At 35.3% G+C, this 42,298-nt stretch carries 29 protein-coding genes and 1 pseudogene (1 of these 30 running past the window's edge); 14 read left to right on the top strand and 16 right to left on the bottom strand.

The features are described from left to right. The 6 genes and pseudogenes from LS64_RS12395 to LS64_RS05455 form a co-directional block, all read left to right on the top strand. A pseudogene (locus LS64_RS12395) lies at positions 1-1,657 on the top strand (hypothetical protein); the annotation flags it as partial. A gap of 80 nt (positions 1,658-1,737) precedes the next feature. Further along, positions 1,738-1,983, top strand: coding sequence for a hypothetical protein (locus LS64_RS05475; protein WP_034572596.1), 246 nt, complete (start codon positions 1,738-1,740; stop codon positions 1,981-1,983). 332 nt (positions 1,984-2,315) lie between these two features. Beyond that, on the top strand, positions 2,316-3,683 hold the full coding sequence (locus LS64_RS05470; protein WP_237416271.1) for a hydrogenase small subunit: 1,368 nt from the start codon (positions 2,316-2,318) through the stop codon (positions 3,681-3,683). Between the two features lie 459 nt (positions 3,684-4,142). Next, a complete protein-coding gene (locus tag LS64_RS05465; RefSeq protein WP_034572594.1) occupies positions 4,143-5,903 on the top strand; it encodes a nickel-dependent hydrogenase large subunit in 1,761 nt (586 codons plus the stop codon). Between the two features lie 219 nt (positions 5,904-6,122). Next, positions 6,123-7,673 (top strand): flagellin A, encoded by a 1,551-nt coding sequence (locus tag LS64_RS05460; protein WP_118949338.1) that lies wholly within the window; start codon positions 6,123-6,125, stop codon positions 7,671-7,673. A gap of 412 nt (positions 7,674-8,085) precedes the next feature. Further along, a complete protein-coding gene (locus LS64_RS05455; RefSeq protein WP_034571990.1) occupies positions 8,086-8,595 on the top strand; it encodes an Hcp family type VI secretion system effector in 510 nt (169 codons plus the stop codon). Between the two features lie 103 nt (positions 8,596-8,698). Here LS64_RS05455 and LS64_RS05450 read toward each other — a convergent pair whose 3' ends face one another. Continuing rightward, positions 8,699-11,782, bottom strand: a complete 3,084-nt coding sequence (locus LS64_RS05450) for a phosphoenolpyruvate carboxylase (RefSeq protein WP_237416270.1) — start codon at positions 11,780-11,782, stop codon at positions 8,699-8,701. A 94-nt stretch (positions 11,783-11,876) separates the two neighbouring features. Between LS64_RS05450 and ilvC the strand changes: the two genes are divergently transcribed. Further along, positions 11,877-12,902 (top strand): ketol-acid reductoisomerase, encoded by a 1,026-nt coding sequence (ilvC, locus tag LS64_RS05445; protein ID WP_034571993.1) that lies wholly within the window; start codon positions 11,877-11,879, stop codon positions 12,900-12,902. A 126-nt stretch (positions 12,903-13,028) separates the two neighbouring features. Here ilvC and folP read toward each other — a convergent pair whose 3' ends face one another. Beyond that, positions 13,029-14,177, bottom strand: coding sequence for a dihydropteroate synthase (folP, locus tag LS64_RS05440; RefSeq protein WP_034571996.1), 1,149 nt, complete (start codon positions 14,175-14,177; stop codon positions 13,029-13,031). Positions 14,178-14,210: 33 nt separating this feature from the next. Next, positions 14,211-15,545, bottom strand: coding sequence for a histidine--tRNA ligase (gene hisS / locus LS64_RS05435; RefSeq protein WP_034571999.1), 1,335 nt, complete (start codon positions 15,543-15,545; stop codon positions 14,211-14,213). A gap of 112 nt (positions 15,546-15,657) precedes the next feature. Here hisS and LS64_RS05430 point away from each other — a divergent pair, with 112 nt between their 5' ends. Both LS64_RS05430 and uvrA read left to right on the top strand, forming a co-directional pair. Further along, on the top strand, positions 15,658-16,491 hold the full coding sequence (locus LS64_RS05430) for a phosphocholine cytidylyltransferase family protein (protein WP_118949335.1): 834 nt from the start codon (positions 15,658-15,660) through the stop codon (positions 16,489-16,491). Positions 16,492-16,705: 214 nt separating this feature from the next. Further along, entirely contained in the window at positions 16,706-19,555 is a 2,850-nt protein-coding gene (uvrA, locus tag LS64_RS05425; protein ID WP_034574598.1) for an excinuclease ABC subunit UvrA, read from the top strand. 1 nt (position 19,556) lies between these two features. On the opposite strand, the gene LS64_RS05420 is transcribed toward uvrA, so the two are convergent. The 13 genes from LS64_RS05420 to LS64_RS05355 form a co-directional block, all read right to left on the bottom strand. Then, positions 19,557-20,684, bottom strand: a complete 1,128-nt coding sequence (locus tag LS64_RS05420; RefSeq protein ID WP_034572513.1) for a hypothetical protein — start codon at positions 20,682-20,684, stop codon at positions 19,557-19,559. A gap of 165 nt (positions 20,685-20,849) precedes the next feature. Next, the gene (locus tag LS64_RS05415; RefSeq protein WP_202391516.1) at positions 20,850-21,893 is read right to left on the bottom strand and encodes a methyl-accepting chemotaxis protein; all 1,044 of its coding nucleotides are present in this window, start codon (positions 21,891-21,893) and stop codon (positions 20,850-20,852) included. A 23-nt stretch (positions 21,894-21,916) separates the two neighbouring features. Continuing rightward, a complete protein-coding gene (locus LS64_RS05410; RefSeq protein WP_052062541.1) occupies positions 21,917-22,954 on the bottom strand; it encodes a PDC sensor domain-containing protein in 1,038 nt (345 codons plus the stop codon). A 382-nt stretch (positions 22,955-23,336) separates the two neighbouring features. Then, entirely contained in the window at positions 23,337-23,702 is a 366-nt protein-coding gene (locus LS64_RS05405) for a hypothetical protein (protein WP_034572510.1), read from the bottom strand. Positions 23,703-23,735: 33 nt separating this feature from the next. After that, a complete protein-coding gene (locus tag LS64_RS05400) occupies positions 23,736-24,626 on the bottom strand; it encodes a hypothetical protein (RefSeq protein WP_052062540.1) in 891 nt (296 codons plus the stop codon). A 187-nt stretch (positions 24,627-24,813) separates the two neighbouring features. Further along, a complete protein-coding gene (locus LS64_RS05395; RefSeq protein WP_118949334.1) occupies positions 24,814-26,787 on the bottom strand; it encodes a methyl-accepting chemotaxis protein in 1,974 nt (657 codons plus the stop codon). A gap of 106 nt (positions 26,788-26,893) precedes the next feature. After that, positions 26,894-27,340 (bottom strand): hypothetical protein, encoded by a 447-nt coding sequence (locus LS64_RS05390; RefSeq protein ID WP_052062551.1) that lies wholly within the window; start codon positions 27,338-27,340, stop codon positions 26,894-26,896. A gap of 57 nt (positions 27,341-27,397) precedes the next feature. Beyond that, positions 27,398-28,396, bottom strand: a complete 999-nt coding sequence (locus LS64_RS05385) for a type VI secretion system baseplate subunit TssG (protein ID WP_034574623.1) — start codon at positions 28,394-28,396, stop codon at positions 27,398-27,400. Between the two features lie 65 nt (positions 28,397-28,461). Beyond that, the gene (locus LS64_RS05380; RefSeq protein WP_193554426.1) at positions 28,462-29,829 is read right to left on the bottom strand and encodes an FAD-dependent oxidoreductase; all 1,368 of its coding nucleotides are present in this window, start codon (positions 29,827-29,829) and stop codon (positions 28,462-28,464) included. Then, positions 29,830-31,494, bottom strand: a complete 1,665-nt coding sequence (locus LS64_RS12760; protein WP_193554425.1) for an ATP-binding cassette domain-containing protein — start codon at positions 31,492-31,494, stop codon at positions 29,830-29,832. A gap of 52 nt (positions 31,495-31,546) precedes the next feature. Beyond that, entirely contained in the window at positions 31,547-31,825 is a 279-nt protein-coding gene (gatC, locus tag LS64_RS05365; protein WP_034572542.1) for an Asp-tRNA(Asn)/Glu-tRNA(Gln) amidotransferase subunit GatC, read from the bottom strand. Between the two features lie 66 nt (positions 31,826-31,891). Next, positions 31,892-32,779, bottom strand: a complete 888-nt coding sequence (locus LS64_RS05360) for a radical SAM/SPASM domain-containing protein (protein ID WP_034572539.1) — start codon at positions 32,777-32,779, stop codon at positions 31,892-31,894. A gap of 28 nt (positions 32,780-32,807) precedes the next feature. Further along, positions 32,808-33,905: a glycosyl transferase family 90 gene (locus LS64_RS05355; protein ID WP_052062550.1), complete on the bottom strand. Its 1,098-nt coding sequence runs from the start codon at positions 33,903-33,905 to the stop codon at positions 32,808-32,810. 98 nt (positions 33,906-34,003) lie between these two features. On the opposite strand from LS64_RS05355, the gene LS64_RS05350 reads away from it, so the two are divergent. The 5 genes from LS64_RS05350 to LS64_RS05330 all read left to right on the top strand — a co-directional run. Then, positions 34,004-37,063: a hypothetical protein gene (locus LS64_RS05350; protein ID WP_052062549.1), complete on the top strand. Its 3,060-nt coding sequence runs from the start codon at positions 34,004-34,006 to the stop codon at positions 37,061-37,063. Positions 37,064-37,162: 99 nt separating this feature from the next. Next, positions 37,163-37,729 carry an outer membrane beta-barrel protein gene (locus LS64_RS05345; RefSeq protein WP_034572537.1) on the top strand — a complete coding sequence of 189 codons (567 nt, stop codon included), beginning with the start codon at positions 37,163-37,165 and terminating at the stop codon, positions 37,727-37,729. Between the two features lie 237 nt (positions 37,730-37,966). Then, positions 37,967-38,983 carry an ABC transporter substrate-binding protein gene (locus tag LS64_RS05340; RefSeq protein WP_052062548.1) on the top strand — a complete coding sequence of 339 codons (1,017 nt, stop codon included), beginning with the start codon at positions 37,967-37,969 and terminating at the stop codon, positions 38,981-38,983. Positions 38,984-39,058: 75 nt separating this feature from the next. Further along, positions 39,059-40,189, top strand: a complete 1,131-nt coding sequence (recA, locus tag LS64_RS05335; RefSeq protein WP_081948343.1) for a recombinase RecA — start codon at positions 39,059-39,061, stop codon at positions 40,187-40,189. Between the two features lie 47 nt (positions 40,190-40,236). Beyond that, positions 40,237-42,298: the 5' end (the start) of a DEAD/DEAH box helicase gene (locus LS64_RS05330; protein ID WP_034572534.1), read on the top strand. It continues 2,972 nt past the right edge of the window; 2,062 of the gene's 5,034 nt are visible here — the first part of the coding sequence; its start codon is at positions 40,237-40,239; its stop codon lies beyond the right edge, outside the window.

Below are 42,298 nucleotides of genomic sequence, written 5' to 3'. Positions count from 1 at the left end.
TTGCAAGGAACATATAGGAAAAATAGATTCTAAATGTGAGAAATGTAAAGAGTTAGAAAAACCTTGCTTAAAACATCAAAATTTCGCAGATTCTAAATGTAAAAAATGCAAAACTTCAAAAGTGCCACAAAATTTGCAAAATATTTTGCGAGATTCTAATAAGCGAAAAAAGCTAATAATTTTTATAAATCCGCCTTATGCAGAAGCGAGTAATAGAAAAACGCCAATGGGGACGGGGAAAAATCGCCCTGAAGTAGCACTAAGCAATATAAGTGAAAAATATAAAGATATTTTAGGTGGTGCTATAAGGGAGCTTTTTGCTCTATTTTTTACTAGAATCTATAAAGAAATTAGTGGTTGTATTTTGGCATCTTTTAGCACTTTAAAATATCTTAATGGGCAGTATTATGAGAAATTTAGGGAATTTTTTAAAGCGAAATTTTTACGTGGTTTTATTTGTCCAGCCTATACTTTTGATAATGTTAATGGGCATTTTGCTATCGGCTTTTTAATATGGAATCTAGATTCTAAAGATTCTATAAAAAAAGTGACCTTAGATGTTTTCGCGCCAAAAGGCATAGTAAAACTAGAAGAAGCAAGAGAGCTAAAAAATAAAAATGTAGAAATTTTTGAGTATAAAAAGAAAAAAATAAAAGTTCATCAAAAAAATCAATATATTAGTGATTTTTTAGCAACTTTTAAGGATAAAAAGGGCGAAAAATTAGCATATTTGCGAATGCTAGGCACTGATGTGTCAAATTCTAAGAGTGTTTTTATTTCTAATGGTTTATCGCAAAATGACTTTAACAAACATTTATATGCGACTTTTACTAAAAAAAATGTGATACCTTATTGTGTGTATTTCGCGGTTAGATATTGCGTAAAGCACACTTGGCTAAATGATAAAGACCAGTTTTTATACCCAAAGGATAAATGGATAAAAGATTCTAATTTTCATAATGATTGCTTGGCTTTTGCATTATTTCACCCTAAAAATCGTATATCTTTGCCTTATAACTTAGATTCTATAAATCATTTTATCCCTTTTAGTGAAAAAGAAATCAACGCAAAAAGAGCCTTTGATAGCGACTTTTTATATAAATTTTTGCAAGGGAAAATAAAAACAGATTCTATAGAATCTAGCTCCCCTTTAAAAAGTCGCAAGGCGGGAATAGATATAGAATCTAACTCCTTAAAGGGCGGTTGGGTGGGCGATAGGTTAGATTCTTTAGAATCTAAAAGCAAAAATATAAAAAAAGATTCTAAAAAAGGGAAAATTATTAAGGTAGATTCTAAACTAGATTCTATATTTATCCCAAGCTCACCTTTAAAGTTTAGCCAGCAAGCAAAAGCCGTGTTTGATGCAGGACGTGAAGTCTTTAAATATTATCATAGTCAAGATTTTTCTAACTTAACTTTTCACTACGATGACGGCTATGACCGCTCATATAATCCAAACGCATCGCTTTATGATATAAAGGCGCACTTTCAAGGTTTTAGCCTAGATTCCAAAGGAAACCCAACTAAAATGAACGCCTTGCAAAAATGCAAAGATTCTCACTTTGCCGATTTAATCACAGCTTTAAACAACGCATTAGACGAACTTGCTTTAAACATAGAATCTAAAACCTACGAATACGAATTTTTAATCGAATAAATCATATCTAAAAACCATATTCTATATAAATTTAAAGTAAAATAACCAAAACACAATAAAGGTAAAAATTTGGATTTTATGTGCGAGAGCAAGTAAATGCTGGAATCTATCGTGGCGACCCAAGCGTGGGAAACTCCGTAGCCATAGGATTAGGTGAATATTACAAAGCGATATATCTTGCACATATAGGTGGATATTATCAATTATTTAAGAATCTAAGAATAAATGTTGTAATTTACAATCTTTTTGATTGTAAATTTATACAATATACAGCTTATGGAGCCAATAACGCAAGTTATGGAAATGCCTTTAACTATGTGCGCTAAGGTCGCCGTTACTACATAGGCATCACGATGGATTTTTAGAATCTTTTACTTACTTAGATTCCATAGAATCTTATAAACTAGATTCTATCTTAAACCAACCTTATGTCAATAAATTAAAATTTATAGAATCTAGATTCTTTCATGTTGAGCGAAGCGAAATATCTTATTCCCAAAAAGTCGCAAAAATGATAGGGCTAAAAGTGTAAATTTGTTTCATTGTGTAACATTTTATATACAATTTTGAGAATATTTTTTGCAAAAAAATGACAAAAAGGCGAGTTTTATAGTAGAATCACAAAAGCCCAAACTTTATTTCTAATAAGGATACGAAAATGAGAAAGAATGAGTGTAAATCGCATTTTAAAAACACTGAATTTAAAAGCGATGCAAGGCAGACTTTGGCTATGGAATCTAAGAGCGTGAAGCTAGATTCTAAACAAAATATAGAATCTAATCTCAAAAACCACAACTTAGATTCTAAAAACATAGAATCTAGTGCCGAAACGCTAGAGCATGTCCTAAATCCTGTTGGAGAAAACCTTACCTTTACCACCAAAAAAGGCTTGTTTAATAAAATCAAAGCAAGACTATCCGCACTAGCAAAACTCCCACCTTTACGCAAAAATGAGAATCAAAAAGAGCTAAAAGATGTGTTGAGTGAAAAGGGCGTTAGCAGACGCGATTTTATGAAATGGGCGGCTGTGATTACCGCATCTCTTGGGCTTCCAGCAAGTTTTGCCCCTTTAACAATGCGCGCTGCTGAGCTAGCCGGACGCGTCCCGCTAATTTGGCTACACATGGCTGAATGCACCGGCTGCAGCGAGAGCTTGCTTCGCAGTGAAGACCCAAGCATTGATTCTATCATTTTTGATTATGTAAGCCTTGAATACCACGAAACTATAATGGTCGCAAGCGGCTATCAAGCCGAAAAAAGTTTGGAAGACGCCATCAAAACCTACGCAGGACGCTACATCCTAATGGTTGAAGGCGGAATACCAAAAAATACCGAATACTTCTTAACAATCGGCGCACACGCAAGGACTGGCGCTGAAGAGTGCCGACACGCCGCAGAAGGTGCTGCAGCGATATTTGCAATAGGCACGTGTTCTAGCTTTGGTGGTGTGCAAGCAGCCGCGCCAAACCCTACAAATGCAAATCCTTTGAGTGAAATAATCACAAAGCATGTCATAAATGTGCCAGGCTGTCCGCCTAGTGAGAAAAATATCGTAGGTTCGCTAATGCACTATGTGCTTTTTGGTGAGCTGCCTGCCCTTGATGCGTTTAATCGACCAAAATGGGCGTATGGATTGCGGATACATGATTTGTGTGAGCGGCGTGGGCGATTTGATGCGGGGGAATTTGTGCAAAGCTTTGGCGATGAGAACGCTAAAAAGGGCTATTGTTTGTATAAAGTCGGTTGCAAAGGACCTTATACATTTAATAACTGCTCAAAATTGCGGTTTAACTCGCATACAAGCTGGCCCATCGGTGCTGGGCATGGATGTATCGGTTGCAGTGAGCCGCGATTTTGGGATACGATGAGCCCTTTTGAAGTGCCACTTGGCAATCGGTATCAAACGGCGTTTCGCGGGGCTGGAGCGGATAGGAGTGCGGATAGTGTGGGGATTGTGCTTTTGGGTGCAACGGCTATCGGTATCGCAGCGCATGCAATGATTTCAAGTGGAGTAAAACCTAAATAGAGAAGATTCGTCTTCCGTTTGGATTTTGAATTTTCTTTTTCCCTGCTTCGTTGCGACAGACGTTTTAGTCTAGTCTCACTTCGCAGGGAAAAAGGAAAATCCAAACTACACGCAAAATACTAGAATCTAGATTCTATAACCTTGCGTTTATCCAAATGGATAGCGAAATCTTTAACCTTGAAATTATAGAATCTAATTTTAGATTCTAAAGTTCTTTTAAATTTTTATAGAATCTAGATTCTAAAACAACGTAACTTAGAATCTAAAAACGTCGGTTTTGGAATCTAAATTCTAGTATTTTAAATATATTTTGCAAAAACTTTTTTGTCCGCGAAGTGAGACTAACCTTAGATGGTTGTCGCAACGAGCGGACAAAAAATTTTTCTAAAGAAACTTCACTGCGTTTGTTTTGTGAAGGATAACGTGGAAGACGAATTTTATTTAAGAAAGGATAATGTGATGTCAAAAAGAATAGTAGTAGACCCGATAACTCGCATCGAAGGGCATTTGCGTATTGAAGTAATAGTCGATGATAATAATGTGATAACTGACGCGTTTTCTAGCTCGACTTTGTGGCGTGGCTTGGAGACGATTATTAAGGGGCGCGACCCACGCGATGCTGGATTTATTGCGGGACGTATTTGTGGCGTTTGCACTTATTCGCATTATAAGGCTGGTATTGTTGCGGTAGAAGACGCGCTTGGCATTGAGATTCCATATAATGCAAAGCTTGTTAGGACGCTTATGAATTTGGCGTTATTTTTCCACGACCACATCGTGCATTTTTATACATTGCATGGGCTTGACTGGTGTGATATTATTAGCGCGTTAAAGGCGGACCCGGCAAAAGCGGCAAAACTAGCCTTTGAATACACTGATAATCCTATCGTGGCAGGTGAAGATATGTTGCGTGGCGTGCAAAATCGCGTGAAAAACTTCGCATCACAAGGCTCACTAGGACCATTTAATAACGGCTACTGGGGACATAAAACCTATCAGCTAAATCCAGAGCAAAATCTAATTGTGTTATCGCACTATTTAAAACTCCTTGAAGTGCAAAGAGAAGCGGCGAAAATGATGGCTATTTTTGGTGCGAAACAGCCACATCCACAAAGCCTAACCGTTGGTGGTATTACATCTGTTATGGACTTGCTTGACCCATCGCGTTTAGCGGAGTATAAGGCGAAGTATCAAATGGTAGTTGATTTTATCAATCGCGCTTATTACCCAGATTTAATTATGGCAGGGATGAGCTATGCAAATGAGCCAAGTGTGCTTGCTGGATGTAATCTTAAGAATTTCTTAAGCTTTAGAGAAATGCAAGTGGATTACAACACTTATTTAATGGAAAGTGGCTATGTGCTTGATGGCGATTTGAGTAAGCCTTATGATGTCGATTTGAATAAAATCGCCGAAGAGGTCACGCACTCATGGTATAAATACGAGGGCAAGCACGAGGATGGCAGGGAGATTAAGCCTACTGATTTGCTGCATCCTTATAATGGGCAAACTACGCCTGATTATGTAGGTATGAGTGATGGCGAAAGTATCGGCTTAAGCGGTAAGAATGAAAAAACAAAATTGCTAAAAACAGATTCTAAATACTCATGGATAAAATCGCCTAGATATGATGGTATGCCTATGGAGGTAGGACCTTTAGCGTCAATTGTCGTAGGTTTAGCGCGTAAAAATCCGCTAATTGAGGAAGCTGCGGAAGCCTTTTTAAAACGCACAGGCTTAAGTGTAAATCACTTATTTAGCACGCTAGGTCGCACAGCAGCGCGTGGCTTAGAGGCAAAAGTGCTAGGGGCAAATGGACTTCGCGCATTTGATGAATTAGTAAAAAACTTAAAAGTCGACCAAACCACCTGCGCACCGTATGTAATCGATGATAAAAAAGACTACAAAGGCTGCTATATAGGAAACGTCCCACGCGGAATGCTAAGCCACTGGGTTAGAATAAGTGGAGGCAAGGTAAGCAACTATCAAGCAGTAGTCCCATCTACGTGGAATGCAGGACCACGCGATAGCAAAGGGCAAAAAGGACCTTATGAAATGAGCCTAATAGGCACAAAAGTCGCCGATGTAACGCAACCCTTAGAAATCATCCGCCACATTCACTCATTTGACCCCTGCATCGCGTACGCTGTGCATGTAATGGATACAAAGGGCAACAACTTAGGCGAATACAAGGTAGAACCCGCCTTCGCTAGATTCTAAACTTTGCTAAGATTCTATAGAATCTAAAATATTAAAAGCCAAGATTCAACACCAAAAAATATTTTGTAACTTTTATGCAATAAATTTATAAAATATTTTTATAAAAAATTGTAAATTTTTATATAAAATTACTAAATTGTTTTTATCGATTGTCGATATAGCATTTAACAAGCAAGGATGCTTGGGATATTTCTTAAAATATAATCACAAGGAGTGACAATGGCTTTTCAAGTCAATACTAACATAAACGCGCTTAATGCGCACGTGCAGAATGTAGGCACCCAAAGAGGGTTAAAAGACTCTTTGGAGAAGTTGAGTTCAGGTTTGAGAATCAACAAGGCAGCAGATGATGCTTCTGGTATGATTATCGCGGATAGCTTACGAAGTCAAGCGTCTGCGTTAGGTCAGGCTATTGCAAACACAAATGATGCAATGGGGATTATTCAAATCGCGGACAAGGCAATGGATGAGCAGCTTAAAATCCTTGATACTATTAAGGTCAAGGCTACACAAGCGGCTCAAGATGGGCAAACTAGTGAATCTAGAAGGGCTATCCAAAGCGATATCGTGCGCCTTATTCAAGGTCTAGATATGATTGGTAACTCTACTTCATTCAATGGTCAAAAGTTGCTAAGTGGTTCTTTTACAAACAAGGAATTCCAAGTTGGTGCGTTCTCTAATGAGTCTATTAAGGCTTCAATTGGCGCAACTACGAGTGATAAGATTGGACAAGTAAGAATCGCGACAGGCGGGCTAATCACAGCGTCTAACACAGTTCGCGTTACTTTTAGAAACGTGGATGGTATTAACGATGTGCAGTTGCAGTCTGTTAAGATTTCTACAACGGTTGGGACTGGGATTGGCGTTTTAGCGGAAGTTATCAATAAAAGCTCTGATAAAACAGGGATTCGTGCGGTAGCTAACGTTATTTCGACAAGCGATAAGGCTGTCGTTTCTGGGACTTTATCAAATGTCGTTATTAATGGTTTGACATTAGGCGATATTAACGATATTCGTGCTGGTGATAGCGATGGTCGTTTAGTGCAGGCTTTCAATGCTGTTACTAACCAAACAGGTGTTGAGGCTTACACTGATGAGAAAGGACGTTTGACTCTTCGAAGTGTTGATGGACGCGGTATCCACGTATCTGTTGGCAAAAATGAGAAGGGACAAAATGGTAAAGTGCCTAAAATCGCTATAGAATCTATGAATGGCGGACAAAAGCTAGAGGGCAAAGGTAGTGAAAACTACGGACGCTTAAGCCTTGTGCGTCTAGATTCTAGAGATATTATTGTGGTATCTGCTTCGAATGCGAAAGGATTGTATAAGGAGCTAGGTTTCACTAATGATAAAGTGGCGAAAACCGTTGTGAATTTGCGTGATACCATGGGGTCATTCAACAAGGATGTTAAATCTGCTTCTGGTGCGAACTTTAACAAGGTCGTAGCTAGTGGTGGAGCCGAAATGGGCGCTGGTGTGACTACTTTGCGTGGTGCGATGGTGGTTATGGACATTGCTGAATCTGCGACTAAGATTCTAGATAGAATCCGTGCGGACTTAGGTTCTGTTCAAGGACAAATGATTTCTACCGTTAATAACATCTCTGTAACTCAGGTGAATGTTAAAGCGGCTGAATCACAAATCCGCGAGGTGGATTTCGCTCAAGAGTCAGCGAACTTCACTAAGCTAAACATCTTAGCACAATCTGGTAGTTATGCTATGACTCAGGCAAATGCCGTTCAGCAAAACATCTTAAGGCTATTAAGCTAGTTTAAGGTCTTTTGTTATCTCTTTAAGTCTTGTCTAATTTTACGCCTCCTTGCGGGCTTTGTGCTTAAGGGGCTTTGTTAGATTTGCTTTTGTATAGAATCTTTTTAGATTCTATATTTTGGTTTTTTATAGAATCTAATTTAGCTTTTTTTAACACAGGGCTTTACAAGAAAGCGACTATATAGCGACTTTTAAAGATTTTAGCTTTTAGTAAATTGCTACAATTACCCATTACATTTTTACTTTCGTTTTATAACTTATGTTTTCATTCAAATTTGTGTTTGATTTTATTAAAAATTCAGTGTTTAAAACTTAATAGTACAAAAATTTTAATTTTATAATTATTATATTGCAATATTTTATGACTTTTATGATAGAATTACACTACTTATTTTAACAAAAGGACAAAAACATGGCTCAACCAGCATATATAAAAATTGAAGGTTCAACGCAAGGATTAATTTCTAGTGGTGCTTCGACAGAAGCAAGTATAGGGAATCGTTATCAAGCAGGACATGAAGATGAGATAATGGCACAAGAGGTATCACATATAGTAACAGTTCCTACTGACCCTCAAAGTGGGCAACCAAGTGGTCAAAGGATTCATAAGCCGTTTTCATTTACCTGTTCCCTAAATAAATCCGTTCCGCTACTTTATAATGCTTTGACAAAAGGTGAAAGATTGAATAATGTTGAGGTTCATTGGTTTAGAACGTCTACAAGCGGTGGAGAAGAGCATTATTTTACTACCAAGTTAGAGGATGCTATCATAACAAATATTGATTTGATTATGCCGAACGCACAAGATAAAGATAACGCTGGTAGAACAGAGTTATTTAAAGTATCGCTTAATTATAGAAAGGTCATTTGGGAGCATGTAGCATCTGGAACTAGTGGAAGTGACGATTGGAGAAACGCCTAGGAACTTGATTTTCGACACACTTTTATTTATTCTGCACTAGCTTGTTGCTAGTTGTATCCGCAAATTTATTTACTTAATTTTCGTTTTATATAATAGACGTTTCTCAGCCTGTGTTGCGGATGCCCTGGGCTATGCCTATGATTGTGCCGTGTATTTGCTCCATTAGTCGTGTTTTTAAATCGTCATATTGTGCGTTTTTGTATTTTTTTATTAGCTCGATTTGCAGGTAGCCTAGCGCTTTTATGTTTGGCATTCGCGCTAAGATTCTATTTCGCACATCAATATTTTTTTCTAGTAAAAAGCTTTCATTCCGCACTATTAATAGCCACTCTAACGTCTTTTCATATTCGCTTGAAATCCTGCTCCACACGGCATTTTTAAGCCCTACATCACTTACAAATTCATTATAACTACTAGCTATTTCCATATCAACTTTTATAAAGCCATGCGCGATATTATCAATCGTGGTTTTAAAAAAAATGGAGTTTTCATAGCACTCTTGCAACAATTTTTTATCGCCCAAACCACTTAAAGCACTTCCCAAGCCATACCACGCTGGAATTATGCTGCGATTTTGCGTCCATGCAAAAACCCAAGGGATAGCGCGTAAATCTTCTACCTTTTGAGAATCTTTTCGCTTAGATGGACGCGAACCAAGATTTAGATTCTGTATAAACTCAATAGGCGTTGCGTTTTTAAAATAATCCATAAAATGCCGCGTTTCATAGACAAGATTGCGATAGGTGCGATAGCTTATGCGGCTTAGCTCTTCTAGCTTTGGTAAATATGGGTCAATACCGCAGTGGATATTTACGCCTTTAGATTCTATAGAATCTGTTTTGTTGGGATTTACCCCCCCCCTAGCCCCCCCCGCAAGGGTGGGGGAATGCTCCCCTTTAGATTCTATAGAATCTTGTTTGCAAAAGTTATCATGCACGGCTTTTTTTAGTAAAGAAGCCAACGTCAAAGCAAAACTTCTAATTGCAATTTTTGGATTCAAATAACGCGATGAAATTATCTCACCTTGCTCTGTTGTTTTTAATGTTGTCCCTACACTCCCCATAGGAAAAGCTAGTAGTGCGTTTTCAAGCTGTCCGCCCCCACGAGATATACTTCCGCCCTTGCCATGAAATAGCATAAATTTTATTCCAAGACGAGATTCTAACTTTACAAGATTTGAAATAGCTTTATTTAGCGAAAAACTGCTTGTAAAAATCCCGCCATCCTTGCTAGAATCCGAGTAGCCTATCATTATTTGTTGCGAATTATTAGAATCTTTTAAGTATTGTTTATAATGCTCGTTTCGGCTTAAGATTTCTAGAATCTCTTCTGCAGATTCTAAGTCTTCAATCGTCTCAAACAAAGGCGTTATCATTATTTCGCTTTTACCGGGCTTTATCACAATTTCGCCATTGCTACTTTTTGTCTTGCCCCTTTGCCATAATCCACTGCAATATGCAAGATACAAAACAGCTAGTAAATCACTAGCATTTGTAGTCATTGACACAATAAAGCTTTTTAAAATATCCTTGCTTATTGCCTTTTTAGCCCATAAAACGCGTAAAAACGCATTTAGCGTGTGGCGAGTGCTTTCGCTTACATCCCATAAGATTCCATTTAGATTAGTTGGCGCATCACTTAAGGCTTTATTTAGAATCTCCATTTTTTTACTCTCATGTCGGTGTAAAAAGTCGCTATCTGTGTAGCCTAGCAAACACAAAACTTCGCTAACCGCACTTAGATACATATCTCTATGCTCACGGAAATCTAGCTGCATTAAATGAAAGCCACCAAGTAAAACTAGATTTCGTAAAGACTTTAAACGTGCATTAGATATAGAATCTAGCGAATTTATAAGCATATCAATATCTTCTATTAGCTCCTTTGGATTATTATATGTAAAGTCAATATCATTTACTGCATTTACCTTTAAAATGTGATTATATAGCTTTTGTCGCATTAGATTTAATTTTGCGCGATATGGCTCTCGCTCGTGTAGTTTCAGGCTTACTTGATTAAGGTGCGATTTTTCCTTAGCTAATGATTTTTCTAGCTCCCTGCTAGGTTTGCTAAAATCAATGCTTATGCTAAGCTCTCGTATTAGCTTATCAATTTCATTAATGTAGGTTTTTATGATTAAATCATGCTGCATTTTCATTACACGCGTCATCAGCTCATTTGTTACATACGGATTGCCATCTCTATCGCCACCTATCCAGCTCCCTAGCTTTATAGGGGAGATTTTCAGCTCTTTATCTAAGCGATTTGATACTTGATTTAGCACTCTTAAAGCGCTTGGAATAATACTATTTTCCACGATAAAAAGTAGATTATCTAATTCAAAAATTACTTCTAGCTTTTCACTTCTAACTAAGTGACTTTTCCAAAGTAGATTAAGTCTGTATTTGATATTTTTATAGCTTTGATTTATTTCTCGCTCCTTATTTGGCAAGATAGAATCTGGCATATAATAATAAGATTCTATTCGCTCTAGCTCACGTGTTATTTCTTGGTGGGCTTCAAGAAATGTTCTGCGTCTTGATTCAGTAGGATGTGCGGTAAATACGGGATAAAAGCGAATAGATTCTAAGATTCTATCGCAATCGATTTTATCAAAGCCCTCTTTTTCTAAACTCGCATAAGCAGCAGCGATACTTCGACTTACACTAGCAATTTTTGCTTGTTCTTGCTCTTCATAAATATTTAGGATAATGTTATGGAGTGAGCAAGCTTTTATAACGCCAACTAAGTGGGGAGATTCACTAATTTCTTCAAACAATTTCTTAAGCTTGGTGGGCTGGGCGTTATCACTTGTGGGGTGGTTGTGGGCGTTATTTTTTTCAATAGGGTGGTGGGTGGGCGATAGGGCATTAGATTCTATAATATTTTTAGAATCTTTTTTGTGGTGGGCGTTTTTAGATTCTATAGAATCTTTTCCACTAATAGGGTGGTGGGTGGGCGATAGGGCATTAGATTCTATAGAATCTTTTTTGTGGTGCGACTTAGATTCCATAGAATCTTTTTTATTTTTATGTAACTTAGAATCTAAATTAGAATCCACATTAGAATCCACCCCCCGCAAAGATTCAAACAAATTCAAAAAAATCTCTTTTACCTTAGAATCATTCTCTTCTATCACTTCAAGCAAAATATCTTTCAAAATCTCGTATTTATCAAGCTCTTTCATTTTCTCCCCTTTAAAATTTGTAATATTACATTTTATCTTATTATTTCATTTTTTTGTGCTATTATATTTGCTATTTTTCACAAAAAGGATACACATGGCACTAAAAGTATATTATGACAAAGATTGCGATTTAGGTTTGATACAGAAAAAAAAGGTAGCAATTATCGGCTTTGGGTCTCAAGGACACGCACACGCAGAAAACTTGCGAGATAGCGGCGTAGATGTAATCGTAGGACTTCACAAAGGTGGCAAAAGCTGGGCTAAGGCTGAAGCCAAAAACTTTAAAGTAGTCGAAGTAGCCGTTGCCACAAAGGAAGCGGATGTAATAATGATTCTAATCCCAGATGAGTTGCAAGCAGATGTGTTTAAAAAAGAAATTGAGCCAAATTTAAAAGAAGATAAAATCATAGCCTTTGGTCATGGCTTTAACATTCACTTTGGGCAAATTAAAGCACCTAAGGGAGTTGGCGTAATTATGATAGCTCCAAAAGCGCCCGGGCATACGGTAAGAAGCGAATTTGTCGCAGGGGGTGGCATCCCAGACTTAATTGCGGTAGCCCAAGACACATCACGTGGGGACGCTAAGGCTATCGCTTTAAGTTACGCAGCAGCAATTGGGGGCGGACGAAGCGGGGTAATTGAGACAACATTTAAAGATGAAACTGAAACTGACCTTTTTGGCGAGCAAGCCGTGCTTTGCGGGGGCGTAACTAGCCTTGTAAAAGCAGGATTTGAGACATTAGTCGAAGCCGGATACCCAGAAGAAATGGCGTATTTTGAATGTTTGCACGAATTGAAATTAATCGTAGATTTGATTTATCAAGGTGGCTTAGATAATATGCGATATTCAATCTCAAATACGGCAGAATACGGCGATATGATAAGCGGACCACGTGTAATAAACGAGCATTCAAAACGTGCAATGAAAGGCATTTTAAAAGACATTCAAGATGGCAAATTTGCAAAAGATTTTATCTTAGAGCGAAAAGCTGGATATGCTAGAATGAATGCAGAGCGCGCCAACCTAGCCGCCCATCCTATAGAGAAAGTCGGCACACGCTTGCGTGAAATGATGCCATGGATAAACAAGGGCAAACTTGTGGATAAGGCTAAAAACTAGAGCGTTACGAAATGTAACATAAATATATAAAATTAATGATATTCGCATTAATTTTAAAATAAATCATACGAAATATTTTATTTTCACGTTGTAGATTAAAACATGGATTTTAAGATTCTATAGAATCTACATCAAATCGCAGTCTTCCATCTCAAAGGCTTCATAGATTTTTAGCATTTCTAAATGCTCTTTTAAATCGTGCGTGCGGATAATATCAGCGCCATTCATAAGGGCGATAAAATCGGCTATCACACTTGCAATAAGCCTAGAATCCTTCTCACTCCCCAAAATCTTCCCCAAAAAACTCTTATGGCTTAGCCCCATCAAAAGCGGCTTTCTAAAGTGCTTAAAATGCCGCAGTTTCGCGATTAGCTCGACATTTTGCTCCGCACTTTTCCCAAAGCCTATGCCGACATCAAGTATCACATTGTTAATTTTTTGCGCGTGTAAAAATCGCAGTTTTTCTTCGAAATATTTATCGATTTCTAGCAGTAGATTCTCATAATGTGTATCATTTTGCATTGTTTTTGGATTGCCACGAATGTGCATTAAAATGTAGCTTGACTTTGGATATTTTTTTAGAATCTGGCTCATAGATTCCACATTCCCGCTAATATCATTGATAATATTAAAACCACTATTTAATGCAATATCTGCCGTCTCAGCATTATAAGTATCGATACTAAATTGCGTATTAGTTTTAATTTTTGAAACTTCTTTAAAAATCAAATTCAGCCGCTTAATCTCGATTTTAGATTCTATAATATCCGCATTTGGTCGCGAGCTAGCCGCGCCGATGTCGATAATATCCGCACCCAGCTCAATATCGCTATGGATTTTTTCAATCGCGTCTTTTACGCTAAATTCCTTATAAAAACTATTAGATTCTACATTTATGATACTCATTACGCTCTTTTTATGAGATTTTTTGTCATTGATTTTGGTTTGGATAAATGCGCGGAGTTCGCGGCTTAGCGACTTTAAGCCAAAGGGCTGTCGTTGCATTTTTAGGCTAAGGAGTTTCAAGCTTTTTAGCGAGCCAAAAAGCAGGCAATCATAGCTTTTTTTCTCGCACAATATCGCGTCACGCGGCGTGACAAGTTCCGCGCCAACGCTTATTGCATCCTGTTTTAGAATCTGCATTGCCTGTAGTTTCAACCCATCGATTTTAAAGCCCAAAATCTGCGTTTTATCCTTCATAATCTTGTAGCCGATGCTATCTGGCTTTATGTTTAGCATTTCGGTATTTAGGTTTTTCACTCGCTCTAGGCGCATTTTCACTCCTTTTAGATTCTAAATTGATAGAATCTAACTTTCCTTAATTAGTTGCAAAACGTGCAGGACGCTTATGTTTTCCATTTGTATGCCGCTTGTCATGCTTTTCAAAGTTAGCGTTTTGGTTTTAAACTCGTTTTCACCGATAATTATGCTAAACTCATGCCCTTTTGCATTTGCATAACTCAAAGATTTTTTCATTTTTACCGCGTCTGGATAGACTTCCACATTTATCTTACTTTGGCGAAGCGTTTCAGCGATTTTGTGTGCGAAAGCAAAATATTCCCTATCCATCGCAATGATTAGTGCGCGTGCCATCGTGCCTTTCATCTCAAGCAAGTTTAGCTCTAGCAAAGCGGCAATAAGCCTATCAATACCGATACTAGCCCCCACGCCACTAAGCCGCTCCTGGCTAAAACTTTGCGTCAAGTTATCATAACGTCCACCGCTACACACGCTCCCTATGCCACGAAGCCGATTTAAAGTCGTCTCATACACGATGCCTGTGTAATAGCCTAGCCCCCTAGCAATGCTAAAATTAATACGAAAAATGGATATATCACTCTCCAAGCCATCCAAAATTTTTAGCATAGATTCTAAGTCATTTAAGCCCTTTTTAAGCGTGTCATTATAGCCTTTCAAAAATTCGATTTCCTTAAAAAAGTCGCTGTAGTGGCTAGTTTGCTTAATGCTAATCAAATCCATTATAGAATCTATCTTGCTAGATTCTAACTTTAGCTCATTTTGCAGCTCCATTTTGACAGAATCTAAGCCGATTTTATCGAGTTTATCAATGATTCTAAGGCTAGATTCTATTGCTTCACTCACGCCAAAATACTCAAAGATTCCATTTAGAATCTCGCGGTGGTTTATCCATATACTAAATTCCTGCAAGCCCAGCGCATACATACAAGAGCAAATCACCTGCAAAATCTCGGCATCGCAGCTCAAAGAATTGCTCCCGATAAAGTCAAAATCACATTGCGTAAATTCCCTATAACGCCCCTTTTGCGCGCGCTCCCCACGGAAAACATTGCCTATTGCGTAGCGTTTGAATGGCAGCTCTAGCTCGTGGCGATGCTGTGAGATAAATCTTGCAAGTGGCACGGTCTGGTCGAAACGAAGCGCTACATCGCGTCCGCCGTGGTCTTTGAATCTGTATAGCTCTTTTTGGATTTCTTCGCTGCCTTGCTTTATTAGAATGTCGGCGTATTCAAGGTGTGGCGTTTCAATGGGCATAAAGCCATAGCTTAGGAAAACTTCGCTTACGGCGTTTAGTATGCTAATTTTTGCTTGGGCTTCTTTTGGTAATCGGTCGCGAAAACCGCTTAAGGTTCGCGGTGTGATTAAACTTTTTTCTTGATTCATAATTATCCTTATTTAAAGGCTTTAAAGGCGAAATTATAACAAATTTGTTTAGAATCTAACATGAAATTATTATAAAATTATTCTTTTTGAATGTTGAAAACAAAGGAATATTATGAAAGATTCTAATACAAATGCAATAATTTTAGCGGCTGGATTTGGCTCTAGGCTTATGCCTTTGACCGCGAACGTGCCAAAATGTATGGTTGAGTATAAGGGTAGGAAAATTATTGATTATGAGTTGGAAGCCTTGAAAAATGCGGAGATTATAGAATCTAAATTGCAAGATTGCTTAAAAGATTCTAAAAAAGATTCTATAGAATCTAATTCAAATAAAATAAAAAACATTGCCGTTATAGGCGGTTATAAAGCCGATATTTTGCAAGATTATCTTAAAAATAAAATTAATAGATTCTATATAAATAGCAATTTTGCAAATACAAATATGGTTGCTACGTTATTTTGTGGGCGTGAATTTTTGCGTGAATGCGTGGAAAATAAAAGCGATTTGATTGTTAGCTACGCGGATATTATCTACACGCACGACATCGTGGAAAAGCTTTTAGAATCAAGCGGCGAGCTAAATATTATCGTGGATGATTCATGGCTAAAATTGTGGGAAAAACGTTTTGATAATCCTTTGAGTGATGCTGAGACGTTGAAAATTAGGGACGGCAAGATTAAAGAGCTAGGTAAAAAGGCGCGTGATTTTAGCGAGATAGAATCTCAATATATAGGGCTTTTTAAGATTAGGGCGGATTTTTTGGCGGAAGTGATTAGATTCTATGATAGCCTTGATAAGGGTGCGATTTATGATGGCAAGGACTTTCAAAATATGTATATGACGAGTTTCTTGCAAGCTATCATTGATAAATATGATAATGCAAGGGCTGTGCGAATTAATGGCGGCTGGCTTGAGATTGACAATGCAAGTGATTTGGCGTTGTAGATTCTAAAATTGTGGTATTTTGAGATTTAAAATAATGTAAATTTAGAATCGTTTTTGCTTAATATATTAATTTTCGTTAAGATTTTAAAGATGAAATTTTTAAGGATAAATTATGGCAAAAAGTATTAAAAAAGATTCTAAACAAACAAAAGATTCTAAGCAAAATATAGAATCTAAAAACACTAAAGATTCTACGCAAATTATAGAATCTAAAATGCAAGAAACGCCACTTGATACCCAAAACTATATACAAATCACAGGGGCAAAAGAGAATAATCTAAAAAATATCAACTTAAAGATTCCAAAAAATAAGCTTGTGGTTTTTACAGGGCTTAGCGGTAGTGGGAAAAGCACACTTGCCTTTGATACGCTATATGCTGAAGGGCAGCGGCGTTATATAGAATCTTTGAGTAGTTATGTGCGGCAGTTCCTTGATAAAGTTGGCAAGCCAAATGTGGAAAAAATCGATGGTTTGACCCCGGCGATTGCCATTGACCAAAAGACTACGAGTAAAAATCCGCGTTCCACCGTTGGCACGATTACTGAGATTTATGACTATCTGCGGCTGCTTTATGCGCGTGTGGGCGAGCAGTTTTGCCACATTTGTGGGCGTAAGATTAGCTCTATGAGTGCGCAAGATATAATTGATGAAGTGCTTAAATTGCCGCTAGATTCTAAACTTATAATCTACGCACCACTTGTGAAAGATAAAAAAGGCAGCTTTGCTGAAAAGTTAGAATCTTTGCGAAATAAAGGCTATGTTAGGGCTAAAATAAATGGCGTTATAACGCGACTAGACGAAGAAATAAGCTTATCTAAAACCAAAAAGCAAACCATAAGTTTAGTAATTGATAGAGTTGTGTTAAAAGAAGAGAATAAAACGCGTATCGCTCAAGCTATAGAATCTGGGTTAAAAGAAGCTTATGGTGAAATCGAAGTAGAGATTCTAAATGATTCTAAAGAAAATATCCCAAATAGCGAAAAAAATGAGAATCAAATCATACATTATAGCGAGCATTTGGCGTGTTTCCATTGTAAAGTAAGCTTTGAGCCTTTAGAGCCTTTGGCTTTCTCATTTAATTCGCCCAAAGGTGCGTGTAAAGAGTGCGGCGGCTTAGGAATGAAATATAGCCTTGATATAAACTCCATTATTGATAAAAATGAGCCGCTAAATAAGGGCGGGATAAAGTTTATCTTTGGCTTTAATAGGAGCTATTATTACGCACTATTTGAGGGCTTTTGTGCGGCTTATAATATTAAGCCAAATGCTACATTTAACGACTTAACCCCCGAAGTGCAAAATGCGCTACTTTATGGTAGCTCAAGGCAAATTGAAGTCGAGTGGCGACATAGCAAACTTAAACAAACTTGGCGAGGAGCAATGCAAATCGCCTTAGATGTTTTGAAAGAAGATGCAAGTGAATATATGATAGAAAAGACCTGCCCTGCGTGTAAGGGCTTTAGACTTAATCCACAGAGTTTAAGCGTAAAAGTAGCAAATAAGGGCATAGCAGATGTGATTTCTATGCCGATACAAGATAGCTATAAATTTTTTATAGAATCTAAAAACTTTGATTATCTAAATAATCAGCAAAAGCAGATTTCAGATTCTATATTAAAGGAGATTAAAGAGCGTTTGTTCTTTTTGTATGATGTAGGTTTGGGCTATCTTACATTACATAGAGATGCTAGAAGCATTAGTGGGGGCGAGTCTCAACGCATAAGAATTGCATCTCAAATAGGAAGCGGCTTAACAGGTGTAATGTATGTGCTAGATGAGCCAAGTATCGGCTTGCATGAAAGGGATACATTGAAACTAATAAAAACCCTAAAATCCTTGCAAGAAAAGGGCAATAGCGTGATAGTCGTAGAACACGATAAAGAGACGATATTAAATGCGGACTTTATCGTGGATATAGGACCTGGCGCTGGGATTTATGGTGGTGAAGTGGTATTTAGCGGAAGTGTAAAAGACTTGCTAAAAAGCAATACTATATCCGCACAATACTTAAGCGGTAAAAAAGAGATAAAATATCCGCACAATCGCAAACAAAAGGAATGGATAAGCATTAGCAATGTTACACTGCATAATCTGCAAAATGTAAGCGTTAAGATTCCATTATCTAACTTTGTGTGCGTGACAGGCGTTAGCGGTAGTGGGAAAAGCTCACTAATTTTACAAACGCTTTTGCCGGTCGCGCAAGAATTGCTAAATCATAGAAAAAAAACAACCGCAAGTAATGGCGTGGAAATCAAAGGCTTAGAGAATCTTGATAAAGTGATATATCTAGACCAAAGTCCTATCGGCAGGACGCCGCGTAGCAATCCTAGCACTTACACAGGGCTAATGGATGACTTGCGAAATATTTTTGCGGAAAGTAAAGAAGCCAAAATCCGCGGATATAGCGTAGGTCGCTTTAGCTTTAATGTTAAAGGTGGGCGTTGTGAAAAATGTCAGGGTGAAGGCGAGATAAAAATAGAAATGCACTTTTTACCAGATGTGATGGTGCAATGTGATGCGTGTAAGGGGACGCGATATAACGCGCAAACGCTTGAGATTCTATACAAGGGTAAGAATATCGCGGATGTGCTAGATATGAGTGTGGATGAGGCCTTAGAGTTTTTTTCTAAGATTCCAAAGATTTATAATCGCTTGAAAACGCTCAATGCTGTGGGCTTAGGATATATTAAACTAGGGCAGAGTTCGCTTACTTTAAGCGGTGGTGAAGCCCAAAGAATAAAGCTAAGTAAAGAGCTAAGTCGCAAGGACACGGGAAAAACTTTATACATTTTAGATGAGCCTACAACGGGACTGCATTTTGCAGATGTGGATAGACTTACAGGCGTGTTGCACCGCCTTGTAGATTTAGGTAACTCAGTCGTGGTAATCGAGCATAATTTAGATGTGATAAAAAACGCAGATTATATCATAGATATGGGACCTGAAGGGGGCAGTGGCGGGGGAAAAGTAATCGCTGTTGGCAGCGTAGATTCTATAATCGCTAACGTATCTAAAACACACAGCTACACCGCCCAATTCCTTGCTAAAGAAATCGATGGATAATCTAGATTCTATTTTCACTAGATTCGTTTTCTGTGTTAGTGCTTTTCTTTTCCTTATTCTCGCGAAAATATAGCGGGTCAAAAAACACCAAAAGCGGATAGCCCTTTTCTTTCAGCTCTAAGAATGCCGAAATAGGCAGGTAATCATTCTTTGGATAGTGGCTTTTTAGCTCGCTTGCCTCGCTTGTCTTGCCGACCTCTAAAAGCATATAAAAGTAGGCAAATACGCTATTTTCAGCCTCTTTACTAAGCCGCTCAAAAAAGCTTAAAACCGCATTGATATTATTCTCACTCAAATTTTTCGCCAGATTTATCGCAAGGCTTAGATACTCACGCTCACTCAAATTCAAAGCCTTTAACGCAGAAATCAAAAGCTCATCTTTAAGCTTCATAGAATCTGCAAAATTAGATTCTATAATCTTAGAAATATTTGCAAAATTTAGATGATTTGGACTAAGATTCAAAGCCTTTTCAATCAATTTCGCACTTTTAGATTCTATAATTTTCTCCCATGCAAAGCTATAAACTTCATAACTTTGTGCGTTTTGATAAAGGCTAAAGGCGTTCATAGAATCTAAGGGCGTTTTAAGCACATTTAACGCCTTATTAGAATCTACATTTACACCATTTTCAAGATTTTTACGATAGAGCGGATGCGCCGCATTTAGCTTTATTTTAGGCACTTCGCCACCTTGCTCTATGTCTTTTAGCTGCGCGAAATTATTGTCAAATTTCTCATTATTACTCAAATTTGAGCTTAGATTTGGCAAAAGATAGAATCTTTTTAGGATTTTGCTTAGCTCTTTTAGCCGCACATTTGAGAAAACCCTGTCATTACCGGCACCTCCTAGCATTTGCTCATCGATTTGCGTAATGATTTTATCCACATCGCGGTTCAAACTCATCTTTTTAAACTGCACAACCACCGCGCCGATACTCATAAAAATCCAAGTGATAAGCAGCAGCACGACCATCGGCAAGCAAAGCCACACCGCAAGCGGCAACGTCAGCACAAAGTCAAACCAAAGCGTGTTGTGCAGCGTAAAAGTATCCTGCGTCACATAAAAGGCATAAATCGTCACAAGCGCGATATACACGATAGCAAAGCCTATAAAATACCGAAGTTTCATACTTTCTCCTTTAGAATCTAAATTAGATTCTATAAAATAAATTTTAAGATTCGCTTTGAAAATTGAAAAGATTTTGGAAATTTAGGTTAGTTTGTATGTTTTTTTATGGTTGAATGGAACTTAATAAGATTTTGTCTTATTAAATTAATTGCTTAGAAAGGTGGTTTAGAATTTCTTGCGATTCACGTCATCTAGGATTTCTTGGGCGATGCGATTTACATTTTGTGTGATTTCATTTGTCGTGTTTGCCACGGCGGCGTTATTTTGCGTTACTTGCTCTAGTTGCGAGATGGCTTCATTTATTTGTGAGATACCTTGAGTTTGCTCTTTTATGCTTTCTGCCATATCATTGATAGATTGCACCAAAATGTTTGTGTTTGCCTCGATTTCACCCAAAGATTTTTGTGTGCGTTCTGCTAACTTTCGCACTTCATCAGCTACGACTGCAAAGCCACGTCCATGCTCTCCTGCTCTTGCTGCTTCAATAGCCGCATTTAAAGCTAGTAAGTTTGTCTGGTCAGCGATGTCGCGGATAATGCCGATTACATTTTTAATATCTTCGCTTTGTGAAATCACTTCGCCTGTTCTATCGCTTACATTGTGCATACTGCTTGTGATTTGCTCGATTGCCGATGCACTTTGCTCTAAAGATGATGCTTGTGTTGAGCTGCCTTGCGTTAGCTGCTGCATAGATTCTTGCAGGCTCGCACTTTGCGCGGATAATTCATTTGCAAACTTGCTAGAAGATTCTAACATCGTGCGGATTTCACTACCCAAAGTATTTGTAACGACTTCTACGCGACCTTTTGCATTTGCCACTTCGGTTGTAAAATCTAGCTTAGTATAGCTATTAAACACGCGGGCAAGCTCATTTGTATTGCTACCGATTTTTTGCTGTAAGATTTCAAGCATTCTATTTAACACTTCTTTAAGTTCCACTAGCTGTGGATTAGCTGGATGCTCGATAATTCGCGCGGTCAAATCGCCAGATTCTATCTTTTGTGCAGTTTCAGCGCTCTGCACGATTGCCTTAGAATCTTGCTCCAAATTCGCCTTAGTTCGCTCTATATTTTTATTTATCGCTGTGCCGATAGCTCCTAGCTCGTCATTTCCATGAATGGGGATTAAACGTGCATCTTTTTGCTCGTGATTAAGGTAGGCAAAAAATTGCAAAAGTCCATTAAGTAGCCCATTTATACGTTTAACCAAGCCCCCTTGAATGTAAATAATAATCACCACCGCAATGACAATAATAGATACGATTGAAAGCACAAGAACGGTAGCTGCACGGTATTTAGCGGCTCCATTATTATCTCTTCAGGACCTGTTGTGATAATTGCCCAGCGTTTATTTATCCCATGCCAAATTTCAAAGCTTTGCAAACTAGCAAGGCTTTTTACACCATCAGTTGTCCTATACTCATAGATTCCATCTTTTCCAGCGGCTTGAGCTTGTAATAATGTCGTAGCAGTAGCATCTTTATTCACTTCATCTAGCTTTTTCATTAAGAAACTTTCACTAGGGTGGATTGCTACTACGCCCTTGCTATCAAGCATAAAAATGCGACTACCTTTATATACAGAATCTTCTTCTTTTCTAAAAGCAGCTTGAAGCGTCTTAAGATTCAAAAACGCCCCAACAACGCCTACAACCTGATTATTTTTCACAATAGGATAAGTCATCGTTACGCCATAAATATCATTCCCGCCCAAATGTATGCGGCGAGGGATACCAAAGGCAGGCTTATTATTTTGCAAACTCTCTTTAAATGCGGGATACTCCAAAATCTCAGGCAAGGCAGGGGCATAACGCACACCGCCGTCATTTTCAGGGTCATCATCAGTTGCTACAAGTAGCATACCGCCATCAGCGGTGAAATGATGTTCCTTAGGGAGTTTTGGGTCGTTGCGATACATATTTGCACCATTTTTAAGATAGATAAACGAGCCACTCACATACGAGCCAACATCGCTCATTGATTCAAGATTAGATTCTAAAATCTCAAGCGGAATCACATCAATCATCCTATAAACTGAGTCGATATTTTTACGCGCAGAATCTACATTGCCAAAGCCGCTTTCAATCGCGCCAACGCCCATCGCCACGAACCTATCAGTCACATTATCTAGCAGTTTATGAGACTCTTCGCTAATGATTTTTGATGTTTGATTTGAAATCAAAACGCCCATAATACCGACACAAATAACAAGCACACACGCAATCACAAGACAAATTTTTGTCCCGATTTTAAGATTTTTGTAGAAATTCATAAAATTCTCCTTACTAAAATTCTATAAATTAGAACAAATCACTTATTTAGATTCTATATTTTGAAATATTTTACTTTTGTTTTATAGAATCTTTGTTTATAGAATCTTTTTAGAATCTTGTGTGATTTTAGATTCTATTTTTTGATTTTAGATTCTATGATTTTAAGAAAAAATCTCAAAATTAAATCGTAAAGTAAATGATTTGTAAATGATTAAAATATTTTCGTAATAGTAATGTAATTATTTTGTAATCATCTCATTTTAAGCAAATTTTAATAAAAAATTTTAATAGGTGTGTAGAAATGAAACATAAAAGGATATTTTTTATATTTCAATTTCATCATTTAGCTTCAAAATACAAACAATATAACAGCTTAATATTTTAGTTTTTCTTTGCTTTTTCAAAATTATTTGCAATTTTGTCAAATACTTCTTGCATTTTTTTTAAATCATCTTCATTAGATATTAATTTCTCTAATTTAGCTTTACTTAGCTTATTTCTATCGCTTTCATCAATACTTTTATATAGTATTAGTCCAGCATTAGCTAACTTGCTAAAAGCATTAGCAATATCGCCTACTTGTTTAACATCATTTAGTGGGTTTTTACCCGTGCCTAATTTCTTTAGCTTTTCATCTAATTCTTGTGATTTTATATCCATATAATCTTTTATGCTATTGCTCAGTTTATTTTGTTTATCTTTTTCTTGTTTTTCTATCACATCTTTTGCTATTTCCATTTTTTTCATATTTTCTCCTTAATTTCATAGAATTTACAAAATCTACATTATCCCCGTGTGTTTATCTGCACGTGCCCATGCTTTTAGTTTGTTTATTTTGCTTACTTCATCTCCACTTAGATAGATTATAAAGGCGTATTGATTTTCCTCTTCATGCTGGCGAATTAAAAAAAACGTTCGCTGTTTATAGGACAATGCAAGGGGGCTAAGCGGCTCTACTTGATACATAGGATATGTAAAATTTTTCGTATTAGTTAGGATATTGCTAACTTTTCTGCTACGTTTTGTATTATAAAAAGTAAGCCCATAATCTCTAAAATCCGAAAATACACCCAAAATATGCTCCCCATCACTACTAGCAAAAGAAAAATATAGATGCGAATAAAGCCTATTTAGCTTATTTGCCAAAATACTAGAATACTCTGAGCGAATGGATTGAAAAGTATGCAAATACAAGTCTTTAATCCCATACCACCCTTCCTTTTGTATATACGTGATTTCAAAATCACCATAAATAGCACAAGGTAAATCAAGATTGCGAATGTCTTTTATTTGCTTTGCGTTACTATTACAATACCTGCTACTCACAATTTTGCTAAATAAATCAACACTATCTTGTATAAATTTTTCACTATATTTAAACTCAAATGAGACCAAAAAGGGCGCAAGCTCGACATTATATTTATCCACATAGCCATTTTTTATATTTTTGTCAAGCTTAAAATCATCAAAACGATTAGAAAAACTGCTAGTCTCAAAGCTCTTAAACTCCAAAATATTGACATAATAAGCCTTTCCGCTAAGTAGCGGTTCTATAATCAAGTTATCAAAGGCTTCATTTACCAAGTCATTATTATCATACTCAAATAGCTCTTTTTCCGCAATCTTAGTAGGCATTTGCGAGTTAAAATCGTGATGAGAAACATGCTGCATTTACTACCCTATCCACTTGAAATATTTAGAAATATGTTAAGTTAGAATTATACAAGATTATGTAATAATCATATAATTTTTTTACAAAAATTTTAACTTTTAGATTCTAAAGTGTGAAAAAATTTCACTTTTTATTTCTTATTAAAAAAGCAGTTTTAATTTTCTTAAACACATAGAATCTTAGATTCTAAAAGCGCTTGTTTTCCAAGTCGTTGTTTAAATCCGTGCTTAACGTGTTTATATCAGTGGCGATTGTCTGCGTAGTGTCTGCCATATTCACATTTTCTTGCGTTGTGTTTGAGATGTCAGCTATGCTTTCATTTATATGTGCGATTGCGGTGGTTTGCTCATTTATCGCGTGTGCCATATCGTTAATGCCTTGTGTTAAGCACTTTGCATTCGTCTCAATCTCACTCAAACTTTTTTGCGTTTTTTCGGCTAGTTTCCGCACTTCATCGGCTACGACTGCAAAGCCGCGTCCATTTTCCCCAGCCCTTGCTGCTTCGATTGCAGCATTTAGTGCTAGTAGGTTAGTTTGCTCCGCTATTTCGCCGATTACATCGATTACGTGTAGTATGTCGTCTCCTTGCCCTTTTACTAGGTTTGATTTATCGTTTATGTGCTGAATTGACTGCGTTATTTGGTCTATTGCGGTGGCACTTTGCTGCAGTGAAGATGCTTGATGTTGGCTTATATCACGTAGTTTTGCGACGTTAGAATCTAGAGTCGTGCTATAAGATTCTAAGTTTTGAGAAATATTAAAGCTTTTCTTTAGAATCAGGCTTAGTTCGTTTATCGTTTGATTTATATCCTTTTCTATACCGATAGGATTTTGTATTCTATCGCTATAGTCGTGGTTTATCGCCTTTTTTAGAATGCCACGAATGCGCGAAATATCTTCGCAAATACTTTGACTTAAAACGCGGCTCATTTCATTTAGTGAATCTATTATGCTTTTCAAATTTGGATTTGTAGAATCTACTGCGATTTGCGCGCCAAACTTGCCATCTTTAGCCTCAATTATCATATTATTTAGTCCGCTCATTAGGCTTTCTTCTTTATGTCTTATATCTTTTATAAAGGCGATTTCTTTATTGATTTTATTTGAAATTTCACCGATTTCATCCTTGCTTTTAATGTTTTTTAGCGAAATGCTAGTGCTTTTATAATTCAAAAAGTCAAAAAACGCACTCAAATTAGATTCCATAACTTTAAGATTTTTTAACGTCCATTTGATAACTAAAATAATCGATAATCCAACGATGCCGATAATTGCGATAAACCACAGCGTATTTTCAATGATTAAACGCGTAATTATAGGCTTATACTCATTCTCACTGCTTACCACGCAGATATTCCAATCAAGTGACGCCTTTTCGCAGATTCCATGTTTCATATCAGGGCTACCCTTGCGGAAAAACTCGAAATGCTCGTGGCTATCCGCACTTTTCTTAATCACATCAAGGGAGTATTTTGCATCAGGATTAGTATTATTCATCACATATTCGGCGATGGGGTGCATATACAAATTATTATCTTTAAAGATAATCACATCGCGTTTATCGGTTTGCATATCGCTTATTTCCTGCTTTAGCTTACCTAAGTCGTAATCTACCGCCACAATCGCTGCCACATTTTTATTCTCATCAAAGACAGGTGAGTAAAAAGTAATGGTAAGTTCGCCTGTGGTAGAATCTTTATAAGGCGCGGTATTGCCCGTTTTACGCGCGTTCAATGCTTCTTTAAACCACTCTTTAGTCCTTGCATCATAGAATCCACCGTTATTTGTAAGCAACTGATGGGTTTGATACTCATCTTTCTTGCTACTTGTAAGCGTGTAGCCATCGCTAGTATAGCTAATATATACGTGCAAAACACCACTTGTCACACCCGCTGCGTGCAGATAGTAAGTGATATTATTTCGCTCTCTATCAAAGGAATTTGGATTTTTGGTAAAATCATTTGCCATTCCATTTACAAACTCATACTGCTCTTCAATAATCTTATTGACAAAGGCGGTAATGATTTTTAGCCGCTTTTCATTTATGCTAAGGCTGCTATCTACAAGGTATTCGCGTTGCTTGATGTAGCTTATAGTTTGATACGCGCTAAAGCAAATAAGTAGCACGATTATGATATTTAGCGAGATTTTTTTACTCATTTTATTCTCCCTTTTATTTTGTATTTGTATATTTTAAAGGGTAAATGTAATATCTATTTAAAGGGAGTGTAAAATTTATTTTGGGGGATGTGAAATAAAGTATGTTTTATTGCCTACTAAAAGTTACCTCACCATAGCCATAAATTCGCAAATGCGCAATGGTTTTTTCATCATTAAATGGGTCATCAATTCCTAGAAAATAAATCTTTAAATAGGGCTGATTTAGTGCGCGATTTACGCCTTGTGTATCAAGCAAATTTAGATTCCAACTATTTAGGCGAAAATCTTTGTAAAGCATAAATTGATAAGGATAATTATCATAACGCACAAGCACAACAAGCCCTTGATTGCGATAAAGCGTCCAACGCAAAGTAAAGTTTTTTTCTTCACTAATAGTTTGTGAATCTTTTGAGGCAGAAACCACAGCACGTAAAACCTCATCTTTTTTCAAGTCAAAATCAAGCTCAAAACTAGGCTCAATCACCTTTGCAAACGCAAAATTTAAAAAAAACAATATTGCAAATGATACTATTGCATAATGATAAATTTTCATTGTGTTTCCTTAAGATAAATTCAAATAATATTATAAGGATTCTGTTAATTATAGAATCTACCCCCACATATTCATATAAATATTATAAATTTTTTGATTTTTATGTCCTAATACACTGCCATATCCAAGTTTAGCCGTATTGTTTAACGCGTTAGAGCCAAGTTTTAATGACATAATTTGACTATAATTTATTTTAAGATATAAATCAAAGGCAAATTCATTGTTCGTCAAAAATAATACAGCATCCTTTAAATCCTGAAATTTCTTTGTATGTGGGAGAAATTTTAATGCTTCTTGATAGCTGATATTGTTTATTAAAATAGCAATTTTTGTTTGATGAGAAATAATAGTTTTGCCAATTATAAAATTACCACCCAACACATTATTACGCATTCCTAATTTATTTTGTTGATATTTATTTATTTTAATTTGATGTGGAATATTTTCTAGGATAGAAATTTTATTTTTAAGATTAAAATTTGTTTCTAAGACTTTTTGTATATATTTTTTAGGTTTTCTAAGGCTTAAAATCAAAGGTGCAAAAGGCAGATATACACGTGCCATCTTAGCATTATCAATACCCAAAATATTGAATAAAATTTTTGAAATACTATCTTTAAAAATACTAGATTCTATAGAATCTAATTTATTAGAATCTAGAATATTTTGATTAAAATTTGAATAAAAACTACGTGGATAATTTTTGCGTAAAATAATTTCATAAAATAAATCAAGTAAATAATGATTAAAAAAATCAAGCAACAAACTCCAAGAGTTTCCATCATCTTTATTTCTAGCAAGTTTATCTAACATATAACTTGGAAGTTGTGAAGTTGAGCCTTGAATACCAAAAAAATTGATAAATAATTCTATATTTAATTGCTTTGCATTTTTATTAATTTTTATAGAATCTATCTCCTTGTTAGGACAACCAAGTAAGTTATTTACTCGCAAGAAAATATTATTTTTAGCGTATTTTTTTAATAAATTGCTGTATGCAAGATAAAAAGAATTGGCTGATATATTAGAATCTAATTTAGATTCCGTATTTTGTATTTCGCCCTTAGATTCTATAGAATCTAAAATATTGTTGCTATTTTCCACTTTATGTTCTCTAAAATCTAATTCTTAGATTCTATAGAATCTAGCTCTTCAGGGGATAAATCGCGAAGGAAGCGTTCTTTGTCAAATGAGACGTTTAGATAGCCTGTGATTTCTTCGCTATCTATCATTGCGTTTTGCAAACACGATGTTGCGCCAGGTGATGGCGTCATATTAAAGGTTAAGCCCTTGCCCGTGCGGATACGCTTTTCGCCCATTACAAGTTTCTTCGCACTTCTATCTAGCACTTGCGGACGCACTTCGCCATAGCCACGCGCTAGTTCGACTTGATTTATCGTTAGTGATGGTATAATTTTTTGCGCATCTTTTAAAAACATTCGCTTACCAAAATAGGGCAGTCCAAAGAAAATATTGCGGAAAACATAGTTGCGAATGTCAGAATCTTTAAACAAATCATAGGTGATTTGAAACACTTCTAAGTGCATATCAAGCTTAAAAAGCTCAGGACTAAGCTTATCAAACCAGTGTTTTCCACGCTCTAGCTTTGGCATAGCAAGCGCGGTAGGACCAAGCCGCGTCTTACCACTTACCGCTACATCCGGGTCACCATGTAAGGCGGCAAAGGGCAGCTTTGGATTTTGCACGCAATATACTTTCCCTTTCAAAATATTTGGGGCAAAATAGAAATTCCCCGCCACTGGAAAGCAGCCTAAATCTAAGCCATACCCGCTTTTTTGGGCTAAAGGCAGGGCGTAACTTCCCGCATCTACTAGCACAAATTTCGCATAAATCTCACGCCCATCTTCGCTTTTTAACGCATATCCTGTGTTTTTAGATTCTATATCTTTGACTTTAAAGTTGAAAAATACTTCATTTTGCGGATTTTTTTCCTTTGCCTTTTCTACAAAATATTCGCTCAAAAGCTCAAAATTTACCGCACACCAGTCCGCATCATAGCCCGAGCCTACGACATTTTCAGGTCTATCATTCCCATTTGCCCCTTCAATTACCTTTGGCTCGTGCTTTTTGACCTGCTCTTTATCAAAAAACTGCAGCCCTTTGAAAATCTCTTTAAATTCTTCATGGCGTTTTTTCATATATTCACACTCGACATCGCCCACACCTATCGCCATTTTCTGCATTTCAAATATGATTTTATTTTGCAGATTTTCTTTCAAGCAAAAATTTCGCACTTTTTGCGCTGCAAGTCGCACAGACCTAGCCTTTGCCGCTGTATAATTCGTTTCAATCGAGCCATCGTGTATCGTTTGAGAGTTCGCCTTATGATTTGAGCTAATTTGAGCTAGCTTGCTTTCTTTTTCCACCACCGCTATTTTTTGCACGCCGCTATACTCACTCAATGTGTAAAAAGTGGCACATCCGCTCACGCCACCACCGATGATTACGACATCAAACTCATTCATTATCTAACTCCTTAAAGCATTTACAAAATCTTGAAAAATGTCAATTTCACAAATATGACCATCATTTTTATCGCTATTTAGCGTCAGTTTTGGGACTTCATGGCTATGAATTTGCTTATTTATATACAAGATTCTAGTAGCATATTCTAGCGTGATGGGAATATCATGACTGATTGAAATTATAGTATGAAATTTATTGATTTGTTGCAATATTTTGTAGATTTCTTTTTGTGTTTTCGTGTCGATGTTTGATGTCGGCTCATCTAAAATGAGTAGCTTTTTATCGCCTGCTAAAGCCCGTGCTATCAGCACTCGCTGCCTTTCACCGCCGCTTAATTCGCCGATTTTTTTAAAGGCTAAATGGGCAATTTTTAGCTTTTCTAAAAGTAACATTGCTTTTTGCCTTTGTTTCTTTTTTACACGAAATCCAAACATTTTAGATTCTAAAAAGCCCATTTCTACCACTTCGATAGCCATAATGGGAAAGTTTAGGTTTATTTGCGTATTTTGCGGGACGTAGCCGATTTGTTTGGTGCTATTAAACAAGTCTTTGTTTGGATAAAAAATCCCGCTTTGGTAGGGTTCTTTGTTTGTTGTGTTTATGTTTATGTTTATGTTTTTTGTGGAATCTTTTTGGTGTTTAGATTCTATAGAATCTTTTTGGTGTTTAGATTCTATATTTTGCCTTGCAGATTCTATGGAATCTTTATTTGTCGTGTTTTCGTTTTTAGAATCTTGGCTTTTAGATTCTATAAAATCTTTTTTGATAGAATCTTGGTTGTTAGAATCCACGTTAGATTCTATGTTGTGTAGTTTAGATTCTATGTTGGAATCTTTATTTACCACGCTGGAGTTGATATTTATGTTTTTTATGGAATCTTGCTTTTTAGATTCTATATTTTGTCGCGTGGATTCTGTGTTTTGCATTATAGATTCTATAGAATCTTTATTTATAGAATCTGTAATATTTTGATTTTTAGATTCTATATTTTCTAGTTTAGAATCTTTGTGATTTATAGAATCTTCTTTTTTAGATTCTATGGAATCCTTGTCTAGCGAGTCGTTGTGTGAAAAATTTTGATTTATAGAATCTTTTTTAGATTCAGTATTTTGTCGTTTAGATTCTATGGAATCTTTATTTATTGTGTTGTCATTTTTAGAATCTTGTTTTATCGTGCTGGTTTGAATTATAGAATTAGATTCTATATTTTCTAGTTTAGAATCTTTGTGATTTATAGAATCTTTATCTATCGCATTGTCGTTTTTAGAATCTTGCTTATTAGATTCTATAAAATCATTGTTTGTCGTGCTACTTTGATTTATGGAATCTTCTTTTTTAGATTCTATATTTTCTAACTTAGAATCTTGAAAGTTATTATTTTTAGAATGTGTAGAATTTAGAGCATTTTCTATAAAATATTTTTTTATTGCGTTGGTCTTATTGATAGAATCTGTATCTAAAAAGTTAGTGTTTTTATAAAATGGAGCAAGTGGCGTAGGCTTTAAAATCCCAAGCAAAAGCTTTATAAAAGTAGTCTTCCCACCGCCATTAGGACCTATAATCCCCAAAAACTCATTATTATAAATATCAAAATTTATATCCTTAAAAACATACTCTTTTTGATATTTAAAACTAACATCCCTACCACTTATTATAACTTTCTGCATAATCCAACTTTTATCTAGCAATTATAGAATCTAAAATCTATTTTTATCAATCTCATCCAATAATTTTTGGCACGATAAAGTAGTTATCCTGCGTTTCTGGGGCGTGTTGTAGCACAGATTGCGTGATATTTGAAGCGTGTGGGATGTCCTCTCGCATAGGCGTTTTTTGGCTAGAAATTTCGCTAACTTTGCTTGTATCCACTTCTTGCAAACTCTCCATTTTTGCGATGATTTGGCTTAATTCAGCCTTAAAATTTTCCTTTTTTTTACTATCAATTTTTATCATTGAGAGCTTTTCTAACTTGCCTAAAAGTGCGTCATCTACTTGCATTCGTATCCTTTTACTCAATCTTTTTGTGATGGAAAATTATAACATTTTTGTGTGAAAATTTAGAATCTACACGCCGCGAAAGGTGCAGGTTTTACAAATTTGTGACAAATTTTTGTGCGTTTTTTGTGCGTTTTGAAAAGACTTAAAAGTTCTAGATTCTATAACTTCGCTAAAACTTTGAGTTTTCAAATCCCCCAAAGTCATAAAACCTTTAGAATCCAAACAACAAGGCACTACAAGCCCATTTGATAAAATCCCAAGTTGAGAAATACTACCCAAACAATATGGCTTAAGATTAGAATCTAAGTTATGAATTTTAGAATTTTTAGAATCTAAATCGCTTTTTGCAAAATTCACAAAAGAAGATTCCATAAAGTTATTATTTTTAGAACTTTTTATCCATTTAAATTCATTATGAAAACGCAAGAAAAAATGTTTATTAAGCCTAATTCGCCGCTTAGTTTCTTGGCTCTCAAAGTCCCTAAAATGCGATAAAATCGGCGTAATATCATAGTTGCCAAAAAGGCGTAAATTAACATAAATTTTATACGGACACGTTTGCAAAAACTCATAAAAACGCAAAATCTGCGAAAAATATGTTTCAAAATCCAAGCCATTATCAAAGGCAGAATCTAGCGAAAAGCTCACCTGATGCACATTTTGTCGTGCCAACTCCTTAAAATGAAAATCACTCAAATTCGCCCCGCTACTCACAATATCCACACGAATATTCTTAGATTCTAAAATATCTAAAAAAGCTGATAAATTCGGCACACAAAGCGGGTCGCCAAGCACATGCAGTGCGAGCAAATTCACATGATTTTTAATCTGCGTGGTAATGCTATCAAACAAAGCCAAATCCATAACGCCACGTACCGCCTTTTTTGGCGGGCAAAACGAGCATTTTAGATGGCAAATATCACTAATTTCTAAATAAATTTTGTAGAATTTCATATTGAACCTTAAACATTGTTTCTAGATTCTAACTTTCATACAACTCTTGCTCGATTGGCAAGACATCAATTTGGTTTGATAGATAAAAATATTTGCGTAAAACTAGGAAGTTTAGGGCGGATTCTAAGTGTGGGTTAAAAAATTGCGAGCAAAAAATATGCGCGTTTTCTATGATTTCTTTTGCTTCGCTTTCACGCGTAAGGTAATAATCTAGCACGCAATCTAAGTTGCTATAATCAAGGGCGATTTCTCCGTAATGCACGCCAGGACGCAGGCTAGATTCCATAAACCAAGTCTCAATTTGCGGCGGCGGCATAATACAAAGCGAATTTGAGCTTAAAATCCACTTAAGATTACTCCCCACATCAAAGCCCTCAAGACTAAGCAAAAACTTGTAATTTAGCTGCTCTTTTATACTCATGGCAGGCTTTAAAAAAGCCTTGTTATAATCCGCGACATTGCCGACATGCCCTATATCGCACCGCTTGTTGCTAAAGTGCTTGTGAAAAAAATTTAGCCGATGACCTTGATGCACCGCCCCGCGAAATAGCAGGATGTTTTTTTTATTTTCATATTTTATAGAATCTTTTATAAAATGAAAATGCCTGTGTTTATCAAGTTTGAGCAGCACAGAAGTCTCATTATGCGGAAAAATAGGACGCGACTTAACAATTGCCGGGTAGGAAACTAGCTCATTTACATCGTGGAAAAGATGGCACCACCGCAGTTTGTCGCTAAAATATCGGCTAAACTCATAGCTATCATAATAATACGCAGTGCCGCTTTTAAGGGAGTTTTCGCCCAAAGTGGCAAAGTCTGGCTTTACAATTTTTAGGTTAGCTAGGCGGCTAGGCACACTTGGCAGTTTGTCATTAAATCGCTCGTTAAAATTGCAGCTTTGTGGGAGTTCATTAGCATTCTTTATCATATCAAAATGAGAATTTAATTTATTGTAAAATTCAAGTCTTGGCTTTAAAGATTCTAAAGAAAAGCGTTTAAAAATGCCCTTAATCTTAGAATCTAAAAGGCTTTGTGGGATAAAACGTGGCGTAATGTGGCGAATAATGCCTTTAAGATTATAAAAAAATCGCATTTCACGTTCTTTAGGATTATAAGAATCTTTCATATTTCTTCTTTAATTTATAGAATCTAAAAACCAAATTATACTAAATATTATGATAGAATTTAAGGCTATTTAGATTCTATAATTTTTAAGGATAAACATTGCAAGAATTTAATTTTGACATAAATTATGCAAATTCACTTTTAGCCAAAATGCGACACTACATTCGAAAAAAAGATGTAAAACTTTATTTACGCTCTCGTAATTTGAGTAAAGATGACTTAGATTTTATCGAGCAAATAAGCCTTATTCACTTAAAAAATATTGAATTAGATTCTAAGATTAATCAAAATTTTTATGGTGTGCTAGATAATTTTATTTTTAATACACTTTTTAGCCGTCATTTTTTTAGTAGTTTTGAGATGTTTAGAATCTTGCTTTATAGATTAAAACTTCCAAAAAAGCTAATGTTAATGGATGTAAAATATCATTTAAAATCATTTTTAGCAAGTGATATTAGGAAAATTAGAACTGATAAAAAAGCTCAAAATTCCCTTTATATCTTAGAATCTTTACCTACTTTGCAAAAAGATATTACTAATTTTATAGAATCTATTAAAGAGATTCTAAGCAATGATAAGCTAGGTGGCGTTATTATAAATCCGCTAAATTTAGTGCTAAACCCAAGCTTAATAAGTAAAGAGAAATTTATAGAATCTTTTAGCGAAAATCTAGCACAGATTCTAAATAATGCAAATTCAAAAGTAATAACGCTTGATATTAATAGTGAATTTTTTATGCCTATTTTAGATAGTGTAGAGCGTTGTATTAATAATATAGGCTATCCTATTAGCGTGTGTATAAGTCTTCCTGCGTTCCATTTAGATTCTAAAGAAATGCTAGATTCTATCATTGAAGTAAGCGAAAGATTGATACAAAAGAAAAAAGCAAGGCTTATTGTGCGGTTAGTTGATATGGATATAGACTATCAAAGGCAGGTTTTTTTAAAAACGCAAAGCCATTTGCCAAATAGCATTTTTACACATCAAAATAGCATTATTTCAAGTTTTTTGAATCTTCTTGCAACTTGTGAAAGTTATAGCAATGTGATTGAATACTACGTAACTTCACAGGATATTTTGCTATTTTCTATCATTAAAGATTCTAATATTTCTTGCAAATTTGAAGTAAATAAGGCATTAAATTATCCATTTTATAAATTGCTAAAAAGGGAAAATAAGGAAATTATAAATGTTATTTTTTATAGTAGTAAGTTTAGTGATAATCTTGCAATGTTTTTAAAACTAAGCCATTTTAGTCTAAATCACAATCTTTTTTCGCTTATAAATATCGAGCTAAATAAAAAAGAATGGGAGAAAAAATGTAACACAATGGCAAGTATTTTAAATAATTTAGATAAAGATTCTAAGAAAAAATCCTTGTTAGATTCTAAGAATCTAGCGGAATCTTCATATAATTTTGAATCTTTTCATTATGAAATACAAAAGCCTTTAAGCAAAGATTCTATAGAATCTAAAAGCTTTTTAGATAAATTACAAGAGATGAAATTTACCCTTTTGCATAAGCATAAATTAGAAGATGTGCTTTATTTAAATCCGCAAGATTTAAATAGACTAACGCTTCAAGGGCTAAATAATATGCCTGCAAAATTTTCCCTGCATGCTGAAAGGGAAAAAGATAAGATTAAAAACGCTAAGGTATTGCAAGATTCTATATTGCAAAATCGCTTTAATATTATCACGTCAATTTTAGGAAATTTAAAAGAAAATATAGAATCTATTTTTGTCACACTGCAAGAAATATATCCGCAAACTCCGCCCTTTATATTGCAAGAGCAAGTCTATATGCTAATTGATACATTTAAATATTATGCGTATGAATATAGATTGCTTTTAAAGCAAACAGATTCTGTAATATTAATGAATATCGGTAGAATCTTTATTGACACTAAAGAGCTATCAATATGCGAGATAGCTTCAATTATCGCGGCAAATATTATGATAGGAAATGTTAGTTTGCTTAGTGATGGCAGAATTTCACGGCTACTTTATTATGTATTTGAAAGTATTATAGAATCTTGTCCATTTATGAGTATTAGAGATATTAGTGAATCTAAGCCAGATTCTATAAATGAAAAAATTATCATAAATAAAAAAGATTGCATAAATTATACAAATAATAATCTTTTGGTGTGGGATAAAGGGGAAGGCATTGTATTTATTAGCTCATTTTATAACTTTTATGATGCGTATTTGCAGGTCGCACAAAGCAAGTTCTATAACAATAAAAATATCACAATTTACACAGATGAATATATTTATGACAGGGCAAAGGAAGCCTTTATACCATTGCAAGTAGTGCAGACTTCACTAGCTGATTTAATACAAAATATTTCGCCAAATGTTTCAAATATTAGTATTTTCACATACAATAAAAGTGAAATGAACTACGCACTAAATAATATAAAAATTTCAATGCGTATAAATGCGTGCTATGTTTATAAACTAATCTCAGGTTCGCCACGTGCGTGCTTGCCCGGATATATGCCAAGCTTTGGCTCTAATATTTTGCTTACAAAACTTTTGCTTACAAGTCCAAATAGTGTTATTAAAAATAATAGTTTGTATAGTGATATAATAGGCTGCTTTAGTGGAATCTTAAGTATGGATGAAGTAGAATTTCTTTATAATCTAAATCATAATTACAGCCAGCACTTAGATGACTTAAAGCGAAGTGTGCGTGGTGAGAATATTTATGAGTTTAAAAGAGCGTATAATATGATTATTCGTGTGTATGAAAAAGATGATTTTTTTCATATTTGCGTGGTGCTACTTATTGCATTTTTGCTTGATATAAAAACTAAGGTTAGTTTTAGCCACGAGTTTTTAGAATCTAGGGAAAATTTAAGGCAGATTCTAGAATCTAATTTAAAGGAAAAATACATTGATATTTTTGATATTAAAGCACAGAGCGAAGATGAGTTTTTAAGCGATATTTCAATCTATACATTAATTAGAATTATGCAAAGTGAGAGCGATTTTAGCACACATAGCACCTATAAGATTCTAAGAAGTAAAGAAATAATCGCTGAATATTCCTTGCCTATACTAAATAAAAACTTAGAGCTAGAACGCTATCTCTCCACGCAATACGTCCAAATAGAACCAACCTTTTTACTAGAAACGGACATTAATTCGTAAGGGATTTAAGTTTTATTTATTAAAAAAAATAAATTTTTTGTCGATTTATGTCGCAAGTTTAATGCGTTTGCATTAAGATTTTATTTTAAGGAGACTTGTATGAAAAAGTTTTTGGCAGCAGGATTATTGAGCGTAGCAGTCGCTCAAGCAGGTGTGTTTGTAGGTGTTCAAGGTGGCTATGATATAGGTGCTGGTCGGACTGGCAGTGGTAAATTTGACTTACCTATTTACAATGGTATTACACAAGGTGGTTGGAGTGTAGGTGCTAACGCTGGATATGAGCTAAATTTTGGTTTAATTGGGCTTAGAGGTTATTTGCAACTAGATTATTCTAAGTTCCTTGAAGGTGCTGGTGCTGACAAATTCCACAATATAGACATTGATTTAAATGTGGATGCACTTGTTAATTTTATTAATGGTGGTGCATTTGGTATGGGTGTGTTTGTAGGTGTAGGTGCTGGGTATCAATATACTATACTTGATACAGAAAGTGTAGGAGCAATTCCTTTGTTTGCTCGAGCTGGTTTGACATTTAATATTTTAGAGCACAATAGAGTTGATTTAGGTATTAAGTTACCTATTACAGGTTGGAATATTAATGGTCCACTTGATGTTGGATTCTATTCACCACTTAAGATTCAAGCAAGCTATAAGTTTATATTCTAGTTTGTAGTCTTTCATAATTAATCTTTAATTTTAAATTTAATGTCTTTACTTTACACAAAGACATTATTTTTAGTTTTAGATTTACTCCCACATTTCCATATTTTAGTTTTCGAATATTTTTGCATTTGTATGTTTTTATCTTGTTAATATTCACATTTTTTATATATAATTAATAGTTATTATTAAAATTTATGATAACGTTATAGAATCTAAATTCAAAAGATTCAAAGGAGAAGTATGAAAAAGTTGTTTGTGGTTGTGATGGCAATATTTTGGGCGATAGGAGCGAGTGCGTGGGCGGCACAGAGTAAAGATTCTAAAATCAGCAAAGATTTTAACATAGAATCTAAAGTAGATTCTAAAGCGGATTTTACACTAGATTCTAAAACAAGTGCAAATCTAGATTCTAAGGCAAATGCAAAGGTAGATTCCAAAGATTTTATAACCCTTGCGAGTAATGATTCTAAAGCGCTCAAAACAGATTCTAAAGTAGCCAAAAACAAAGGCACAATGGTCGTTTTAGACCCCGCTAGCATTGAGATTTTGTATATGATAGGAGCGGAGGATAGCATCCTTGCCATCCCTGATATGAAAAATATCGAGCCTGTGGAAAAGACTAGCAAGCTTGAAAAGGTCGGCACTTTTACAAATCCAAACCTTGAAAAAATAGTCGGTTTGAAGCCTAAAATCGTGGTGATTACGAGTTATAGCGTGGGGCTAAAGGATAGCCTAGAGCGTTATGGGATTAAGACCATTATGTTGCCTGTAAATAGCCTAAAGTCCATACACGACAACATTTTAAAGCTAGGCGAGCTAACAGGCAAGAGTGAGAATGCAAAAAAAGTCGCCGCTGATTTTAACGCGAAAGTCGAGCAGATAAAAGCCGACCCTATCGGCAAAAGCGGCGTTTTTATCTATAGTGGGACGCCGCTTATGGTGTTTGGTGGCGACACCCTGCCTAGCGATGTGCTAGAGACTATCGGTATCAAAAATATCGCAAAAGATGTCGTGGGCGAGAAGCCGATACTAAACACCGAGTATCTAATTGGCAAAAATCCTGACATTATTTTCTATGGGCTGCGTGTGAAAGACAAAGACGAGCTACTTAAGGCAAATGCGGCATTTAAGCACTTGAAAGCCATCAAAAATGGTAATGTGTATCATTTGGAATTACACGCCCTTTTACGCGGCTCACCTAGCATAATCGACCAAGTTTTACAGATAAAAGAAGATTTGAGGAAGAAAATAAAATAAATTGCTAAAATCTAACATTCTAATGCTAGAATCTCCTTTTACAATTCACAAAAATTTACAAAAAAGGCGAGAAAAATGGCGATAGATTCTAATAAACTTAAGGCGTTAGAGAGCGCGATAAAGCAGATTGACAAAGCCTTTGGCAAGGGAATGCTTGTGCGGCTTGGTGATAAGCAGGTTGAGAAAATAGATTCTATCTCCACAGGCAGTCTTGGCGTTGATTTGGCACTTGGCATCGGTGGTGTGCCTAAGGGTCGCATTATCGAGATTTACGGACCTGAGTCTAGTGGGAAAACTACGCTATCTTTGCAGATTATCGCCGAGTGTCAAAAGGCTGGCGGCGTGTGTGCCTTTATTGACGCTGAGCACGCCCTTGATGTGTATTATGCGCGAAATCTTGGCGTGGATATTGAGAATCTGCTTGTTAGTCAGCCTGATAATGGCGAGCAGGCTTTGGAGATTTTAGAGACGATTACGCGTAGTGGGGCGGTTGATTTGGTCGTTATAGATTCTGTCGCCGCGCTTACGCCAAAGGCTGAGATTGACGGGGATATGGGCGACCAGCATGTCGGGCTTCAAGCGCGTCTTATGAGCCACGCACTTCGCAAGATTACGAGTGTGCTTTATAAGATGAATACCACGTTAATTTTTATCAATCAAATTCGTATGAAAATCGGTATGATGGGCTATGGCAGCCCAGAAACCACCACTGGTGGGAATGCACTAAAGTTTTATGCAAGTGTGCGCCTTGATATTAGAAAAATTGCCACGCTAAAGCAAAATGACAGCATTATCGGCAATCGCGCTAAGGTTAAAGTCGTAAAAAATAAGGTTGCACCGCCATTTCGCGAGGCTGAGTTTGATATTATGTTTGGCGAGGGCATTAGTAGGGAGGGCGAAATCATCGACTATGGCGTAAAGCTTGATATTATCGATAAAAGCGGGGCGTGGCTAAGTTACGGCGATAAGAAAATAGGGCAGGGGCGTGAGAATGCGAAAGTGTTTTTGAAAGAAAATAAGGACATTGCAAATGAAATCGCAAATAAGATAAAAGAGCAAATCGGCACGAGCGATGAGATAATGCCCTTGCCAGATGAGCCAGAGGATGAGGAAATAAACGCGAATGAAAAAGAAATCGCCACCGCAGAAAAAGCACCAAAAGAAACATCAAAAGATTCTACAAAAGAGAGTAAAAAGGGTAAATAAGATTCTAAAGGTTAGAATCTAAAAAGATAGATTCTAAAAGGCAAAGTGTGGGTGTGTCAAAAATTGCGTTTATTGATATTGAGGTAGATTCTAATGAATATGGAATCTTTATTGATAATAAAAAATTTGATAAAGAGTCTCAGTCATATTTTAAAGGTAAAGATTCTATAAAAAAGATAAATGATATTCTGCAAAAATATAATATAGAATATATTTGTGGGCATAATTTTATAAAGCATGATTTGCCATTTCTTAAAAGCAGGTTAGATTCTAATAAAATACATAATTTTTCATTTCTTAAAAATAGGCTAAATTCTAAGGAAATAATTGACACTTTGTATGTTTCGCTTTTATTAAGCCCGTGTGAAAAACACGCTCTAGAAAAAGCATATAAAAAAGATAAAGATTCTAAAAATAATCCATTTAAAGACTGCGTTGAAACTTATGAAAAATTTAATAAAATTGATAAAAAGTTTGATAATTTAGAATCTAACTTAAAAGAAATTTTTATATTTTTATTATTTGAAAATAAATATTTTAAGGGTTATTTTTCATATAAAAAGATTAAATTAGATTCTAAAATAGTACAAAAAATATATGAAAATATTAAAAAACTTGATAAAAAACATAGAATCAAAGATGTTAATTATTTAAAAGAAATGCTAGATTCTAAAAAATATAATTTAGAATTAGCTTTATGTTTGTCATTTTTACTCCAAAAAAATGATAATTTATCCATTTCTAGATATATTTTAGAAAATCATTATAAAGTTATTGAAATTCTACAAAAGCTAACTTTTAATACTAATTATATCAAAGATTTAGAATCTAATGCAAAACAGATTCTAAAAGATTTTAAAACTTTTAAATTTAATCAAAAAGAAATTATAGAATCTAGTTTAAAAAATAACGCTAAAAATTCAACATTTGCAATATTGCAAACTAGCGGTGGGAAAACTTTATGTTTTATGTTACCAGCTTTAATTGCCACTAAATCTTACAAGGGCTTAAATGTGGTAATTTCGCCACTTAAAGCATTAATGCAAAGCCATTATAATAGCTTTAAAGATATAAAAAATTTTAATGTGAAAGCCTATCATGGCGACTTAGATTCTATAAAAAAGAAAGAAATTTTAGAAAATATTAAAAATGGAAATATCGATTTATTATTTATAGCGCCAGAATCTTTAAGAAATAATTCTATATTTTATGCACTTAGAGCTAGAATTATTGCTCGTTTTATCATTGATGAGGCACATTGTATTAGCACTTGGGGGCATGATTTTAGGCATGATTATTTTTTTATTTCACATACAATTAATGAGCTAGAAAATACAGAATTTAAATTAGATTCTAAAGAAACAAGATACAAAATTCCTATTTCTTTATTTAGTGCGACTTGTAAAAAAGAAGCGATAAATGAAATAAAAAGCCATTTTAAAGAAAAATTAGATATAAATTTAGAAATAATAAATAAAGCTAAAAAAAGAAATGAGCTAAAATATAGTGCAATTTTTTGTGAAAATATAGAATCTAAATTTGAAAAATTATGCGAAATAATAGAAGAGCTAAAGCCAAATAAACACGCTCCTATGCTGATATACACGCCACTTAGCATTAATGATTGCAAAGAGCTAAAAATAAAATTGCAAAAAAAATATAAAGATAAAGTTATAGAATCTTTTTATGCGAATTTAGATAAGGATATAGAATCTAAATTAGATTCTAAAAATATAAGAAATAAAACACAGATTTTAAAAGATTTTATGGATGATAAAATTGATATTGTCATTGCCACATCTGCCTTTGGTATGGGCATTGATAAGAAAAATATTAGAAGCGTTATTCACTACACATTAAGCGATAGTTTAGAATCCTATCTGCAAGAGAGCGGTCGTGGTAGTCGCGATGGAAAAGAATGTGAATGCAAAGTGCTTTTTAGCAATGATGATTTTAGCGATATAGAATCTAAAATCATAAAAAATTCTGTATCTTTTAGCAATATAGAAAATTTAGCAAATGCTTTAAATAATCGCTTGAAAATAGAAAATAAAACATATAAAGATAGCCTATTTTTAACTCCTAGGACATTAGCTAAATATTGCAAAA

The sequence above is a fragment of the Helicobacter saguini genome, assembly GCF_000762875.2.
Lineage (GTDB): Bacteria > Campylobacterota > Campylobacteria > Campylobacterales > Helicobacteraceae > Helicobacter_A > Helicobacter_A saguini.
This window is presented reverse-complemented; position numbering and strand designations above follow the sequence as displayed.

Excerpts from the sequence above, each read along its gene's own strand:
- LS64_RS05470 (WP_237416271.1), top strand. The coding sequence starts at position 2,316 with ATGAGAAAGAATGAGTGTAAATCGCATTTTAAAAACACTGAATTTAAA.
- LS64_RS05465 (WP_034572594.1), top strand. The coding sequence starts at position 4,143 with ATGTCAAAAAGAATAGTAGTAGACCCGATAACTCGCATCGAAGGGCAT.
- LS64_RS05460 (WP_118949338.1), top strand. The coding sequence starts at position 6,123 with ATGGCTTTTCAAGTCAATACTAACATAAACGCGCTTAATGCGCACGTG.
- LS64_RS05455 (WP_034571990.1), top strand. The coding sequence starts at position 8,086 with ATGGCTCAACCAGCATATATAAAAATTGAAGGTTCAACGCAAGGATTA.
- LS64_RS05450 (WP_237416270.1), bottom strand. The coding sequence starts at position 11,782 with ATGAAAGAGCTTGATAAATACGAGATTTTGAAAGATATTTTGCTTGAA.
- ilvC (WP_034571993.1), top strand. The coding sequence starts at position 11,877 with ATGGCACTAAAAGTATATTATGACAAAGATTGCGATTTAGGTTTGATA.
- folP (WP_034571996.1), bottom strand. The coding sequence starts at position 14,177 with ATGCGCCTAGAGCGAGTGAAAAACCTAAATACCGAAATGCTAAACATA.
- hisS (WP_034571999.1), bottom strand. The coding sequence starts at position 15,545 with ATGAATCAAGAAAAAAGTTTAATCACACCGCGAACCTTAAGCGGTTTT.
- LS64_RS05430 (WP_118949335.1), top strand. The coding sequence starts at position 15,658 with ATGAAAGATTCTAATACAAATGCAATAATTTTAGCGGCTGGATTTGGC.
- uvrA (WP_034574598.1), top strand. The coding sequence starts at position 16,706 with ATGCAAGAAACGCCACTTGATACCCAAAACTATATACAAATCACAGGG.
- LS64_RS05420 (WP_034572513.1), bottom strand. The coding sequence starts at position 20,684 with ATGAAACTTCGGTATTTTATAGGCTTTGCTATCGTGTATATCGCGCTT.
- LS64_RS05410 (WP_052062541.1), bottom strand. The coding sequence starts at position 22,954 with ATGAATTTCTACAAAAATCTTAAAATCGGGACAAAAATTTGTCTTGTG.
- LS64_RS05405 (WP_034572510.1), bottom strand. The coding sequence starts at position 23,702 with ATGAAAAAAATGGAAATAGCAAAAGATGTGATAGAAAAACAAGAAAAA.
- LS64_RS05400 (WP_052062540.1), bottom strand. The coding sequence starts at position 24,626 with ATGCAGCATGTTTCTCATCACGATTTTAACTCGCAAATGCCTACTAAG.
- LS64_RS05395 (WP_118949334.1), bottom strand. The coding sequence starts at position 26,787 with ATGAGTAAAAAAATCTCGCTAAATATCATAATCGTGCTACTTATTTGC.
- LS64_RS05390 (WP_052062551.1), bottom strand. The coding sequence starts at position 27,340 with ATGAAAATTTATCATTATGCAATAGTATCATTTGCAATATTGTTTTTT.
- LS64_RS12760 (WP_193554425.1), bottom strand. The coding sequence starts at position 31,494 with ATGCAGAAAGTTATAATAAGTGGTAGGGATGTTAGTTTTAAATATCAA.
- gatC (WP_034572542.1), bottom strand. The coding sequence starts at position 31,825 with ATGCAAGTAGATGACGCACTTTTAGGCAAGTTAGAAAAGCTCTCAATG.
- LS64_RS05360 (WP_034572539.1), bottom strand. The coding sequence starts at position 32,779 with ATGAAATTCTACAAAATTTATTTAGAAATTAGTGATATTTGCCATCTA.
- LS64_RS05355 (WP_052062550.1), bottom strand. The coding sequence starts at position 33,905 with ATGAAAGATTCTTATAATCCTAAAGAACGTGAAATGCGATTTTTTTAT.
- LS64_RS05345 (WP_034572537.1), top strand. The coding sequence starts at position 37,163 with ATGAAAAAGTTTTTGGCAGCAGGATTATTGAGCGTAGCAGTCGCTCAA.
- LS64_RS05340 (WP_052062548.1), top strand. The coding sequence starts at position 37,967 with ATGAAAAAGTTGTTTGTGGTTGTGATGGCAATATTTTGGGCGATAGGA.
- recA (WP_081948343.1), top strand. The coding sequence starts at position 39,059 with ATGGCGATAGATTCTAATAAACTTAAGGCGTTAGAGAGCGCGATAAAG.